At 68.2% G+C, this 56,402-nt stretch carries 47 protein-coding genes, 1 tRNA gene and 1 pseudogene (2 of these 49 only partly in view); 13 read left to right on the forward strand and 36 right to left on the reverse strand.

All coding sequences use genetic code 11. The annotated features are described in order from the left end of the window. Window positions 1-399 carry the 5' portion of an RcnB family protein gene (locus ASC70_RS01390; RefSeq protein WP_082539667.1) on the reverse strand. It extends 120 nt beyond the left edge of the window, so only the first 399 of its 519 coding nucleotides appear in the window; its start codon is at window positions 397-399; its stop codon lies off the left edge, out of view. A gap of 197 nt (window positions 400-596) precedes the next feature. Here ASC70_RS01390 and ASC70_RS01395 point away from each other — a divergent pair, with 197 nt between their 5' ends. Both ASC70_RS01395 and ASC70_RS01400 read left to right on the forward strand, forming a co-directional pair. Continuing rightward, window positions 597-1,322 (forward strand): glutathione S-transferase N-terminal domain-containing protein, encoded by a 726-nt coding sequence (locus ASC70_RS01395; protein WP_056045709.1) that lies wholly within the window; start codon window positions 597-599, stop codon window positions 1,320-1,322. 172 nt (window positions 1,323-1,494) lie between these two features. Then, on the forward strand, window positions 1,495-1,773 hold the full coding sequence (locus ASC70_RS01400) for a sel1 repeat family protein (protein WP_047412896.1): 279 nt from the start codon (window positions 1,495-1,497) through the stop codon (window positions 1,771-1,773). 42 nt (window positions 1,774-1,815) lie between these two features. On the opposite strand, the gene ASC70_RS01405 is transcribed toward ASC70_RS01400, so the two are convergent. Beyond that, window positions 1,816-2,556: a polysaccharide biosynthesis/export family protein gene (locus tag ASC70_RS01405; protein WP_056045712.1), complete on the reverse strand. Its 741-nt coding sequence runs from the start codon at window positions 2,554-2,556 to the stop codon at window positions 1,816-1,818. 85 nt (window positions 2,557-2,641) lie between these two features. Here ASC70_RS01405 and ASC70_RS01410 point away from each other — a divergent pair. The 3 genes and pseudogenes from ASC70_RS01410 to ASC70_RS01420 all read left to right on the forward strand — a co-directional run bounded on the left by ASC70_RS01410 (window position 2,642) and on the right by ASC70_RS01420 (window position 6,176). Continuing rightward, window positions 2,642-4,179, forward strand: a pseudogene (locus ASC70_RS01410) (Wzz/FepE/Etk N-terminal domain-containing protein). Window positions 4,180-4,221: 42 nt separating this feature from the next. Next, window positions 4,222-4,923 (forward strand): hypothetical protein, encoded by a 702-nt coding sequence (locus ASC70_RS01415; RefSeq protein WP_056045719.1) that lies wholly within the window; start codon window positions 4,222-4,224, stop codon window positions 4,921-4,923. 74 nt (window positions 4,924-4,997) lie between these two features. After that, window positions 4,998-6,176, forward strand: coding sequence for an O-antigen ligase (locus ASC70_RS01420; protein ID WP_082539789.1), 1,179 nt, complete (start codon window positions 4,998-5,000; stop codon window positions 6,174-6,176). Here the strand turns inward: ASC70_RS01420 and ASC70_RS01425 are convergent. From ASC70_RS01425 to ASC70_RS01440, 4 genes are read right to left on the reverse strand one after another with little or no spacing between them, the layout of a single operon-like run. Then, a complete protein-coding gene (locus ASC70_RS01425) occupies window positions 6,173-6,946 on the reverse strand; it encodes a polysaccharide deacetylase family protein (RefSeq protein ID WP_056045725.1) in 774 nt (257 codons plus the stop codon). The genes ASC70_RS01420 and ASC70_RS01425 overlap by 4 nt on opposite strands. Then, window positions 6,946-7,875 (reverse strand): glycosyltransferase family A protein, encoded by a 930-nt coding sequence (locus ASC70_RS01430; protein WP_056045728.1) that lies wholly within the window; start codon window positions 7,873-7,875, stop codon window positions 6,946-6,948. Before ASC70_RS01430 ends, ASC70_RS01425 begins: the two co-directional genes overlap by 1 nt. Further along, window positions 7,872-9,311, reverse strand: coding sequence for a lipopolysaccharide biosynthesis protein (locus tag ASC70_RS01435; RefSeq protein ID WP_056045730.1), 1,440 nt, complete (start codon window positions 9,309-9,311; stop codon window positions 7,872-7,874). Before ASC70_RS01435 ends, ASC70_RS01430 begins: the two co-directional genes overlap by 4 nt. A gap of 10 nt (window positions 9,312-9,321) precedes the next feature. After that, a complete protein-coding gene (locus ASC70_RS01440) occupies window positions 9,322-10,839 on the reverse strand; it encodes an exopolysaccharide biosynthesis polyprenyl glycosylphosphotransferase (RefSeq protein ID WP_369815088.1) in 1,518 nt (505 codons plus the stop codon). 130 nt (window positions 10,840-10,969) lie between these two features. Here ASC70_RS01440 and ASC70_RS01445 point away from each other — a divergent pair. Then, window positions 10,970-11,060, forward strand: a tRNA-Ser gene (locus ASC70_RS01445). 44 nt (window positions 11,061-11,104) lie between these two features. Here the strand turns inward: ASC70_RS01445 and ASC70_RS01450 are convergent. From ASC70_RS01450 to ASC70_RS01505, 12 genes are all read right to left on the reverse strand, one after another. Continuing rightward, window positions 11,105-12,469 (reverse strand): DUF1501 domain-containing protein, encoded by a 1,365-nt coding sequence (locus tag ASC70_RS01450; RefSeq protein ID WP_082539668.1) that lies wholly within the window; start codon window positions 12,467-12,469, stop codon window positions 11,105-11,107. A gap of 4 nt (window positions 12,470-12,473) precedes the next feature. Beyond that, window positions 12,474-14,168: a DUF1800 family protein gene (locus tag ASC70_RS01455; RefSeq protein WP_056045737.1), complete on the reverse strand. Its 1,695-nt coding sequence runs from the start codon at window positions 14,166-14,168 to the stop codon at window positions 12,474-12,476. Window positions 14,169-14,246: 78 nt separating this feature from the next. Beyond that, on the reverse strand, window positions 14,247-15,245 hold the full coding sequence (virB11, locus tag ASC70_RS01460; RefSeq protein ID WP_082539669.1) for a P-type DNA transfer ATPase VirB11: 999 nt from the start codon (window positions 15,243-15,245) through the stop codon (window positions 14,247-14,249). Then, entirely contained in the window at window positions 15,242-16,363 is a 1,122-nt protein-coding gene (locus ASC70_RS01465) for a TrbI/VirB10 family protein (protein WP_056045743.1), read from the reverse strand. The genes virB11 and ASC70_RS01465 overlap by 4 nt, the downstream gene beginning before the upstream one ends. Next, complete coding sequence (locus ASC70_RS01470; RefSeq protein ID WP_056045746.1) at window positions 16,360-17,115, reverse strand: TrbG/VirB9 family P-type conjugative transfer protein; 756 nt, start codon at window positions 17,113-17,115, stop codon at window positions 16,360-16,362. Before ASC70_RS01470 ends, ASC70_RS01465 begins: the two co-directional genes overlap by 4 nt. Further along, on the reverse strand, window positions 17,112-18,287 hold the full coding sequence (locus tag ASC70_RS01475; protein WP_056045749.1) for a type IV secretion system protein: 1,176 nt from the start codon (window positions 18,285-18,287) through the stop codon (window positions 17,112-17,114). The genes ASC70_RS01470 and ASC70_RS01475 overlap by 4 nt, the downstream gene beginning before the upstream one ends. Before the next feature lie 2 nt (window positions 18,288-18,289). After that, window positions 18,290-20,644: a VirB4 family type IV secretion/conjugal transfer ATPase gene (locus ASC70_RS01480; protein WP_235519194.1), complete on the reverse strand. Its 2,355-nt coding sequence runs from the start codon at window positions 20,642-20,644 to the stop codon at window positions 18,290-18,292. After that, complete coding sequence (locus ASC70_RS01485; protein WP_056045755.1) at window positions 20,641-20,928, reverse strand: type IV secretion system protein VirB3; 288 nt, start codon at window positions 20,926-20,928, stop codon at window positions 20,641-20,643. Before ASC70_RS01485 ends, ASC70_RS01480 begins: the two co-directional genes overlap by 4 nt. A gap of 3 nt (window positions 20,929-20,931) precedes the next feature. Further along, window positions 20,932-21,249, reverse strand: a complete 318-nt coding sequence (locus ASC70_RS01490) for a TrbC/VirB2 family protein (protein WP_047410892.1) — start codon at window positions 21,247-21,249, stop codon at window positions 20,932-20,934. Then, a complete protein-coding gene (locus ASC70_RS01495) occupies window positions 21,249-21,866 on the reverse strand; it encodes a lytic transglycosylase domain-containing protein (protein ID WP_056045758.1) in 618 nt (205 codons plus the stop codon). Before ASC70_RS01495 ends, ASC70_RS01490 begins: the two co-directional genes overlap by 1 nt. 289 nt (window positions 21,867-22,155) lie before the next feature. Continuing rightward, window positions 22,156-22,398, reverse strand: a complete 243-nt coding sequence (locus ASC70_RS01500; RefSeq protein WP_056045761.1) for a hypothetical protein — start codon at window positions 22,396-22,398, stop codon at window positions 22,156-22,158. An 8-nt stretch (window positions 22,399-22,406) separates the two neighbouring features. Further along, complete coding sequence (locus ASC70_RS01505) at window positions 22,407-22,694, reverse strand: hypothetical protein (RefSeq protein ID WP_047410895.1); 288 nt, start codon at window positions 22,692-22,694, stop codon at window positions 22,407-22,409. 120 nt (window positions 22,695-22,814) lie between these two features. Here ASC70_RS01505 and ASC70_RS01510 point away from each other — a divergent pair, with 120 nt between their 5' ends. Beyond that, entirely contained in the window at window positions 22,815-25,187 is a 2,373-nt protein-coding gene (locus tag ASC70_RS01510) for a PAS domain-containing sensor histidine kinase (RefSeq protein WP_082539672.1), read from the forward strand. Between the two features lie 29 nt (window positions 25,188-25,216). Here the strand turns inward: ASC70_RS01510 and ASC70_RS01515 are convergent, their stop codons facing one another. The 3 genes from ASC70_RS01515 to ASC70_RS01525 all read right to left on the reverse strand — a co-directional run bounded on the left by ASC70_RS01515 (window position 25,217) and on the right by ASC70_RS01525 (window position 30,096). Beyond that, the gene (locus ASC70_RS01515; protein WP_056045763.1) at window positions 25,217-28,309 is read right to left on the reverse strand and encodes an efflux RND transporter permease subunit; all 3,093 of its coding nucleotides are present in this window, start codon (window positions 28,307-28,309) and stop codon (window positions 25,217-25,219) included. Next, window positions 28,306-29,391: an efflux RND transporter periplasmic adaptor subunit gene (locus ASC70_RS01520; RefSeq protein WP_056045766.1), complete on the reverse strand. Its 1,086-nt coding sequence runs from the start codon at window positions 29,389-29,391 to the stop codon at window positions 28,306-28,308. The genes ASC70_RS01515 and ASC70_RS01520 overlap by 4 nt, the downstream gene beginning before the upstream one ends. 81 nt (window positions 29,392-29,472) lie before the next feature. Further along, window positions 29,473-30,096: a TetR/AcrR family transcriptional regulator gene (locus tag ASC70_RS01525; protein ID WP_056045770.1), complete on the reverse strand. Its 624-nt coding sequence runs from the start codon at window positions 30,094-30,096 to the stop codon at window positions 29,473-29,475. Window positions 30,097-30,189: 93 nt separating this feature from the next. Here ASC70_RS01525 and ASC70_RS01530 point away from each other — a divergent pair, with 93 nt between their 5' ends. Continuing rightward, window positions 30,190-31,644 (forward strand): efflux transporter outer membrane subunit, encoded by a 1,455-nt coding sequence (locus ASC70_RS01530; RefSeq protein ID WP_056045773.1) that lies wholly within the window; start codon window positions 30,190-30,192, stop codon window positions 31,642-31,644. A 20-nt stretch (window positions 31,645-31,664) separates the two neighbouring features. On the opposite strand, the gene ASC70_RS01535 is transcribed toward ASC70_RS01530, so the two are convergent. Then, on the reverse strand, window positions 31,665-32,399 hold the full coding sequence (locus tag ASC70_RS01535) for an anti-sigma factor (RefSeq protein ID WP_056045776.1): 735 nt from the start codon (window positions 32,397-32,399) through the stop codon (window positions 31,665-31,667). Then, on the reverse strand, window positions 32,396-32,896 hold the full coding sequence (locus ASC70_RS01540; RefSeq protein WP_082539673.1) for a sigma-70 family RNA polymerase sigma factor: 501 nt from the start codon (window positions 32,894-32,896) through the stop codon (window positions 32,396-32,398). Before ASC70_RS01540 ends, ASC70_RS01535 begins: the two co-directional genes overlap by 4 nt. A 125-nt stretch (window positions 32,897-33,021) precedes the next feature. Between ASC70_RS01540 and ASC70_RS01545 the strand changes: the two genes are divergently transcribed. Together ASC70_RS01545 and ASC70_RS01550 are read left to right on the forward strand one after the other, a co-directional pair. Further along, window positions 33,022-34,251 carry a S8 family serine peptidase gene (locus ASC70_RS01545; RefSeq protein ID WP_082539674.1) on the forward strand — a complete coding sequence of 410 codons (1,230 nt, stop codon included), beginning with the start codon at window positions 33,022-33,024 and terminating at the stop codon, window positions 34,249-34,251. A gap of 100 nt (window positions 34,252-34,351) precedes the next feature. Beyond that, entirely contained in the window at window positions 34,352-35,101 is a 750-nt protein-coding gene (locus ASC70_RS01550) for a hypothetical protein (protein ID WP_056045782.1), read from the forward strand. Between the two features lie 96 nt (window positions 35,102-35,197). On the opposite strand, the gene ASC70_RS01555 is transcribed toward ASC70_RS01550, so the two are convergent. The 10 genes from ASC70_RS01555 to ASC70_RS01600 all read right to left on the reverse strand — a co-directional run bounded on the left by ASC70_RS01555 (window position 35,198) and on the right by ASC70_RS01600 (window position 48,681). Then, a complete protein-coding gene (locus tag ASC70_RS01555) occupies window positions 35,198-37,921 on the reverse strand; it encodes a serine/threonine-protein kinase (RefSeq protein WP_056045785.1) in 2,724 nt (907 codons plus the stop codon). 142 nt (window positions 37,922-38,063) lie between these two features. Next, on the reverse strand, window positions 38,064-40,757 hold the full coding sequence (gene tssH, locus ASC70_RS01560) for a type VI secretion system ATPase TssH (RefSeq protein WP_056045788.1): 2,694 nt from the start codon (window positions 40,755-40,757) through the stop codon (window positions 38,064-38,066). Next, window positions 40,754-41,812: a type VI secretion system baseplate subunit TssG gene (tssG, locus tag ASC70_RS01565; protein WP_082539675.1), complete on the reverse strand. Its 1,059-nt coding sequence runs from the start codon at window positions 41,810-41,812 to the stop codon at window positions 40,754-40,756. Before tssG ends, tssH begins: the two co-directional genes overlap by 4 nt. After that, window positions 41,776-43,641, reverse strand: coding sequence for a type VI secretion system baseplate subunit TssF (gene tssF / locus ASC70_RS01570; RefSeq protein WP_056045791.1), 1,866 nt, complete (start codon window positions 43,639-43,641; stop codon window positions 41,776-41,778). The genes tssG and tssF overlap by 37 nt, the downstream gene beginning before the upstream one ends. A gap of 4 nt (window positions 43,642-43,645) precedes the next feature. Further along, entirely contained in the window at window positions 43,646-44,179 is a 534-nt protein-coding gene (tssE, locus tag ASC70_RS01575) for a type VI secretion system baseplate subunit TssE (protein WP_047410923.1), read from the reverse strand. After that, a complete protein-coding gene (locus tag ASC70_RS01580; RefSeq protein WP_235519198.1) occupies window positions 44,179-44,970 on the reverse strand; it encodes a type VI secretion system accessory protein TagJ in 792 nt (263 codons plus the stop codon). The genes tssE and ASC70_RS01580 overlap by 1 nt, the downstream gene beginning before the upstream one ends. Before the next feature lie 40 nt (window positions 44,971-45,010). Next, window positions 45,011-45,493 (reverse strand): type VI secretion system tube protein Hcp, encoded by a 483-nt coding sequence (locus tag ASC70_RS01585; RefSeq protein WP_047410932.1) that lies wholly within the window; start codon window positions 45,491-45,493, stop codon window positions 45,011-45,013. 37 nt (window positions 45,494-45,530) lie between these two features. Further along, window positions 45,531-47,024 (reverse strand): type VI secretion system contractile sheath large subunit, encoded by a 1,494-nt coding sequence (gene tssC, locus ASC70_RS01590; protein WP_047410941.1) that lies wholly within the window; start codon window positions 47,022-47,024, stop codon window positions 45,531-45,533. 41 nt (window positions 47,025-47,065) lie between these two features. Beyond that, window positions 47,066-47,581, reverse strand: coding sequence for a type VI secretion system contractile sheath small subunit (tssB, locus tag ASC70_RS01595; RefSeq protein WP_197056732.1), 516 nt, complete (start codon window positions 47,579-47,581; stop codon window positions 47,066-47,068). A gap of 83 nt (window positions 47,582-47,664) precedes the next feature. After that, window positions 47,665-48,681, reverse strand: coding sequence for an ImpA family type VI secretion system protein (locus tag ASC70_RS01600; protein ID WP_056045793.1), 1,017 nt, complete (start codon window positions 48,679-48,681; stop codon window positions 47,665-47,667). Window positions 48,682-48,879: 198 nt separating this feature from the next. Here ASC70_RS01600 and ASC70_RS01605 point away from each other — a divergent pair, with 198 nt between their 5' ends. Genes ASC70_RS01605 through tagH form a run of 3 tightly spaced genes read left to right on the forward strand, consistent with a single transcriptional unit; the run spans window position 48,880 to window position 52,795 of the window. Next, window positions 48,880-50,844, forward strand: a complete 1,965-nt coding sequence (locus ASC70_RS01605; protein WP_056045797.1) for a type VI secretion system Vgr family protein — start codon at window positions 48,880-48,882, stop codon at window positions 50,842-50,844. 8 nt (window positions 50,845-50,852) lie between these two features. Then, entirely contained in the window at window positions 50,853-51,410 is a 558-nt protein-coding gene (locus tag ASC70_RS01610; protein ID WP_056045800.1) for a hypothetical protein, read from the forward strand. Continuing rightward, entirely contained in the window at window positions 51,407-52,795 is a 1,389-nt protein-coding gene (gene tagH / locus ASC70_RS01615) for a type VI secretion system-associated FHA domain protein TagH (RefSeq protein WP_056045803.1), read from the forward strand. The genes ASC70_RS01610 and tagH overlap by 4 nt, the downstream gene beginning before the upstream one ends. Window positions 52,796-52,836: 41 nt before the next feature. Here tagH and ASC70_RS01620 read toward each other — a convergent pair whose 3' ends face one another. The 3 genes in view from ASC70_RS01620 to tssM are tightly spaced (each overlapping or abutting the next) and all read right to left on the reverse strand, a layout consistent with a single transcriptional unit that may run on beyond the window. Further along, window positions 52,837-53,577 (reverse strand): PP2C family serine/threonine-protein phosphatase, encoded by a 741-nt coding sequence (locus ASC70_RS01620; RefSeq protein WP_056045808.1) that lies wholly within the window; start codon window positions 53,575-53,577, stop codon window positions 52,837-52,839. After that, window positions 53,570-54,118: a type VI secretion system-associated protein TagF gene (gene tagF, locus ASC70_RS01625; protein WP_162247167.1), complete on the reverse strand. Its 549-nt coding sequence runs from the start codon at window positions 54,116-54,118 to the stop codon at window positions 53,570-53,572. Before tagF ends, ASC70_RS01620 begins: the two co-directional genes overlap by 8 nt. Then, on the reverse strand, window positions 54,115-56,402 hold the 3' portion of the coding sequence (tssM, locus tag ASC70_RS01630; RefSeq protein ID WP_056045813.1) for a type VI secretion system membrane subunit TssM. The gene runs 1,150 nt beyond the window's last position; only the last 2,288 of its 3,438 coding nucleotides appear in the window; the start codon falls outside the window, past its right edge — the gene reads right to left on this strand; its stop codon occupies window positions 54,115-54,117. The genes tagF and tssM overlap by 4 nt, the downstream gene beginning before the upstream one ends.

The following is a 56,402-nucleotide window of genomic DNA, read 5'->3' on the forward strand; positions in this document are numbered from 1 at the left end:
ATCGTTCACCACATAGCCATGACCGCGATAGTAGCCGGGCAAATAGGCGCCACGGCGCCACGACGTATAGCCGGGGCGGAAGCCGGGACGGCCATAGTAGGCCGCCGGCGGCGGGCCGTAGGACCAGCGATTGTTATAATAGTAGCCGTTGTGACGGCCGCCATCCCAGCGGTCGCCGCGGTCCCAGCCGTTGTGGCGGCCGTTGTCCCAGTGGCCGCGGTCACGGTCGTAGCCTCGGCCCCGGTCATAGTCCCCGCGATCATGGTCCCGACCGCGATCCCAGTCGCGATCACGGTGGTCCCAGCGACCGCGATCCTGGGCGGCGGCGTCGGTCGCCGTCAGGGCCATCGGCCCGGCCACGGAGGCCACGGCGGCGATGGTGAGCAGCAGACGTTTCATCTCGTCTTCTCCTAGTGGTCGGGCGACGAAATCGAAGCGCCGCCTAGAAACTTCCCTCGACCTTGAAACGCACGATGAGCGTTTGCGGCTGAACCGGGGCTGAATGGCGCTGTTAGGGATTTTGCCGATCGCCCTTGGCGCGGCGAAGCGTCGCGACCATGTTCTGGAACAACCACGATTGCGGGAGGGAAGCGCCGATGAGTCGTCCGATCGAGCTGCACTACTGGCCCACGCCCAACGGCTGGAAGGTCTCCATCGCCCTGGAGGAGATGGGTCTGCCGTATGAGATGATTCCGGTGAACATCGGGACCGGCGAGCAGTTCAAGCCGGAGTTCCTGGCCATCAGCCCCAACAACCGCATGCCCGCCATCGTCGATCCCGAGGGGCCCGACGGCCAGCCGATCTCGATCTTCGAGTCCGGGGCGATCCTGCAATATCTCGCTCGCAAGACCGGCCAGTTCTATGGCGAGACCGAGCGGGACCGGGTCGAGATTGACCAGTGGGTGATGTGGCAGATGGGCGGTTTGGGGCCGATGGCCGGCCAGACGCACCACTTCCGACAGTATGCCCCGGCGATCATCGCCGACCAGCGCCAGATCGCCTACGGCGCGATCCGCTACACCAACGAGACGCACCGCCTGTACGGCGTGCTCGACAAACGCCTGGAGGGCCGTGATTTCATCTGCGGCCGATTGTCCATCGCCGACTTCATGAGCTGGCCGTGGGTTGTTCCGTGGAAAAACCAGGGCATCATTCTGGACGAGTTCCCCAATCTGAGTAGGTGGTTCGAGCGCCTCGGCGCCCGCGAGGCGGTTCAGAAGGGCTTCAAACTCGGCGCGGAATTGCGGTCCGGTGGCCTGCAAGCGTCTGGAAAGGCTGCGGAAGAGGCTCGCAGAGTCCTTTTTGGCCAGAGGGCGCGTTAACGCGCTGTATACTTGCGTTTACGCGCAGTAATCACTTTAAATAACCAGTATACTAAGCGCGACATTCATGATGTGCGCGCATTTAACTATATCTTCAGTGGCTCAGGACTTTTCTGCTCTCAGGCTCTGATCCGGCAAAACGCCGGGGCGAGCTTGAGAGAGGAGATGAGCCATGATGTTGATGAACGAACCGCCGGCCGTCGTCGCCATGCTGCCGCTGCCGACCACCGAGTCCACCGGGGACGAGCTGTTCCGTATGGGCCTGCTATATTCGACCGGTCAGGGCGGCGCGCCGCTGGACTACGTGTCGGCCCACATGCTGTTCAACCTGGCCGCCATGCGCGGTTCGGTCGAAGCCAAGGTCTACCGCAAGGAGCTGTCGCAAGAGATGGCCAGCGACGAGGTCGCCGAAGCTCAGCGCCAGGCCCGCGAATGGCTCGCCCACGGCTGAACCCGGTCGCCGGGTTCAGCCTCTCGCCGTCCGGCCGCGTTCCTAGCGAACGTTGCCGTTGATCGCGTAGCTGAAGCTGATCGGCAGCAGGTCGCGGAAGTACTGCTGCATGAAGAGGCCCGTCTCGGACACGCCGCTGCGCGGCACGTAGACGACGTCGAAGCGGCGCAAGGGCACGAGGTCCGCGCCGCCGGGACTGGTCAGACCCTGTAGAAGGTTGGCGGTCCGCATCATCGCCCGCCCGTCGGGGCCGCGACGAATGATCACAACCTGATTGCGCTTGGCGCCGTTGGTGAAGCCCCCGGCCTGGATGACGGCCCGTAGGGCGTCGCCGTCGCCGGCCATGTCGAAGACGCCGGGGTTCTTGACCTCGCCGCCGACGAAGACCTTGAGCGGGGTCGTGGACTTCACCGAGACCTGGACCTGCGGCCGCAACAGCGTGCCGGAATAGGCCTGGCTGATCGAGCCTTGCAGGTCGTCGATCGTCCGATCGGCCGCCATCACCGGCGTGGCCAAGGGCAGGGTGATCCGCCCGTCGGGCTGCACCGTCACGGTCTTGCTGAGTTCGGGCGCCGACGGCACCGTCACCTCGACCTCGTCGCCCGGATAGAAGCGATACGACGGCTCGTCGTCGCTCCAGTCGGCGTAACCGATATTAGAGAAGTTCGCGGTAGGCCTGGGACCCGGCGTGATCGGCTCGGCGTCGATATGGCCACAGGCGGAGACTCCGCCGGCCACCAAGACCACGGCCAAGGCCGTCAAAAAGTGCGTGCGGCTTTGCATGCGACAAGTCTTAACAGGAATGGGTAACGAAGCCTTAAGGGCGGGCGCGCCACGGTGCGTGACAGATTGAACCGCCTGGATTCGTATGTCGACGAGCGCCTGGACCAGCGTGCCGCACGACTCTCCGCCTCGCATGGCGGCGAGCAGCGGCGGCGCGCGTCCTAAATACGCCCCGACCGACTTCGTCACCTTGCTGTGGCGCGAGCGCTTCCTGATGCTGGGCGTCTTCCTGGTCATCGTGGCTCTGGGCTTCGCGTTCTCGATGACGCTGAAGAAGAGCTACACGGCCGAATCGAGCCTCTTCGTTCGCCTGGGCCAAGAATATGTCTACGAGCCTCGGGCCGGCGACGCCGGTCGCGGCGCGGTGCCCAACACCGACGAGGTCATCCAGTCGGAAGCCGAGATCCTGGGCAGCGGCGAACTGCGCGAGCGGGTGATCCGCAAGATCGGCTTCGCGAAGGTCTTCCCGAAATACGCCGCCAAGTACGCCGGCGCCACGCCCGAGGGTAAGCGCAAACTGATCGCCGAAGGCCGCGACTCGATCGGCAAGAGCCTGAAGATCGAGACCGCGCCCGACAATTCGATCATCCGCCTGGCCTTCCAGCACCAGGATCCGGAAATGGCCGAGAAGGTGCTGAACACCTTGCTCGAGGAATATCTGATCTATCGCCGCTCACTGCTGATCGGCGGCGACAACCAGGTGCTGCAGCGGCAGCGCGACATCTTCGCGCAGAAGCTGGGCGACGCCGACACGGCCTATCAGTCGTTCCTGGTCACCAACGACATCGGCGACTTCACCGCCCAGAAGAACGTCCTGACCCAACTGCAGGCGCAGGTCGAGCAGCAGAAGTACGCGGTGGACGCCCAGCTGCAGGACCGCATGGGCCGCCTGTCGGTCGTCGAGAGCGAGCTGGCCCGCACACCCAACGAGACCGTGCTCTATCGCGACACCGACATGTCGGCCTCGACCAAGCTGGCCCAGCTGAAGCTGGACCGCGAGGGCCTGCTGGCGCGCTACACGCCCAATGCCGGCCCAGTGCAGGACATCAACGCCCAGATCGCTCAGCTGGAGGCCGGCCTGGCCGCAGGCCGCACGGCGGGCGAGGGCGCCCGTCGCAGCGGTCCGAACCCGATCTGGCAGACCCTGGCCACCACCCGCAACGACCTGCGAGCCGAGGTCGCGGCCTTGCAGCAGTCGCAGGCCGCCTACGCTCAACAGGTCACTGACGTGAACACACGCCTGCTGCGCCTGGCGCAGCTGGAACCGCAGTTCAACGAACTGACGCGCGACCGCGACGTTCTGTCCTCCAACGTCCGCGACTTCACCGTCAAGGAACAGCAGGACGAGGCCCAGCGGCAGATGTCGGCCGAAAGCAGCGACAACATCCGCATCGTCCAGCGCGCCGTGGCGCCTTCGACCGGCAAGAGCCTGAAGAAGCCGATCCTGGCGATCTCCATCCTGTTCGCCGCGTTCACGGCGCTGTGCGCCGGCTTGGTTCGCATGTTCCTGCGTCCGGGCCTGCAGACGCCGGCCTCGGCCTCGCGCACCCTGGGCATGCCCGTGCTGGCCACGGCGGGGGTCAAGCGGTGAGCGCTTTCGTCGCCTTTCGCCGACAGGGTTAATGTCGCAAGTTCCGAAGTCCTGAGCGCGCGGCGATTCGGTAAATGGTGGATTTGAACGTCGAGATGACGGAGTTGTGGAGCGCGCTGGGGACACCCCCGGCCGGTCGTCCGCATGTCATCCAGTTCGTTTCGGCGCGCCGGGGCGAGGGGACCTCGACTGTCGCTCGCGAGTTCGCGCGCTTCGCCTCGCGCCGCGCCGGCCGCAAGACCTGGCTGATCGACCTCGATCTGAGCAGCCCCAGTCAGTTCCGCGAGCTATCGGCCGATCCCAATCGTTTCGGCCCTCTGGGACCGCCAGTGGCGGCCTCGCCCGACGGCTCGGCCTTCTTCACCGTCCAACCGCCCGCGCCGCGCGCCGAGGGCGGGGTCTGGCCGGACGCCAAGTACCTGGTCGGCCATAGTGTCGGCGGACCGCGGCTGTGGGTCGCCCGCTTCAATCGCGAAGCGCTGCGCGGCCGCCAGCAGGCCCACGTCATCCCCTCGGCGGACTACTGGCGGGCGCTGCGCAAGCACGCCGAGGTCATTGTCGTCGACAGCCCGTCCGTCGACCGCTCGCAGGCGGGGCCGACCGTGGCCCAGCACATGGATCAGACCGTGCTGGTGGTTTCCGCCGATCAGCCCGACGTGCGGCAGCCCGCCATGCTGCGCGATGCCCTGACGGCCGCCGGCGGCCGGTGCGCGGGGCTGTTCTTCAACAAGGTCTCGGTGCAGACGCCCGGCTTCCTGAAGGCGATCCTGCCGTGACGTGGCAGCCCACGAGGGAAGGGGAGCCTCGGGCTCTCCAGCCCTCGCTGCTGACCATCGGCGTCGCGGTGGTCATGCTGCTGATCTACAGCTCCGGCTGGCAGCTGCCTCTGTTCGGCGAGAAGAGCGACGAGTCGGCCTCGGGCATTCTGCGCGTCGCCTTCCTGCCCGCCTACGCCCTGGCCTTTCTGCTGATCATAGGCAAGCCGTGGGCCCTGGTTCGGGCCACCCTCCGCCAGCCGTTCCTGATCATCCTGATGGGCATCGTGGCCGCCTCGATCTTCTGGTCGATCCAGCCCGACGTCTCGATCCGCCGGGGGTTCGCCGTGGGTTGCACCACGATCTCGGGCCTGGCCCTGGCCTCACGGTTTCGCTGGGCGGAGATGGCCCATGTGTTCGCGATCGTCTTCAGCGTCCTGATCGTGGGCAGCTACGTCGTCTGCATCGCCACGCCCTCGATCGGGGTGATGACCGAACTGTTCCCGGGGGCATGGCGCGGCCTTTGGATGGAGAAGAACGCCTTGGGCGGCCTGATGGCCATGGCCATCTGCGTCCTGGGCGCGGCTTCGCTGCTCACGCCTAGCCGGGCCAAGCTGTGGCTGCCGATGGCGTTCCTGGCCTTCGGTCTGGTGATCATGTCGCAGTCCAAGACCTCGCTGGCCTCGCTGGTGCTGGGTCTGGCGGCTTTGGGCTTCGTCTGGCTCGTGCAACGCGGGCCGGCCATCGGCGTGGCGGCCACCTGGGCCGGGATCAGCGGCGCGGGCCTGCTGGCGGCCTTCATCATCCTGGCCTCGGACGTCTTCTTTCACCTGCTGGGCAAGGATGCGACCTTCACCGGTCGGACCCAGATCTGGGCCGCCGCCATGCGCCAGATCGAGGAGCGGCCCTGGCTGGGCTACGGCTACGCCGCCGTGTGGAGCGACAAGTCGGGTTGGGGGCCGCTGGCGTGGATCGTCCACGACGCCAAGTTCACCCCCCAGCACGCCCACAACTCGTGGATCGAGCAGTGGCTGGGCATGGGCATCGTCGGCCTCTGCGCCTGGGGGCTGTTCTACCTCCAGACCATGGCGCTGGCGATCGTGGCGGTGTTCCGCAGCCGGGGGGCCTTGCTGGCGTTCCCGTTCCTGGTCGTCTACAGCTTGGTCAGCCTGACGGAGAGCATCGCGGTGGTCTATAACGACTTCCGCTGGGCCATTTTCGTCGCTCTCGCCGCCAAGTTGGCCTTCTCCGACCAGGCGCAGGACGAGGGCTAAAGCCCGATCCGCTTGGCGCCTTCGGCCACGGTCACGACATCGAAGCCTTCCGCCACCGCCCGGTCGATCAGTCGCTCCAGCGCGCCCGTCGTGCAGCCCCATTGCGACGGCTGGTCGGCGACGTCGTGGGTGTAGAGGATCAGCCAGGCCTTGCGCGCCTTGGCCTTGTCGAGCCAGCCGTTGGCCACCGCCTCGCCATCTTCGCCTTCGATCCCGACCGCCGGCGCCTGGTTCAGATCGGCGCCGCTCGTGATCAGGCCGTGGTGCAGGGCGCGCAGGACCTTGAAGCGGCCGGCGAGCGCCGTTTTCGCGGGCCCCCCTACGTCGCCGTAGGGGTAGGCGAAGTTGACCGGCTCACCCACGCCCCAGGCCGTCAGGCTTTCGGCGTTACGGTCGACATCGGCGAGGGTCGTGGCTCGTGACGACTGGCCGCAGTCGAGGTGCGAGAAGGTGTGGCAGGCGATCTCGTGTCCGGCGTCGTGCAAACGGCGGGCGTCCTGGCCGGTGGCGAAGCGACCCATGGGACCGTCGCGGCCCGCCAGACCGGCGGCGAAATAGTAGGCGCCGCGCAGGCCCCGGGCTTCCAGAGCCTTGGCGCCCGCCTCGCAAGCCGTGGCCGGGGCGTCGTCGAAGCTGAACGAGACCATCGGCCGCTCCAGCGCCACCTGGGCCGGCCGGCGGTGCGCCAGGCGGATCAGCCGCCGGCGCAGCTTGCCCTTGAGGGTGCGGTCGGGCTCGTAGGCGTCGACCTTCTCGAATTCGACCTGCATCAGACGGCCTCGATATAGAGCGACGCGCGATACAGCCGCATGGCGAACGCGCGAAGGGAAACGGGTGCGGCCTCGGCCAAGGCGACCCGCTTCAGCAGCGGTCGCCAGGCGTGGCGCAGCGGGAGCGGCTTCAGGGCCTTGGCGACCTTGTAGCTGGGATAGGCGCTGACGATGTCGCGGTGGGACGCCACAACCCGGGCGAAATTGGCCGCGGACTGCTCATACTTGGCGGCCATGGTCGGCGCGGCGTCCAACCCCAGGTGAGTGGCGGTGTTGTCGATATGCAGGATCGGGTGAAGGCGCACGACGCGCATGGCCCACTCGACGTCCTCCCAGCCCCAACCGGAGAAGCCTTCGTCGAAGCCGATGGTCTCGAACACGTCGCGGCGAACCAGCAGGTTGGAGGTGAAGACGTGCTTCTCGGGCGCCCTGGCGCGTTCGGGGGCGGGCGTGCAGTCGCTCTTCAGCGCCATGGCGCGGTGCAGGGCGTGCTCGGGACGTCGCGGAGTCTGGTCGAGGGTGAAGCCGCCGAAGGCCACCGGGGCGTCGCTGTCCGCCACCGCCGCCCAGCGCGAGAGAAAGTCCGGGGTATCGGGCAGCATGTCGCTGTCCAGGAACAGGAAGTGTCCGCCGCGCGCGTGGCTGGCCAGCCGGTTGCGGCCCTTGGCGCGGCCCTCGTTGCTGGACAGGCGTACGAACCGAACAGGGACGCGCAGTTTCTCCACCCGGCGGGCGATGCGTTCGGCCAAGGCGTCGTCGCCGCCGCCGTCGTCCAGCACCACGACCTCTGCCCCGGCGAGGGGATCGTCCAGGGCCTTGAGCAGGGCGACCGGGTCGTCGCGGAAGGTCGGGATCAAGACCGACAGACGCGGCTGGGCCTGGGCCCAGGCGGCGTTCTCGATGCGGATTTCGGTGATGGGCGCGGTCATAGGGCGTGAGCCCTCCGGCGAAGGATCAGGGAAAGCTTGCCGCGCAGGCCGCCGACGTCGAGGCCGAGGACCAGCGCGCCGTAGACGGCCGCGCCGACCCCGGCCTTCAGGGCCAGTTCCAGCAGGCCGCCGGGCGAGGGCAGGACGGAAACGCAGGCGGCCATGACCAGGCTGGCCCCGCCGGCCTTGGCCAGCACCTCCCAGGGGATAGGCAGGCGGCAGGCGCGACGGCCCAGGGCCCAGGCGGCGACGGCGCCGAGGCCGTAGCTGAGCGTCGTGGCCCACAGGGCGCCGTCCAGGCCCAGGCGCGGGATCAGGATCAGGTTCAGGATCACGTTGGCCAAGGCCGGCGCGCTCATGCTGGCGATCAGCAGCGGCGTGCGGCGGGCCAGGGTGAAGGCCTGCAGCAGGTAATAGGTGGTGACGCCGGACAGCCAGCCGCTCGCGGCGATCCAGGGGGTGACGTGGCTGGCTCCAGCGCGCAGGCCCTCGCCGACCATCAGGTCCGCCAGCGGGCGTGCGACCAGGGCCAGGCCCACGGCGGCGGGCAAGGTCAGCAGGGTCATGAAGCCAGCCTGCTCGCGGGCGGCCTCGGTCAGCGCCGGTTGGCCGCCGCGTTCGAGAGCCGAGATCAGGGCGGGCGCGCCGGCCATGCCTAGCCAGATGAAGACCACGTCCAGAGTGCGGCTGCCGAGCGAGTAGCCGGCGTGATAGACCCCGACCGTGGCTTCGTCGAGGAAGGCGCCCAGCAGCAGGCGATCGGTGCTGGCCAGCACCAGGGCCAGGATCAGCGACATCGAGACGGGCAGGCCGTAGGCCGCATAGGCCTTGGCCAGAGCCTTGTCGAAGCGACCGCCGGTCATCGATTTCAGCTCGCTCGGCAGCACGAGCGCCACGCACAGAGCGGAAATGACGCCGACGCCCAGCACCGGCGCCGCGCCACCCAGGCCCGCGAAAGCCAGGGCCAGGCCGACCAGGAAGCCGCCGGCGGTCTGGGCCATGCTCAACAGCGCCGCGCCCGAAACCTCGCCGGCCGCGCGGCGACGCTCTTGGGCCAGCTTCATCAGGCTATTGACCAGGCTGGAGGCCAATGCCGCGATCACGGCGACCTTCAAGGGCGGGTTCAGCGGCAGAAGCGCGACGACGGCGCAGGCGACCGGAACCGCCAGGGCCGCGCCGATCCACAGGCGATAGAGGGTGGCGAAATGGTCGGCCAGACGGCCGTCCTCGGTGCGCGTGGCCAGGAAGCGGGCCATGGCGGCCTCGGTCCAGGTCAAGAGGCAGGTCTGGGTCAGGCTGCCGACCGAGAAGGCCAGGGCGTAGACACCGTACTGGGCGGGCTCCAGCACGCGCGTGAACAGGACGATGGTGAGCAGACCCACCACGCCCTGCACGATATTGACCGGCAGATAGCCGAGGACCCCGCGCCAGAACATCGCCGGCCGCCTAGCGCACCGCCGACCGATCCCCCAGCAGGCAGGGGATGGTCATGGCGATGACGTAGAGATCCAGCCAGAACGACTGGCGCTCGATGTATTCGACGTCCAGCGCCACGCGCAGGCGGACGCTTTCGGGGGTGTCGACCGGCCCGCGCGAGCCCTTGATGGCGGCCCAGCCGGTCAGGCCGGGCTTCATGCGGTGACGGTGGGCGTATTCGGCGACCAGCTTGGCCGACTCGACGCCGCCGGTCTTCATGCCGATGGCATGGGGACGGGGGCCGACGATCGACATCTCGCCGCGCAACACGTTGAACAGCTGCGGCAGTTCGTCGAGGCTGGTCTTGCGGATGAACTTGCCGACCTTGGTGACGCGGTCGTCATTGGCGCTGATCTGGCGCGCGGCGCTGGCGTCGGCCATCTCGTGGCGCATCGACCGGAACTTCCAGACGAGGATTTCCTCGTTGTTGAAGCCGTGGCGACGCTGGCGGAAGAAGATCGGTCCGGGGCTGTCCAGCTTCACGGCCAGGGCGACGATCAGCATGAACGGGCCGGCGACCGTCAGGCCTAGGATCGTGACGACCAGGTCCTGGCCGCGCTTGATCCAGGCGTGGCGCGCGCTGACGGCGGTTCCCGACAATTCGTTCTCGCCGCCGGCGGCGATGCGCGCCAGGGCCGCGTCGTCGTCGGCCGGACCGCCGACGTCGATGAAGAGGTTCAGCGGATTGGGCAGCACGCCCAGCTTGTCGACCAACTGCCGGACGCGGCCCTGAGCGGTCGAGGCGACGGCGATCACCACGCGATCGACATAGGGCATGATGCGATGGTCGAGCAGGGCATTCGTATCGCCCAGCACCGGCACGCCCATGATGTTCTCGGGCGCGCGGTCCAGGCGGTCGTCGAACACGCCGAGGACATTGACCTCGCCCGTGCGCATGGCCGCGTCGATCAGGCGCTCGGCGTTGGCCGTGGCGCCGACCACGACGATGTTCGGAGTCAGGCTGCCGAGTTGACGACCGTGGGCGATAACGCCCCACCAAACGGCGTGAAGGGCCGCGAGGGCGCCGGTGGCGCTCAGCAAGGTCAAGAAGGTCGGGGCGTCGGCTGTTCCGGAAATCAGGACGGTGGCGGAGGCGACCAACAGGCCCGCGGCCAGCGCCGGGACGGTCCGGCCTAGATGCCGTGGCAGATTCTGCTTGCGGGGAAAGGCGTAGGCGCCCAGAGCGCGCAGGGCGACCAGCACCGTGAGGGCCCACAGACCGGCGGCGACCGGGTGTCCCTCGACCGTGACGCCCACCATCACCCCGATGGCCACCAGGATGTCGACGACGCGGAAGGTCCGCGCCAGCAGCCTGGCTTCCTGCCTGGCCCGAGTCGGCACCAGCTGGCCCGGGCGGAACGGCCCGCGCCGCGCGCGTCCGGGATCGCCGCCGCCTCCGCTACCGGCGGCGCGCGGAGAGGCGTCCGTCGAGGCGACGAAGGCCGAAGCGGATTCGGCGTTGGCGGCGGGTTGAGTCAGGGGACGCATGGCGCTCGATGTTGAGAAAACCATGTTCAAGCTAGCGTCGCCGTCTGAGCGTCACGTTAACACCGGAATTTCCGACATCCGCCGTTGTCATGTCGAAGCGAACACGCTATCGAACCGCTCCCTCTCAGGAGGAGACGTGGCCGAGAGGCTGAAGGCACCGCTTTGCTAAAGCGGCATACCTCAAAAGGGTATCGAGGGTTCGAATCCCTCCGTCTCCGCCACCCCCTTATTTCTTTGGCCGACACCTCTTCCGCCGGGCTCGGACCTAGCCGAACAGGGGCACGGAGCCGCGTCCGCCGCCGTTCCAGTTGGCCCAGTTTGGGAAGACGTAGGGCAGGTCGGCGGGGCTGACGCCGTACCACTGGGCGATGGCGCCGATGTATTCCTCGGTGGCGATGGAGGGGATCCAGCGGCCGTCGTTGGAACTGTCCTCGGGGCCGCCGAAGGCCATGTCCGGATAGCGGCCGTGCACCTTGCCGTTGGCCAGGGCGCCGCCGACCACGAGGTGGTTGGAGCCCCAGGCGTGGTCGCTGCCGCCGTTGGCGTTGCCTTTGAACACCCGGCCGAAGTCCGACATGGTGAAGGCGGTGACGTTGTCCTGCAGGCCCAGGGCCTTCATGGCGTTGTAGAAGCCGGCCAGGGCGTTGGCGAGATCGGCGTAGAGGCCGTTGTGCGCGGCTAGCTGGCCGGTGTGGGTGTCGTAGCCGCCCTGGCTGACGAAGAAGGTCTGCTTGGCGTGGGCCAGGGTGTTGCGGGCCTCGATCATCCGGGCCGCGCGCAGCAGCTGGCGAGAGATGTCCGAGGTCAGGGCCGCGCCGGTGGTCGGGTTGACGAAGTGCTTGTCCACCGCCGAGGTCGTGGCGCTGATGATCGTATTGGCGGCCACGGCCTGGGCATAGGCCGAGCTCATGCCCTTGCTGGTCAGGTCGGTCAGGGTTCCATAGGACGAGGCGTCGGCGAAGACATCCAGCGCCGCCTGGCGGGCCTTGACGGCCGCGTCGGTGGTCGCGGCGTTGTAGCCGTTGCGCACGACCGCGCCGCTCGACGGCAGGATCAGCGGCGAGGAGCGGTCGCCGATCAGGCAGAGGTTGGAGCCGGCGATCGAGATCAGCGGCGGCAGGTTGGCGACCGCGGCGCGGTCGTTGATCCGGCCCATGAAGCCGTCGCGGTTGGCCGACCGCGTCCGCATGCCCTGCCACTGGTTCTGCTGGTCCTCGTGGGACATCAGGTTCACCGGCCGCAGGTCCGGCCGGCTGGTGTAGAGGGCCTTGGTCAGCGGCGCGAACAGGGTGCCGGTGTTGAGCACCACGCCCAGGCCGCCGTCGTCCCACACCGCCTTCAGCGGCGCCATGGCCGCATGCAGGCCAAAGGCCGTGCCGGTCAGCGGCACGAGGCTGGCCTGGGCCAGGGCGATGCCCGAACCGCGCTGCTTGGCGTAGTCGGCGTAGCGACCGTCGGTGGGGGCGACCATGTTCCAGGCGTCGTTGCCGCCGAACAGGAACACCCCGACCATGGCGCGGTACGATCCGCCGTCGGCGGCCAGGGCGCTGGACAGGCCCAGCTGGCTCAGGGCCGCGACCGCCGAGCCGCCGGCGGTCATTTGCAGGATTTCACGACGAGAGACGGTCATACGCTTACCGATCGACTTGGAAGAGAGGCGAGGAGGCGACGATGTACAGCGCCGCCTGGGCGCGGCGGCGGGCCTGCAGGGCCGGATCGCTGTTCTTGATCGCGGCCATGGCGGTGACGAGGCTCTGGCGCTGGGCCGGGGTCATCGTCCCGTTCAGCATCACCAGGTTGATCCGGTCGATCGTCTTGCCGTCGTTCGCGCCGTTCGCTTCCCACGACGCCCAGTTGGGGACCGTGCCCGTGGCGCTTAGCGTCGGCTTGAACTCGCCGCGCGTGGGGTCGCCGCCGACTGTCCAGTCATAGAGGAAGTTGTGGCGGCTGATGGTCGTGGAGGTGGTCATCAGCTTGCCCACGGGACTGACCAGGCCGTCGCCCTGCGCCAGCGGGAAATCGTAGGGGTAATAGTTGAACACCGACGGCGCCCGGAACGGGGCTTGGCCCATGCCGGCGTCGCGGGTCATGAAAGCATAGCCATCGGTCGTATAGCCGATGGCGCGAGCCAGTGAGGTGGCCAGCAGCACCGGTTCTTTGACCTTGCCCGGCAGCTGCGAAACGACGCGGGCCTCGCTGTCGAGATAGATGGCCCGAACCACCGCCCTCAGGTCGCCGCGTACGCTCGCGCCGTTGTTGGCGAACACCGCCGCCACGCGCTCGACATAGGCCGGGGTCGGATTGGCCAAGGTCAGCTGCTGGATCAGCCGCTTGCAGATATAGGGTCCGGTGTTGGGGTGGTAGAACACCGCATCGACCACCGCATCGACATTGGCCGGCTGACTGGCGCCGGCCGCGACCGTCTTGCCGAGGAAGGTCTTCGAGCCTGTGTCGAACCGTGTGGCGTACATCACCATCGGCTGCGACCAGTCACGATTGTTGTTGTCGGTCAGGGCCGCCCCGTTAAGCCGCGCCCAGGTCCACCCCGTCAACGCCCGCGCCACCTCCTTCACGTCGGTGTTGCTGTAGGTGGGGATGGTCGCGCCGGTATTGTCGGTCTGGGGTGTGCCGTCGGGATTGAGCAGCACCGTGCCGACCGAGAACAGCTGCATCAGCTCGCGGGCGTAGTTCTCGTTGGGCTGGCTCTTGTTGGAGTCGGCCATGTCCAGGTAGTCGCCCATGAAGCCGTTCAGGGTCACGGCCTTGAGGATGTCGCGGTAATTGCCAAAGGCGTTGCCGAGCAGGATCTGCTGGAAGGTCGCCAAGCCCGCCGTATTGTGGACGTCCTGCTCGGACGCGACGACGATCTGCGAGAGGGCGAAAGCCACGCGTTGGCGCAGCTGGTCATCCTTGCCGATCGCATCGGCGTAGAACCGCATCTGCATCGGCCAGGCCGAGAAATTGTCGTGAGTGCAGTTGGTCAGGTCCGCGCCCGTCAGCGTCGAGCAGAAGTTTCCTGGCACCGGTTTGGCGGCCAGATCGGCATAGCTGCTGGAAGTCAGGGTGAACTGCTCGTCGAGCCAGGCCGCCACCGACTTCTTGGCGACGATCGCGTTGATCAGCTCCGGCGTCGGGCCGAAACTGGCCTGCTTGGCAAGGCGCGCGGCCTCGTCCGGCATGATCTCGCCCGTCGGGGCGAGCGCGATGGCGTCGGCGACGCCGCTTCTCGCCGAGCCGCCGCCGGAGCTGTCGCTCGAGGCGCCGCCGCAGCCGGAGAGGAAGATCGTGAGGCTGAGCGCCGCCGCCGAGCCAAGGTGCTGTTTACGCATGACGAAGTCCCTGACGCGCCGCGGAGGCGGCGCGCCTGAAGCTGGAAACCAGAAAGAAAACGGAGCTGAAGAAGGAGGCTATCGGTCCCGGAAGACGACCTCCCGGACCTTGCGGACACCGCTTTCGCGGTGAAGCTGAACGAAGATGTCGACCACGCGCCGGACATGGTCGACGACGTCGGCTCGGCGCAGATTGGCGCCGGCCTGCAAGGCCATCAGCGCCAACTGATCGATCGCGCCGGCCGGGTCGTCGGCATGGACGGTGGTCATCGAGCCGGGGTGGCCGCTGGACACCGCGCGCAGGAAGCTGAACGCTTCGGCGCCGCGCAATTCGCCCAGGATGATCCGATCGGGGCGCAGGCGAAGCGAGGCCTGCAACAGCTCCTCGGTGGTGACCCGGGCCTCGCCCTGTTCGCCGCGCACGGCGACGAGGCCGACGGCGTTGGGGTGGATCAGGCGGACTTCCGGCGCGTCCTCGATCAAGACGAGGCGCTGGTCGAGGGGGACTTCCTTGAGCAGAGCGTTCAAGAAGGTGGTCTTGCCTGTCGAGGTGCCGCCGCTGATCACGATGTTCTTGCCCGCTCGCACGGCGGCGGCCAGGAAGTTGCGGATATCGCCGGCGTCGAGGAAGGCGCGGAGGATTGCGTCGGGGCTCGTCTTCGGCGTCATGACCGAGGCGAAGGCCCCCGCCGAGGCGTAGTCGGTGAGGCTGAGATCGTTGACCACATGCTTGCGGATCGCCAGCGCCAGACCCCCGCGCGTCGCTGGCGGGGCCACGATCTGCACCCGCGCGCCGTCGGGCAGCACGGCCGAAAGCAGCGGATGCTCGCGACTGACGCCCTGGCTTGAGAGGCTGGCCACCTGACGCGCCAGTCGCCAGAGGTTGGTTTCGTCCAGGGCTGGAACCTCGACGCGCTCGGCCAAGCCGCCCAGGCGCTCGACCCAAAGCTCGCCGGGACGGTTGACGTAGAGGTCGGTCACTGCCGGTTCGGCTAGCCAGGGCGCGAGCGGGGCGAGGTAGGCTTCGAGATAGACGCCCATTCTCGACAAGAGGGGCTTGGGCGCGAGGGCGGTCATCGGCGTACGCTCGAGAAGTCGAGATCGCGGGCGACGAAGATCGTCACCGGGGCGCCTTGCGCGGTCTGGATGGTCGGCGAGACCTTCTGATCGGTCTTGGCGACCGTGCCGGCGAGGTTGGCCGCCTCGGCCGCGGTGCCGATATAGATCTGCGAGGTCGAGCGGGCGTTGCCGACGGCGGCGACGCCGGCGTTCAGCACCGACATCAGGATCGAGCCGCCGAAGCGGCTGAAGAAGTGCCGGTCGACCTTGCCCTCCAGGCCGCCACGACCCAGAGGGTCGGCAGCGGGGGAAGCAATTTGGATCGAGACGCCGTCGGGACGGATCACCCGCGTCCAGATGACGAAGACGCGCGAGGCGCCGAGGGCCACACCCGACTTGTATTGGCCGATCACTCGACTGCCGCGCGGGATCAGAACCGTGGAGCCGTCGAAGCTCTTGATGTCCCGCGTGACCATCGCCCGCGCCAGGCCCGGCAGATCGGAATTGATCGCCGTCTCCATGACGGCCGGGATCACCGCGCCCTGCGGGATGATCGCGTCGAGGTCACGCATGGCCGTGGCCTTGGCCGGCTCGGCGTCGCTGGCCGAGACGCGATCGGCGAAGCGCTCGTCCGGGTTCAGACCGGTGTCGGCCGTAACGGCCTTCGACATGGAGGGGGCCATGTCGATATTGGCCTTGATCAGCGTGGGCGCGCCGCCGAAGTCGACCACGAGGGTCGGCGCGCGACGGCGCTGGTCCATGTCGATCGCTGGCGTCGGCGGCAGCGGCTCGGCCGCCATGGCGGTGATCTGGGCCGGCGTCGGCGGCAGGCTGTTGTTCTCGGTGAACTGCGGGCCGGGGATGACGGGAGCCGGCGCCTGGGATGAGCTAGGGATTGTCGCGGCGGTTTCGGCCTTGGTCGCCACGACGGCGCGGTGTGGGCGCGTGTGGGCGTCGGCGCGATGGCTGGACATCCACAGGAAGACGCCGATCCCCAGCACCCCGAAGCCCGCCAGGATCACCGGCGTCGGAACGCCGGCATGAGCGCGGGCCACGGTCGGACGGACTTGGGCGTCGGCGGCGGCGAGGTCTTCGACGACTTGGGCGGACTGTCGCGGATCGCGGTGCGCGCTCATCGGGCGGCCTCCTGGCGGGCCGAGAACGCGCCGTTGGTGACGGTCAGGCTGGACTTTCCCGAGCGCAGCACGAAGCGCGGGGCCAGCTGGTCGACGACCAGATAGCCGTCGCGGACCACCGCGTTGGCCAGGCCCTCGACGCCGTCGGCGCCGACCACGAACACGGCCGGCAAGTCGGCTCGCTCGGGCCAGGCGAAGTAGGTCGCCGCGCCGTCGTCGAAGACCTTGGCAGGCTGGATGGCGGCGTCACCCTTGATGCTGTAGGCGCTGTTTCGCGCCACGGGCGTCACCGGAAGCGGTGGCGGAGCCGCGACGGCGACGGCGACGGGCGCGGGAACGAGGAAGCGCACCACATAGGCCAGGTCCTTGGTCGAGGCCTTCGGCGCGGCGACGACCAGTTCGAACACGTAGCGGCGACGGTCGGTGACCACCGTCATGTTCGTCGCGGCCGTACGGTCCAGCGGCTTGAGGAACAGCAGGTTGGCCTTCTTGTTCGGCGTCACCTGCCAGCCCATGGCGTCGCCGATCGAGACGTTCTCGATCCGCTCGTCGGACGCGAACTCCAGCATGGTCTGGATGCCGAAATAGCCGGTCAGGCGCACGACCTGGTCGGCGTCGTAGGCGACGGTGCGAATGCGCGGGTCCACGGCGCCGGGACGCGGTGTCTCGGTCGCGAGGGCCGAGCCGGCGACCGCCGTCGTCAGAACGCACGCGGCGAACAGAGCTTGGAAGCGAGGGTAAGCGAAGGTCACTGATCTCTCCGGGGCCCCGAGGCGGCGCGGCGGGGGGCGGGTGTTCGGCGATGGCTGTGGCCCAGCGGCGGGACTTGGCCGGCAAGGGCCGCTTGGGCGAGGTGTCCGCGATCGGAGACGATCGTCAGCAGGCGCGGCCCGATGGGATCGGCCGACGTGACGCCGGCGTCGCGACGATCGAGGGCGATGGCGGCCGCGGCGATCGTGGCGGCTCGGCCCATCGGCTCGACTTGCGAGGGGGCGTAGCGCGGGGCGTCCGGCGCGATAGCGCGATCGGACCACGCCGCGCCGGCCAGGCCTCGCGGCAGGCGCAAGCCCGCGGCGGTGACGCACACGGCGATCACCGCCAGCACCATGACCAGGGCGAAGACCAGGGTGAGGACCAACACGGTGACGGCGGGGTCGATGTCGAAGGCGGCGAACTGCTGGGCCGCGCGCGCTTCGGCCAGAGCCTTCAACGAAGGCGCCAGCATGGTCAGCTCGAGCGACAGGGTCAGGATGGTGACCAACGGTGTGAGCGCCAGGGCGATCATCGCCTTCAGCCACCCTTCGACCAGACCGCGCGTGGTCTCGAACAGGGTCAGGCCGGCGACCAGCGGCGCCAAGGCCAGCAGGATGGCGAGCACGACCTTGCTGGCGAGCAGTACGCCCAAGGTCGACAGCACCAGGATCAGGCCGCCGGTGTTCACCGCGAAAGCGCCGAAACCGGGCCCGCCCTGCATCGCCGCCGGGCCGCCGCCGGCGCGGCTGGCCATCAGGCTCGCCGACTCCTGCAAGCCGTCGAAGGCGTCCTGCAGGCGCGCGAACGGATTGGTCGGCTGGCCGTCGCCGAGCAGCAGTCCGCCCAGTTCGGCTGGGGCCTTGGTCAGGGTGTCGTAGACCAGGGTCTGGAACAGGCTCCAATTGGTGGCCAGCGCCACAACCAGGCCAATCTTGATCACCATCAGGGTGGCGTCGCCGACGCGCAGGCCGCCTCGGCCCAGGATCAGGCGATAGCCGACGAAGACCACGTACAGGGTCAGCAGGCCGGTCAGCAGCAGGCCGACGGGCGAACCCGGCGCGGCCAAGGCGGCATAGCCGGTCTGGGCCAAGTCCTGGACTCGGCAGTCGACGGAGCCGATCAAGCCTTGGACCATCTGGGCGTCGGCGGGGAGTTGCGCGCAGCCGGTCATGGTCACGCCGCCGCCAGCAGCTTGGCCATCCAGGCCTGGGGCTCGTCGCCGAGTTGCTCGCGCAAGGCGTCCAGCTTGCGGACGGTCGTCTCGCGGCCCGACAGCACGGTCAGCAGTTCGGGCGCGCCGGCCAGATTCAGGCGGGCCACGACGCTGTCGGTCCCGTGCTTGATCAGGAAGCAGCGCGAGGTGTCGGGCAGGGTCTTGACCAGTTCGAACTCGTGCTGGGTCAGGCCGAAGCCTTCGCAGTAGTCCTTGGCCTGGGCCTTGGGGTTGGCCATGAAGATCTGGGTCGCGGCCTGTTCGATGATGGCGCTGGCGATGCGGCTTTCCAGCGCGTCGTGGGCGCTCTGGGTGGCGAAGCCGACCACGCCGTTGCGTTTGCGCAGGGTCTTCTCCCAGTCGCGAATGCGGGCCACGAAGGCGTCGTCGTCCAGCGCCTTCCAGCCCTCGTCGATGACGATCAGGGTCGGGTGGCCGTCCAGGCGCTGCTCCACGCGATGGAACAGGTACATCATGGCCGGGGTGCGCAGCGTCGGGTCGTCCAGCAGCTGGGTCATGTCGAAGCCCAGGGTGGGTTGGTCGAGATCCAGGCTGTCGGTCTCGTTGTCGAACAGCCAGGCGTGCTCGCCCGAACCGTGCCAAGGCGCCAGGCGCGCGGCCAGGTCGGCGGCGTCGGGACGGCGCGCGCCGCGGAACAGCTCTGCGAAGTATCTCAGGCGGCGCAGGGACGGGGTCTGGTCATAGCTGGCGTCGACCGCGTCCTTGATCCGCGCGGCGTCATCGGCGGACAAGGTTTCGCCCGGGACGGACACCAGCTTGGCGACCCATTCGGCCAGGAACTTGCGGTTGGCCGCGGTGTCGGCCAGGGCCAGCGGGTTGAAGCCGGTCGGTTGGCCCGGGCGTAGGCTCTCGTAGCGGCCGCCGATGGCCCGCAGGAAGATCTCCGCGCCGCGATCCTTGTCGAAGAAGACGATGCGGGGACTGTACTTGCGGGCCTGGGCGAGCAGGAAGTTCAGCACCACGGTCTTGCCCGAGCCCGACGGGCCGATGACCGTGAAGTTGCCCAGGTCGCCCTTGTGGAAATTGAAGTGGTAAGGCCCCGCCGAGGTGGTCTCCAGCAAGGTGACCGCCGGGCCCCAGTGATTGCCGTCGGCCCGGCCGATCGGGAAGTTGTGGCCGCTGGCGAAGCCGGCGAAGTTGGCGGTCGAGATCAGAGCTTTCCGCGCGATATCCTTGAAGTTGCCCGGAAACTGCGCCCAGAAGGCCGGCTCGAGGTTGATGTCCTCGCGCACGGCGATGGCGCCCATCTCGGTGAAGGCCGACATGACTTCGGCGGTCGAGCGGTCCAGGCCGTCCAAGGTCTCGCCGCGCACCAGCACCGACAGGTGGTGCTCGCCGAACGCTGCGCGGCCCGAGACGACGTCGTCCTTGGCGCGGGTCAGGTCGGCGCGCAGGCTGATCCCATCGTCGTCCGCCGCCTTCATACGACGCAGGGCCAGGTTCATGCGCTCTAGGGTCGGCTGGCGATCGACGAAGCCGAAGCTCTGGGTGATCACCATCTCGCACGGCAGGCGCAGCAGGTCGTCCAGCATCCCGGGCGTGGTCTGGGCGGGGTAGTCCTTGATCGACACCATGGCCCCGAAGCCGCGCGCCAGGGCGCCGGCCCGCGACAGCTCCAGTGTCTCCAGGCCAAAGCTGGCGCGGCGATAGGGCAAGTACTCGCCGGCGTCCCCTTGCGGGACCAGCACCGGACGCATCTCGCCGTTGTAAAGGCAGGACAGGAACTCCAGCGGCTCGGAACAACGACCGGCCGGGCCATCGTAGACGCCCAAGACGCGCGCGCCGTAGGGGGCGAGGGCGGAGATCAGGCTGTCACGGGCGCTGTCCAGCTCGCGGCGGTCGGCGGCCAGGGTGGCGGCCGCCTCGGCCTTGCCAGTCCCCTTGAGGGCGCGCAGGACGCCGTCGATCAGGCCGCCGTGGCCTTGCAGCGGACGGCGGACGATCGTCAGGAACAGGTCATTGACGTAGAGTTTGCGGGCGGCCAGACGCTCGCTCCAGGCGGCGTCGAGATCGGCGCTGAAGGCGTCCGGGAACGCGCCCTGGGTCTGGGCGTCGACCTCGCGGCGGACCACGTGGTGGTAGAGCGCGAAGCGAGAGCTGGCGAGGCCGCGCAGCATCACGTCGCGCACGGCCTTGCGATAGTTCAGTTCCTCGCTGTCGGCGGTTTCGAACGGCAGGCCGGCCAGGTGGATGACCTGCATCAGCAGGCCGTCGCGGGTCTCCAGCGTGACGTCGTCGAGGTGGCGCGCATACGGCAGGCGTTTGCCGGCCGTCGTCTCTTTGCGGGGATTCATGCGCTGTAGCTGTTGCATCGCCAGGCCCGGAAATTGGGAACGCGGGGGCAGCGGCTGACCTTGGTCAGCCACAGGTCGAAGATGCGCGGTTCTCGCAGGCAGGCCGCGTAGCCGATCGCGTGGATCACCAGGGCCGCGGCGATGGCCCAGAACGACTTGGTGATCAGGAAGAGTTCGGCGGTCACCACCCCGTTGATCACGAAGTAGCTGTAGGTCACGCCCGCGAACATCTGCGGGCGGGTCAGGGCGCCGAACACCACGTCGCGATCCAGCGGGGCGGCCATGGCTCAGGCCCCGGCGGCGGCGCGGATGCCGTTGACGATGGTCGTGGCGCCGAACAGGATGAAACAGCCGAGGATGACCGTCGCGCCGTAGCGCCAGTTCAGGCGGCCGGTCAGCATCATGAAGCCGACGGCGGCCACGGCCATGACCGCCACGGCCGTGGCGACATTGCCCATCAGCGTGCCTTGCAGCCAGGTCACACCGGCTAGAAGGGCGCTGGATCCTTGCGGATCGGCCTGGACGGCCTGGGCGTGCGCCTGTGAAGCGGCGGCGAGGAGGGCGGTCGCCAGGGCGGCGGCCTTGGCGTCGAGGATCTTGGGCATCAGCGGGAGGCTCCGAGGGCGGGAATGGCGAAAGTGCTCGACCCAGCCATGCGGCTGAGGATCGAGGTCACGTAGGCTTGGGTTTCGGCATAGGGCGGCACGCCGCCGTGCTTACGGACGGCGGCTGGGCCGGCGTTGTAGGCGGCCAGGGCCAGGCGGACGTCGCCGCCGAACTCCGACAGCATGCGGCTCAGGTAGAGCGCGCCACCGCGGATGTTCTGGGTCACGTCGAACGGATCGACGCCGAGGTCGCGGGCGGTGCCTGGCATCAACTGCATGACACCGACCGCGCCCTTGGACGAGCGGGCGTCGGCGCGGAACCGGCTTTCGCGCCAGGCGACAGCTTCGATCAGCCTAGGATCAAGGGCGTAGGCGTCGGCGGCGGTCGAGAGCTGCAGCCGCACGGTGTCGACGTCCGCCGTCCCGCTGGAAGGCGGTTCGGCGGTCGACGCCAAGACGGTGGCCCCATCTCGAGTAAAGACGGTCGGGCCGTCGAAGCGCGTCACCGCGCCGTCGGCGCCGATCTCCAGAACCTGCGCCGCGACGGGCTCGGCCGCCAGGCAGCACGCCGCGACGGCCGCCAGTAGGACCGCCTGGCGGGCGATGTCGAACGCCAATGACGCCCCCTCGATACGCGAAAACAAATCAGTGTGGTTAACTGAAATGTATCTTGGGGATTTTGCGGCTGTAATGCGGCAGGATGGCGCAAGCGTAATTTGGTATGCGCGTCAAAAATACTGAATTTTCAGAAATAGTAATGCTCAAGCTTGGAATAGTGTCGAGCTGTAGACTTTGCAGACATCTTAATCGATGGTTAATTTTGCACTATTTTTGCCTCTGTACTTCTGGCGCGGACAAGGGTTGGTTCAGTGGCGGGCGAGGAAACAGGCTGTCGCGCCGAGCGATCTAGGCGCGGCTGTCGGCGATGATCATTTCGCCCTTCCTGATGACGATCCGGCGGTTGGGAAAGTCCTGCAGGGCGGCCAGGTAGATCGCCCGCGCCAGGGTCAGGTTGAACGCCCGACCCAGAATGCGTTCGGGCCGGTCTTCCTCGGCGTCGCAGAGCTCGACGACGAACGAAAGCGACTCCGGCGCGGCCTTGCCGGCGAAGGCTCGCGAGAACCGAGTGTCCGTGTGCGGCTTGACCATCGCCCGCCTCAGTGCGTTCGCGCGGCCCAGCGACTGATGACGCGGCCATCATGGCGCAGCGTGATCTCGCGCCCCGGAAACTCGCGGGTGGCGGCGTAAAAAGCGGCGTAGCCGATCGCGGGGCTCGCCGTCACCGCCACCACCTGGATGACCGCCTCTGCGGCCTCGTCCCAGATCTCGACCTTGTACGGGAGGTCCTCACCGTCGGCCGGGAACCGTCCGAACAGCGGCGGCGTTGACCCCGACGGGTTCGAGGGATCATCGTTGGGGCTGAGTTTCATCGCAAGGGACGTCATGTCGGCTCCGGGAACCGCCCTAGAGTTCTGTGCGGGGCGGAGCCTTGTCAATTGCGATTGGTCGCCTGGAGCGCGACGGGTGATGGTCCAAGCCCTGCCCCACAGCGGAGGATCTCGCCCATGAGCAGCGTCGCGCCGCCGAACGATCTTAGCCTTGAGCTCCTGGTCGACGGCCTGACTGGCTACGGCATCTACATGCTCGACGCCGAGGGGCGGGTAGCGACCTGGAACACCGGCGCCCAGACCTTGAAGGGCTATACGACCGAGGAAATTCTCGGCGAACCGTTCTCGCGCTTCTTCACGCCGGAGGACCGCCGCGACGGCCTGCCTCAAGCGCTGATGGCCAAGGCCGCCAGCCAGGGCAAGGCCGAAAGCCAGGGGTGGCGGGTGCGCAAGGACGGCGGGCGTTTCTGGTGCTCGGCCACCTTGCAGGCGCTGCGAAACGAGGCCGGCGAGATCATCGGCTACGCCAAGATCACCCGCGACATGACCGCCGAACGCGAGGCCCAGCAAGCGCTGATCGAGAGCGAACGGCGGTTCCGGTATCTTGTCGAAGGCGTGGTCGACTACGCCATCTACATGCTCGATCCGAGTGGCGTGATCATCAACTGGAACCGTGGCGCCGAGCGGATCAAGGGCTATCAGGCCGACGACATCGTCGGGCGACATTTTGGCCTTTTCTATACCCCGGAAGATCGTCAGCGCGGCGGTCCGGCCAGGGCGTTGAAGGCCGCCGAGGAGCATGGCCGCTTCGAGGGCGAAGGCTGGCGCCTGCGTAAGGACGGCAGCCGCTTTTGGGCGTCGGTCGTGATAGACGCCATCTTCGACGACGAGGGGCGCCACCTCGGCTACGCCAAGATCACGCGCGACATCAGCGAGCGGAAGGCGGCCGAGGAGGCCTTGGCCCAGAGCGAGCGACAGTTCCGCCTCCTGGTGGACGGCGTGGTCGACTATGCGCTCTATATGCTCGACCCCAACGGGATCATCACCAACTGGAACGCGGGCGCCGAGCGCATCAAGGGCTATACGGCCGACGAGATCGTGGGCCAGCACGTCTCACGCTTTTACACGCCCGCTGATCGGGCCGCCGGTCGCCCGCTGCATGGTCTCCATCAGGCGGCGACCACGGGGCGCTTCGAGTCCGAGGGCTGGCGGGTGCGCAAGGACGGCTCGCGCTTCTGGGCCAATGTCGTGATCGACGCCATTCGCGACGAAGACGGCGCCCTGGTCGGCTTCGCCAAGATCACCCGCGACATCACCGAGAAGCGCGAGGCCGAGGCCGAGCTTCAGAAGACTCGCGAGCATATGGCGAAGAGCCAGAAGATGGAGGCGCTGGGTCAGTTGACCGGCGGCGTGGCGCACGACTTCAACAATCTCCTGATGGTGGTCGGCGGCCAAGCCCAGCTGCTTCGCGCGAAGCTCCGGGACGATGAGCGCGCCCTGCGGGCCCTCGATGCGATCGAGATCTCAGCCCAGCGAGGCCAGGACCTGACCCGTCACCTGCTGTCCTTCGCCCGCCGCCAGCGCCTGCAGACCACGATCGCGCCGTTCTCGGAGCGTTTGGCCGGGGTGCGTGAACTGGTTTCGACCAGCCTGCCGCCGAACGTGCAGCTTCTCGTCGACGCCTCGAGCGATCTTTGGCCCGTCGAAGTCGATCAGGGCGAGCTCGACCTGGCGCTGCTCAACCTGGCGGTCAACGCCCGAGACGCCATGCCAGGCGGTGGGGTCCTGTCGATCTCGGCCGAGAATGTCGTCCTGACGCCGACCGACGATCTGGGGCCCGTGGGCGAGTACGTGGCGGTCCATATCGTCGACACCGGCGGTGGCATCCCGCCGGACATCCTCGAGCGCGTCTTCGAGCCGTTCTTCACCACCAAGGAGGTGGGACGCGGCACGGGCCTGGGTTTGTCGCAAGTCTATGGCTTCGCCCAGCAGGCCGGGGGAGACGTGAAGATCGACAGCAGGCTGGGAGAGGGCACGCGGTTCTCGATCTATCTGCCGCGCAGTCACGGTGAGCGCGCCGCGCCCGCCACGAGCGAGTTCGCCGCGAGCGAAAGCGTCGCCGGCGCGATCCTGCTTGTCGAAGACAATCCCGACGTGGCTGACGTCGCCGCGGCGTTCCTCCAGCAGCTGGGTCATCGCGTGAAGGTGGCGACCAGCGCGGGGGCTGCGTTGAACGCGCTGGAGAACGGAGAGGCGCCGGACCTGGTGTTCAGCGATATCGTCATGGCTGGCGACGTGGACGGTCTGGGGATGGCGCGGGTGCTGCGCGAGCGCTACCCGCAGCTCCCGGTCCTGCTGGCGACCGGCTACAGCCACGCCGCCGAACGGATCGGTGACGAGTTCCCAATCCTGCGCAAACCCTACAACGTCGACCAGCTTGGCCGGGCCATCACGGCCCTGCTGAACCCGCCCAGCGACGCCAACGGCAAGCTCGTGCGGATCGATGACGCGCGACGGGCCCGGGCGGCGGGTAGCGGTGAGGGCGGCTAGGGACCGTCACCTCCGGACGCCGTCCACGGTCAAGTCGCCAGTCCCTCCGAACCGTCGGTCGGAGCCGCGTCGCGCCGCGGGTCCTGGATCCGGAACCACATCGCGTAGAGCGAGGGCAAGAAGACCAGCGTCAGGATGGTCCCGCCGATCGTGCCGCCGATCAGGGTGTAGGCCATCGAGGACCAGAACACCGAGAAGGTCAGTGGAATGAAGGCCAGTATGGCCGCCAGGGCCGTGAGGATCACCGGCCTGGCGCGCTGCACGGTCGCCTCGACGACGGCGTGGAACGGGGCCAAGCCCTCCTCTTGGTTGATATGGATCTGGCCGATCAGGATCAGGCTGTTGCGCATGATGATGCCGGCCAGGCCGATCAGTCCGAGGATGGCGTTGAACCCGAACGGCTGGTGGAAGATCAGCAGGGTCGGCGCGACTCCGACCAGGGCCAGCGGCGCGGTCAGCAGGACCATGAACATCGCCGATAGCGAGCGGACCTGGAAGATGATCACCACCATCATCAGGATGAACATCAGCGGGAAGATCGCGGCCAGGGCGACGTTGGCCTTGCCGGCCTCCTCGATCGAGCCGCCCATCTCGATTCTGTAGCCTGCGGGGAGGGCCGCCATGATCGGCTTGAGGTCCTTGAAGACCTGGGTCGAGACGTCCGGCGGCTGCAGCCGCTCGTCGATGTCGCCGCGCACGGTGATGGTCGTCAGCCGGTCGCGGCGGCGCAGGATGGGATCTTCCATCCGCACCTCGGCGCGGCCGATCTGGTCGAGGGGGATGCGCTCGCCGGACGCGCCGACCAGCGTGAAGGCCCCAAGCCTGGACGGATCAAGGCGATCCGCGCCTGTGGTGCGGGCCACGACCTCGACCGAGCGGATATCCTCGCGCACCTGGGTCACGGGAACGCCCGTCAGCAGGAACTGAAGCTGCTGGGAGGCGTCGCTCGAGCTGAGGCCGAAGGCCCGAAGGCGGTCCTGGTCGAGCACGAAGTGGACGGTGGGGACGCGCTCGCCCCAGTCGGTATTGACCTGGCGCAGGCCGTCGTTGCGCAGCATCACGGCGCGGACCTGCTCGGCGATGTCGCGAACGCGGGCCGCGTCGGGGCCCATGACGCGGAAGGCCACGGGGAACGGCGAGGGCGGGCCGAACACGATCTGCGTCGCGCGGATCTTGGCGCCGGGGACGGAGCCTTCGGCGGCGAACTGGCGCACGCGCCGCTTGAGCACGTCGCGCGCCTTCTGGTCAGGCGTCAGCACGACGATTTTGGCGAAGGAAGGGTCGGGAAGTTCCGGAGAGATCGCCAGGAAGAACCGCGGCGCGCCCTGGCCGATATAGCTGGTGACGATCTTGGCCTCGGGTTGCCGGCGCAGCCAGGCCTCGACCTTGGCGACGGCCTGGCTGGTCGAGGCGATACTCTGACCCTCGGGCATCTGCACCTCGATCAGCACCTCGGGGCGGTCGGAGATCGGGAAGAACTGCTTCTTGGTCGCGCCCATCATCAGGACGGCGACGACCATCGCCACGCCCACGCCGGCCGCCACCTTGAACCGGTTGTCCACCGTCCAGGTGACCATCGCGCGCAGCTGGCGATAGCGCGGGGTGTCGTAGATCGCCGCGTGGCCGCCCTCGACCGGCTTGATCTTGGGGATCATCAGGACGCCGAGATAGGGCGTGAAGATCACCGCCACGAACCAGGAAGTGATCAGGGCGAAGGCCACGACCCAGAAGATATTGCCGGCATATTCACCGGCCGTGGATTTGGCGAAGCCCACCGGCATCAGACCGATGATCGTCACCAGCGTGCCGGCCAGCATCGGCGCGGCCGTGTGGCCCCAGGCATAGGTCGCGGCGGAAACCCGATCGCGGCCTTCCTCCATCTTCACGACGATGGTCTCGATAATGATGATGGCGTCGTCGACCAGCAGGCCCAGCGACAGGATCAACGCGCCCAGCGTGATGCGGTCGAAGTCGCGGCCCGTGACCAGCATGATCACGAAGACACCCGCGAGGGTCAGGGGGACGGCCATGGCCACCACCAGCCCGACCCGGAAGCCCAGGCTGATCAGACTGACAACGATGACGACCGCGAGCGCCACGAAGAACTTGAGCATGAACTCGTCGTAGGCTTCCTCGATGTTCACGGATTGATCGGTGACCTTGGCGAAGCTCATGCCCAGCGGCATTTCCGCGGAAATGGCCTTGGCTTCCTTGTCCAGGCTCTTGCCCAGCAGCAGCCCGTTGTAGCGATCCTTCATCACCACGCCGAGCTCGATAGCCGGCTCGCCGTCGTTGCGGATCAGGAACGTCGCCGGGTCTTCGTAGCCGCGCTTGACCTCGGCGATATCGGCCAGCTTGAGCGTGCGGCCGCCGACCGCGATCGGCGTCTCCCGGATCTTGTCGAGGTCGTCGAGCGCGCCGTCGAGCCGGATCTGAACCTGCGGGCCCTGGGTCTCGATCGAGCCGCCCGGCGTGACGAGGTTCTGGTCATTGAGAGCGGAAAAGAGGTCCCTCGGACTCACGCCCAACGTCGCCAGGCGGGCCTGCGAAAACTCGACGAAGATCTTTTCGGGCTGTTCGCCGATGATCATCACCTTCTTGACCCCGGGCACGTGCAGCAGCCGCTGGCGCAGGGTCTCGGCCTGCCGGGCCAGCAGGCGGTGCGGCTCGCCCTTGGCCTTGAGGGCGTAGAGGGCGAAGGTGACGTCGCCGTACTCGTCATTGACGAACGGACCCAGGACCCCGCGGGGGAGGTTGGCGGCCTCGTCGGTCATCTTCTTGCGGGTCTGGTAGAACTGTTCCGGAACCTCCTTGGGCGGGATTTGGTCCTTCAGCGTCAGGGTGGTGAACGCCAGGCCCGGCCGCGTGAAGGTTTCGCTGCGGTCGTACCACTTCAGTTCCTGCAGCCGCTTCTCGAGCGGTTCGGCCACCTGGTCCTGCATCTCCTGAGCGGTGGCGCCCGGCCAGGCGCTGACGATGGTCATCACCTTGATCGAGAAGCTGGGATCCTCGGCGCGCCCCAGTTTCATGAAGGCGAAGGCGCCGGCGAAGGTGATGGCGATGATCAGGAAGAGGGTGATCGAGCGCTCGCGAACCGCCAGGGCGGAGAGGTTGAGGTTCATTGGGCCGCTCCGGTCTGGATACGGACACGCTGGCCCTGGTGGAGCATTTGGGCGCCCAGGGCGACGAACCGATCACCGCCGTTCAGACCGCCGGAGACCGTCGCCGTCTCTGTTCCAAGCGCGGCCACTCGAACGGGGCGCCACTGGACGGTGGAGGTGCGCGGTTCGATGACCCAGACGCCCGGCCCCTTGCCCGTGTCGTAGAGCGCGCCGATCGGCGCTTCCACGCCGCGCTGAACGCCGGCTTGCACGGGCAGGGCCACGACCATGGTCGAGCCCAGCGGCGCCTGCGCCGCCGCGCCGCTCAGCACGTACTTGGCCTCATAGGTGCGGGTGCGCGGGTCGGCCGCGTCGGACAGCTGACGAAGCCGCGCCTGGCCAGCCTTGGCGCCGGTAAACGCGTAGGCGTCCGCGGGCGAGCCGAGGGCGGGGCGAACGGTCTCGGGCAGGGTGATGGTGGCCTCGCGCGGACCGGCGTGGGCCAGGCGCACGACGGGCTGGCCGGCGGCCACAACCTGTCCGGGCTCGGCCAGGGTCTCGACCACGACGCCGTCGGCGTCGGCGACCAGGACCGCGTAGCCGGCGGTGTTGCGCGAGACGCGGGCTTGGGCCTCGGTCGCCGCCAGCTGAGCCTTGGCGGCGTCGGCGGCGGCCTTGGCCTGGTCGTAGGCGAGGGCGGACACGGCGCCGGCCGAGACGAGCCCGCGATAGCGGCGCTCCTCGGACGCCGTCTGCACGGCGCGAGCGCGAGCGGCTTCCACCAGCTCGTTCTGAGCCGCCACGGCCAAGGCGTAGTCCGCCGCGTCGATGCGCATCAGGGGCTGGCCGAGACGGACCGTCTGGCCCGGGTCGACCAGGCGCGCGACGACCTTGCCGCCGACGCGAAAGCCCAGGTCGCTCTGGACGCGCGCCGAGACGACGCCGGTGAACCGCCGCTCGCCCGAGGCCGCGGGCGCCGCGACGGCCACCCGGACGACGGGCGGCAGGGTGCGCGGATCGTTGGCGTCGGCCTTGCCGCCACAGGCGGCCAAGGGCGTGAGGCCACCTAGGAGCAGGACGGCGGCGACGGTTCGAGACGACATGGCTTAAGGGTCCTGCCTTGGCGGAAGAACCGTAAGCTGAAGTCTTGTGACTAAATTGTCAACTGGTCACTTTCCGCGACGTCACGGCGCGAGACTGCGAAGCACGAGGTTGATCGCCTTGGTCGGAGCCTCGGGCAGATCGTCCAGGTTATGCTTGAGCATCAGCGGATTCATGAAGCTTTGCATGACCAGCAAGATTGCCTCGCAGACCTCGTCGGTCGGCGTCTTGCGCTCGAATTCGCCGGTCTCGCGGCCAAGAAGGATGATCTCCCTCAGGAGGCCTTCGGCCTTTTCCAGATAGGCCATCGCTGAAGGCCAGCGCTCCTCGGCCGAGTGCGCGGCGATGTCGTATAGCAACTCGTTCTCGAAGAAGAGTTCGGCGCTGGTTCCAATTATGCCGCTGAAAAACCTACGTAATTTATCAGAAGCTGTTTTACCTTCGGCGATGCCGGCCTCGCCCGCCGCGAGCACGTTGTCCAGGCATTGGACGCAGATCGCCTGGCCGATGGCCTGCTTGGAATCGAAGAACTTGTAGATGTAGGCCTTGGAAAATCCGATCGCCTTGGCGAGGTCGGCGACCGTCGTCTTGCCATAGCCATAGCGGCTGAAATGCGCCCGGGCCGCGTCCACGATCTGATCGCGAATGCCGTGTTCGACAGGGCCGCGCTGACCGGCCGCGGAGGGCGAGGGTTCGAGGGTGCTCATGACCGGCACGATATCATCGGGTGTCGCAATTGACAAACGAGTGACGATATCGGCATATAGTCACAACCTGTCGGCCTCCTCAGAAAGTACGCCATGCGCTCCGTCCTTCTACCGACCCTCTTCGCGGTCGCCGGGGCCGCTGTATTGGGCGGGTGTGCGATCGGTCCCAGCTATGTGGCGCCGACGATCGCCGCCCCGGCGCGCTTCATGGGCGAGGCCGCTGTCGTCGCCAGGCAAGCGCCGCGCGCGCCGGTCGACTCCTGGTGGCGCGGCTTCAATGATCCCGTCCTCGATCGAATGATCGATCGGGCGCTGGCGCAGAACCTCGACCTGGCGCAGGCCACGGCGCGGGTGACGCAGGCCGGGGCGGGTCTAAGCGCGGCGACCGCCGCTCTGCTGCCGTCGGCTTCGGTCGAGGCGCGCGGCGCGCGGTCCCACGCCTCCACCCAGACGCCGACGGGGCGCCTGCTGGCCGCTACGCCCAACTTCGATCGCGATGGCGCGCTGTACGAGGCCAATGCCGTCGCCGGCTGGGAGCTCGACGTCTTCGGCGGATCGCGGCGCGACCGCGAGGCGGCGCGTTCCGAGTACGATGGGGCGCGGGCGGGCGTGGCCGCGGCGCGACTGGCGGTCGCGGCCCAGACCGCCGACACCTACATGCTGGTGCGCGGACTGCAGGCCAGATTGGCCGTCGTCCGCCAGCAGGTGGAGACCCAGGCCCAGCTGGTCGACACGGTCCGCCTGCAACGCGAGCGGGGCGTTGTGGCCGAACTTCAGCTGCACCAGGCGCTGGGCGCGCTGGAACAGACCAAGGCCAGCGTCCCTGTCCTCGAGGAAGGCCTTGAGGCGGCGCTCAACGCCATGGACGTCCTGCTGGGCGCGCAACCGGGGACCTACCGCGCGGAGCTGGCTGCCCCGGCCCCCATTCCGACCGCGCCGGGATTGGCGGAGGCCGGCGGTCCGGCCGAGCTGCTGCGCCGGCGGCCCGATCTGGTCGTGGCCGAGCAGCGGCTTCGAGCCAGCAATGCCCGCGTCGGCTCGGCGCTGTCGGAATATTTCCCGAAATTCTCCCTCAGCGGTTTGGTCGGCACGGCCTCGACCAGCGGCGCCACCCTGTTCGAGAGCCCGGCGGCGCAGGCCCAGGGTGTTCTCGGGCTTCGCTGGCGGCTCTTCGACTTCGGTCGCGTCGGCGCCGAGGTCAGCGCCGCGCGAGGGCGCAAGGCCGAGGCGCTGGCGGCCTACCGGCAGTCCGTTCTACGGGCGACCGAGGACGTGGAAAACGCCTTCTCCAGCCTGGTCAAGCGCGAGAATCAGGAGCGCGCCCTGGCCGACGGCGAGGCCTCGCTAGCGCGGGCCAGGGACGCATCCAAGGCGGCCTACGACGCCGGGGTCGTCAGCCTGATCGAAGTCCTCGACGCCGACGCCCGGCTGCTCGCCGTTCGCGACGGCAGGGTTCAGGCCAGGACGGACGCGGCGCGCGCGGCCATCCGGTCGTTCCGAGCGCTGGGCGGCGGGTGGCGCGAGACGCCGGAGGCCAGTGCTAGCTAGGACCGGCGGCGACCGCGCCGTTACCGCCAGTTTCTAGCTCTGGCGCTCTCTTCGCCGCGCGCATCGAGGGGGGCGCCGTCAATCATCTCGTCGACGGCCGACAGCACCGCCGGAGGCGCTTCCGAACTCGCGGTGCGATAGGTCGACGCCTGAGCCGTGACGGGGCTGGCCACGCGCAGTCTCCAGGCGCCATCGTCGCGGCAGGCCAGGCCCGCCAAGCCTTCGCGACCGTTCGGCTGGAAGGTGCGGCAGTAGACGCCTGCATGGTCGCGGAAGCTGAGGCCGATACGGATCGGGCCCGAGGTCTCGGCCGCCAGCTGATCGTCGAGGGCGCGCGCCAAGGGGCCGGACGCGACGAGCGGCTGGTCCGCCGCACCGTTCAACCTAACCGAGCTGGGCAGGGCCAGGCGTCCGACGGCCAGGCCCACCACAAGACAGGCGGCCATGCCGGCCCACGCGGGCAAGCGGAAACGCGGCGCGTGGGCCGGCTGAGCGCTCGCCCGGCGGGCGGCCAGATCCACCACCTCGGCCGTGGTCGGCGCGCCTTGGCGGATGGTCTTCAGCAGCCGTTCGGGGATCGGCTCCTCGGCGACGGGGCCATAGTGGCCGATCAGCAGCGCTTTCAGGTCCTGTTCCGCCTTCAGTCGGGCGGCAAGCTCGGGATCAGCGCGGGCGGCGGTCTCGACCAGGGTCCGGGTCGCCGTGTCCAGTTCACCGTCGACATAGGCGGCGAGGGTCTGTTCGTCGAAGGTCACGGTTGAGCTCCATGGTCGATCAGGGCGGCCTGCAGGGCGGCGCGGCCGCGCGAGAGGCGGCTGGTCAGGGTGCCGACGGGCGTCTCCAGCACGGCGGCCGCCTCGTCGTAGGACAGGCCCTCGATCAGCACGAGGGCCACGGCGATGCGCTGATCGTCGGGCAGGGCGGCCATGGCCCGTTCGATCACCGACAGCCCCAGCCGCGCGTCCAGCGTCGCCGAGGCCGGATCGGCGGCCAGCTCACCCTGTTCGGGCGTGGCGGTGACCTTGCTCCAGCGGGCCCGCCGGCGGGCCTCGTCGATCCAGGCGTTCTTCATGATCCGGAACATCCAGCTGTCGAGCCGCGTATCGGGACGCCACTGATCTCGCCGGAGCAGGGCCCGCTCCAGCGTCAGCTGCGTGAGATCGTCGGCGTCGGCTGGATCCCGGGCCAAGGCCCGCGCCATGCGTCGCAGGCGTGGGACTTGGGCGACCAGCTCTGATTGGAATGCGTCCAAGAGACCGCCTCGTGTTCTCGATGGATGAAACGACCGGGTTCGGGCGTTCCATCCATTGAACGGGAACTATTTCACCGCGGCGCGGCTTGGGCCAAGCTCATAGGGCGGTGGCCCTGGGAAATCGAATGAACCGACGAGTCATCCTGGGGACAATGGGCGCCCTGATCTTGGGGGCGAGCGCGACGGCGCAGATCCTGCCGGGCCTGCCCGGCCTGCCGCGCGATCCGCTGGCCGGCGTCGCCCCCCTGGCGCGGGAGCCGCTGGAGCAGATCGGTAGCGCGGTGCGCGCCCTCGATGTCGCCGACCTGCGTCTGAACCGCTTGACGGCCTTGGTGCGCTCCAACCCGCGCGTGCTGGACCTTGACGACAACGGACAGGCGGTGGTGCGGGGCGAGGTCTTGGCTGTCTCTCCGGACGAGCCGGCGCTGCGCCGTCTAACCGCCGCCGGTTTCTCGATCGTCCGAGATGAAGGCGCCGATGCGCTCGGCTTGCGGATTGTTGTGCTGAAGCCACCCGGCGGCATGAACATCCGCGCCGCGATGCGGCGTGTGCGCGAGATCGATCCGGCCGGCGACTACGACTTCAATCATCTCTACGCCGGCGCGGGAGGGGTCAGCGGCGCCTTGGCCGATGGGCCCGGCGCGGCGAGCCTGCCGGCAGGCCGGGTCGGTCTGCTGGACGGCGGCGTGGATCGCAAGCATCCCGTCTTCAAGGGCGTCGAGATCGAGCAGAGGAGCTTCGCGCCGGGCGGCGGGAGCGCCAGCCGCCATGGCACGGCGGTGGCCTCGCTGCTGGTGGGTAAAGGATCGGGCGGGCTTGGCTCCGGTTCGCGCCTCTACGCCGCCGATGTCTACGGGACCGGCCCCACCGGCGGTGCGGTCGCCGCGATCGTCGGAGCGCTGAACTGGATGGCCCAGGTCAAGGCGCCGGTGGTCAACATCAGCCTGGTTGGCCCCGACAACGCCACCCTGCGCGCGGCCGTGCGGGCGTTGCAGGCGCGGGGCGGATTGGTGGTGGCCGCTGTCGGCAATGACGGCCCCGCCGCGCCGCCGCTGTATCCGGCGTCCTATCCGGGCGTGGTAGCCGTCACGGGCGTCGACGCCAAGGGGCGGTTGCTGCCCGAGGCCGGCAGGGCCGCGCATGTCGACTTCGCCGCCCTGGGCGCCGGCGTGAAGGTCGCCGCGCCCGGCGGTGGCTTCACCAATGCTCGGGGGACGTCATACGCCGCGCCGGTGGTCGCCGCCCGCCTAGCCGCCCGGCCGGACCTGGGCGCGCTAGCGGCCCAGGCGCGCGACCTGGGCGCGCCGGGACCAGATCCTTTGTTTGGTAAGGGCTTGGTCGGGCCTCTCCGCTAGCAGCGAAAATATTTTCACGGCCTGGGGATGAAACGCCGGAGCGCCATCGTTGGACAGGTTGAAGCGCCATGGAGCGCGGCAAGCCTCGAAGGATAAGACGATGTTGAAGCCCACCCTGTTCCTGACCGCCGCCGCCCTGGTCGGCGCCCTGATCGTTGCTCCCGCCCAAGCCCAGCTGCTGGGGGGCGGCCTCACGGGCGGCGGGACAGGAAACCTGACCGGCGGCCTCGGCGGTTTGACCGGCTCGGGGAGCGGCATGCTGAGCGGCTCGGGCCAGTTCGGCGCTCCCGATCTCGGCGGTCCCGTCTCGCGCGTTCGCGGCGCGGGCGACACCTTGCGCGACCGCGCCACGGGCGCGGGGCGGACGGCGACGGACTCCGCCGGTCGCGCGGCCGGGAAGGCCCGCAAGACCGCGGGTTCGACCAATCTGGACGCCGCGGGCGCGCTAAACGGCGCGGGGACGATCGCCGGCTCGTCGGCGTCCGGCGCGGCGTCGGGCAACGCCTCGACCGGCGGCGATCTGATGACCTTGCCTTCGTCGAGCGGCGTCACGTCGTCCGCCTCGACCCTGGCCTCCACCGCGCGCGATCGCGCGGGTCAAACCGCTGGCCAGGCGCGCGGTGCGGCGACGGGCGCGACGAATGCGGCCCGCTCGACCAGCCTGGGCGGTTCGGCCAGCGGCTCGGGTTCAGCCTCTAAACAAGGCGCCTCGGCCTCGACGAGCGGTTCGGGTGGTGGGCTGCTGTCTTCCGGCGGCGCCAACGGCGGTGGGGCGCTGGCCCTTTCGGCCGACCGTCACGGCGCCAATGCCTCGACCTCGGCCAACGGGAGCGCGGCGCGCGGCAACTAAGGTTCCGGCGGTGCGCGCGCTCTCCGTGGGAGTGGAGACGCGTCGCGACCCGGCCACGCCGTCCTGGCTAACAGCCAGGGCGGCGTGTGGCGCTGTTTAATTCTTGCATTCGGACTTTCCGACGTTCTGCCATTTGCGGAAACCCTTGCCGGTCTTGGCCTGCAATTTGTCTCCGCTGCGGCGCAGCTCGATGTCGCCCGACCGGCCGGTCTGAACGTCGCAGCGTCCGGCGAACACCTTGTCGACGCAGGCCGCGCGCGCGGCGTAGCCGAGTTCTTCCCAGGCGCCGGCCACGAAACGTCGGCAGGCCACGTAGTCCGCCGGGAGTTTCTCGGCTTCGGGCGCGGGCGCAACCACCACGGGCGCGGCGGCGTTGGCGGCGGCTTCGGCGGCGGCCTTCTTGGCGGCCTCGGCCAGCTTGCGAGCCTGCAGCGCGGCCTGATCCTGGTCTGGCAGTTCAGGAAGGTCGGGCTGATCGTTGGCCAACTGGAACCAGGCCATCTGCATCGTCCAGCCTTTTGAGCGGGCCAATTGGCCGAGGCGTTGGGCGAAGTCCCGCGGCGGCCGGACCGCCGCGCCAGGCCGTAGGCCAAGGTCGAAAGGCCCAGCGCCCTCGATCAGCAGAAGGCCGGCGAGTCCCGCGTCGGCCTGGCACATCGAGACCCGTTGCCGACCGTCGCCCAGATCCTTGTAGAGATTGGGGTTGCGCGCGGCGAGGCTGTTGAACTGCTCGCGGCTGACGGCGAACTGTTCCAGACGCCCCGAGGGCTGAACGGCGACTAGGCTGAAGCCCTTCGACGGGTCCGGCGCGATGTTGATCACGGGCTGGGCCCACAGGCCCTTGGGACAGCCCTGGATGCCCCGATCGATCTCGAAGCGCGACTGTACGGCGACGACGGACGGCACCGCCACCGCCTTCTGGTCGCGCGCGCCACGCGCCGCGTCGAGCAGGGGGCAAGCGCCTTGGTCGGCGGCCAGAACCTCGGTGGTGTCGACCTGCAGCCCGGTGACGCCGGCGCCGCGGACAGCGGCCGCCACTGTGCGGTTGACCGCCGCCGGATCGCCCGCGGCGCCCGAGATGCGGATGCTGGTCGACCCGTCGCCGCCTTGACCGTGACCGACCGTCAGCCATGAGCACGGTACGTTCGGGAGGGCGGCGGCGATGGCCTGCTCGGCATGCGCGACGCCCGGTGGGGGCGGCGCGGCGGGCGTTTGGGCGGCCGGAGCGGGCAAGCCGGCCTTGTGCTGCGAGGACAGGATGGCGAAGCCCGCGCCGGCGACGACGACCGCGACGACGGCGCCGATCGCGATCAGCTTGCCATTCACCGGTCGGCGCTCGGCAGCGGGGGCAGGAGGCGGGGAAGCCGGTTCAGCGTCGCTCGACGTCGAGCCGTAGGCGAAGTCCATCGCCGGAGGAGCGGGCGACTGCACGTCCTCATCGGCGACGAAGCTGCTCGACGGCGGCGAGTCCTCAACGGACAGGGGCTCGTCAGTGATCGCGGGGGGCGGGGACGAGACGGCGCCGCGCGCGATCTCGGGTTCCTCGTGTTCGCTCACGGACTCGGCGGTCCCGGGCGTGAACACCGTACGTTCCGCGGGCGAGGCGTCCTCGACGGCGGGAGGCGGCGGCTCTTCCTCGACAGGCTCCTCGAACGTGTCCTCGCCGATCGACGGCTGAGGCTCGAGGTCCGAGGTCGTCGCGGGGACGAAGACGGTGCGCGCCTCGACAGGGCTATCGGAGGGAGGCCCGGGCGCTGGTTCCGCCGCCGCCGGAGACTCTGCCGTGCGCCAGGACGGGGGTTCGGTGCCGAAGTGAACGACGGTTCGCTCGGCGTCGGCCGGCCCCTCGAAGGACTTGGCGTCGCTGGCCGGCGTCCAGACCGGCGTCGGCAGCGGCTCGTTCGACAAGTCCAGCGCGTCCAGCGCGGCGATCACCTCGGTCATGGTCTGGGGGCGGCTGCGCGGATCGGGGCTCAGCATCCGCGCGAACAGAGGGCGCAGCAGCGGCGGGACGGTCTCGATGTCCGGGCCGGCGCGGCGCCGGTCGATGGCCTCGACCAACGTCGTGCCCATGTCGGGAGCCTTGCCGCCCGCCAGCGCCAGCGCCACAAGTCCCAGGCTGTAGATGTCGGTCCAAGGGCCGATGCGCCGGTCGAAGTCGCCGAACTGCTCCGGCGCGACGTAGCCGAGCTTGCCGGCGAAGCCGTCGCCGACCACCGTCTGGGCCCCGATCTCCATGCTCTTGGCGATGCCGAAGTCGATGATCTTGGCGCGGTTGAGCACGCCGTCGGGCAGCAGGATGTTCTCCGGCGAGATGTCGCGGTGGATGGCGCCGTGGCTGTGCGCGGCTTCCAGGCCTTCCGCGAGTCGGCGTGTCAGTCTCACCAGCTCGGACGTGGTCGGCGGCGGTCCTTTGCCGATCAGTTGAGTGAGGGGCTCGCCATCGATGTAGTCGGTGACGATGTAGAGCAGGTCCTTGCGCGGCTCGCGGGCCAGCACGCGGTATTGCACCAGCGCCGGGTGGGCCAGGCTGATGAGGGTCTTGGCTTCCTTGCGGAACAGGGCCTGGACCTTCGGGTCGGCCGCCAGGTGGGGAAGAATGACCTTCACCGCCACGCGCTCGTCGGCGTTGACGTTGACGCCCTCGTAGACCTCGCCCATGCCGCCGCGGGCGATGAAGCGCTTGACCTCGTAAATGCCGTTCAGGACGAAGCCGATCGGCAGAATTCCCTGCCGGCCAGCCTTTCGCGAACCGCGCTTACCCGGCGATTGGGTGAAGCCGGTGGTCGAAACCACGTCGTCGGAGGGATCGTCAGGCATGCTCACGGGACGCGTCTCTCGAGAACTCTGAACGCAACCTCGCCTTGAGAACGATCGCGTTGCAAGCCGTTAATGCGACGGTCGCGTTCGAGGCGCGATGCCTCGTCGCGGTCCGTCGCCTGGTCGGTCGGCGTCTTGGGCATCAGGCCACGGCTTCCTGGAACTGGGGCGCGTCGCTCTGTGGTGACGCTTGCACCTGTTCGAACGCATAGATGAACGACGAGTTCTCCACCCCGACGACAATCTTGGCTATTTCTTCGCCGGCCATCTGGCGCTCCAGCAGGGCGACGGACAGTTCAGGCAGCATGGTGTTGGTCAGGATGGCGTCGATCATCCGCCCGCCCGAGGCGACCTCGGTGCAGCGCGACACGATCAGGGCCACGACGGCCTGATCGTAGGTGAAGACGATGCCGTGGTGCTCGGCGATGCGCTTCTTGATGCGGTCCAGCTGCAGGCGGACAATGCCTTCCAGCATGGCGGGCGACAGCGGGTAGTAGGGCAGGACGATCAGGCGACCCAGCAGGGCGGGTGGGAAGACCTTCAGCAGCTCGGGCCGCAGGGTCTGGGCCAGCGGTTCGGCCTCGGGCTTCATCTCCTCGTCCTCCGACAGCGAGGCGATCAGGTCCGAACCCACGTTCGAGGTCAGCAGGATCAACGTGTTCTTGAAGTCGATATGGCGACCCTCGGAGTCGTCCATGTAGCCCTTGTCGAACACCTGGAAGAACATCTCGTGGACGTCCGGGTGAGCCTTCTCCACCTCGTCGAGCAGGACGACGGAGTAGGGCCGCCGGCGCACCGCCTCGGTCAGCACACCACCCTGGCCATAGCCGACATAGCCGGCGGGCGCGCCCTTCAGGGTCGAGACCGTGTGGGCCTCCTGGAACTCGCTCATATTGATGACGATCAGGCTGTCGTCGCCGGAATAGAGCAGCTCCGACAGAGCGTGGGCGGTCTCGGTCTTACCGACGCCCGAGGGGCCGCACAGCATGAACACGCCGACGGGCTTGTTGGGATTGTCGAGCTTGGCGCGGCTGGTCTGGATGCGCTTGGCGATGGCGTCCATCGCATGGTCCTGGCCGACGACCCGGCGCTTGAGCTGGTCGGCGAGAGTCAGGACCGAGGCGATCTCGTCCTTGACCATCCGGCCCACTGGAATGCCGGTCCAGTCGCCAACGACCGAGGCCACGGCATCGGCGTCGACTTCAGCGAAGACCATGGGGTTGTCGCCCTGGACCGCGGCGAGCGCGCGCAACGCCGCGTCCAGGGCCGCCTTGTGTTCGGCGAGGTCGCTCGCGCCCGCCGTCTTCGCCTCGGTCAGGGCTTGCCGCGCGGCCTTCAATTTGGCGATGGCGTCCTTTTCGGCGGCCCACTGGCTTTCGATCAGGTCGAGTTCGGTTTGGGCGGCCGTGATGTCCTCCTCGAGCCGGCCCACGCGACTGTTGTCGGCATAGTGCCCCTCGGCCTCACGGGCGGCGATCTCGCGCTCGACGTTCAGCAGCTCGACACGACGACGGCGGCTCTCGACGGCGGCGGGTGTGGCGTGCTGCGAAACGGCCACCCGAGCGCCGGCGGTGTCGAGCAGACTGACCGCCTTGTCCGGCAGTTGCCTGGCCGGGACGTAGCGTTGGGACAGCTTGACGGCCGCCTCGACCGCCTCGTCCAGGATCACGACCTGATGGTGTTTTTCCATGGCTGGCGAGACCGAGCGCAGCATCGAGACGGCGACGCTGGTTTCCGGCTCCCCGACATTGACGGTCTGGAACCGCCGGGTGAGGGCGGGGTCCTTCTCGATGTACTGGCGATATTCGGACCAGGTGGTGGCGGCGATCGTACGCAGGCGACCGCGCGCCAGCGCCGGCTTGAGCAGGTTGGCCGCGTCGCCCGAGCCGGCCTGACCGCCGGCCCCGATCAAAGTATGGGCCTCGTCGATGAACAGGATGATGGGGCGTGGCGAGGATTCGACCTCGTCGATCACCTGGCGCAGGCGCTTTTCGAACTCGCCCTTCACCCCGGCGCCGGCCTGCAAAAGGCCGATGTCGAGCGATCGCAAGGTGACGTCCTTCAGCGCCGGCGGCACGTCGCCGTCGACGATCCGTCGGGCCAGGCCTTCGACCACGGCCGTCTTGCCGACACCCGCCTCACCCGTGAGGATCGGATTGTTCTGGCGACGCCGCAGCAGGATGTCGATCACCTGGCGGATCTCGGCGTCGCGCCCGACGATGGCGTCGATCTCGCCCGACCGCGCCCGCTCGGTCAGGTCCACCGAATACTTGGCCAAGGTTTCCCCGGTCCCGGCGAACCCGCCGATCGCGGCGCCGGCGGGCTCGGCGACGCTCTCGGCTGCCGGCGCGCCGCCGATCTCGGCCGATCCCGCGACGATCTGGTCGAAACTGTCGGCCAGGGCGTCGGCCGGGATCTTGCGGAACTCTCGCGAGATCGAGAACAGCGCATTACGCAGGGTCGGGGTCTTGAGCATGCCGAACACGAGGTGGCCGGTGCGCACCCGGCCGGCCTGGAACATTAGCGAGGCGTAAAGCCAGCCCTTCTCGATGGCCTCTTCGATCTGCGGCGAGAAGTCGGAAATCGCCGTCGCCCCACGCGGCAGGGCGTCCAGGGTGGCCACCACGTCACCGGCCAGCTTGGCCTCGTCCAGGCCAAACCGCGCACGGATCGCGCCCACGTCGTTGCGAGGATCCTGGAGCAGGATGTGGATCCAGTGCGCCAGCTCGACATAGGGGTTGCCGCGCAGCTTGCAGAAGCCGGTGGCGGTCTCGATGCTCTTCAGACCCGTGGGGCTGAGGCGGCCGAACAGCGCGGAGCGATTGATCTCGGTCATGCGACACCTCTTCTCGCGCCCGGACTTCTTGTGGCCGCGCGGGCGATGCGGCGGGCGCTGGGGCCCAGACGTGTTTCCGCGCGCGGGCCGCAGCCGGGCGGCGGGTTCATCCAACTGGTCCAGCCCAAGCGGGCGCGACCGTCGAGGGCGGTAGGACGCATCGCGGCTTCGCTGACCTCGACCTGCAGGTCCCATTCCAGGTGCGACGGCGCGAAGGAGTCCAGCGCCTCGGCCACGACGGCGAAGCGCGGGCCGCCAGGCATCAGGTCCTCGTAGTCGCGAAAGGTGTCGACATGCACGGCGATGCGATAGGCGTCGCTGACCGTGCTGGTGCGGCGACCGCAGACCGCGTCGTCGCCCAGCCTGTTGAAGCGCCCACCCAGGCGCGTCTGGTCGGCGGGTTCGATGTCACGCCAGCGCGGCTGGTATTCGATCAATTCGACGGGCGAACCCACCAAATCGGCGACGGCGTCCTCGATCGCGGCGGCGCTGCGGCGAGAGGCGTAGAGACCGGCATAGTAAAGGCGGGCCCGGGCGGGGAAGGCGGCGTCTTCCCGTACGCCATCGGTGGCGCCGGTCAGGGCGGCCAGGCGGGAGGCAAAGCGATCGTCTAGCGGACGGTCGGCGTTGGCGGCGGGATTGGCCTCGGCCCAGGCGCGATAGAAGAACTGCAGCATCCGACCGGCCAGAACATCGAGGAAGCGCCCGAACGGCTGGCCCTTGGCGTAGCGGCGTTCGTAGTGCGCGAACTCGGTCATGTGCAGGGGCAGGGGCCCCATCGGCCCGGTCAGGCCCAGCCAATAACCCTCGACCCTGGCGCGCCCGCCCTTGATCGTCACCCCTTCCAGGGTCGAGCCCGGAAAGCTAAGCGACGGGACCTGGGCCAGATCGACGACGTTTTGCGAGGGCAGGCGGGCGTCGCCGATCCGGGGCATGTCGACGGCGCGCGCCTCCGCCGCGCGCAGAAGCCCGAACAGGCCGTACCGCCGCGCTTGCCCCGCCGCTCGGCGAAGGAAGTCTAGATGTTGCGACGCTCGCCCATTCTCGGGGGCCATTGCGCGAAGGTTCCTTCCTGGGGGCTATCGAAGAGGCATTCGGTGAAGGCGTTCACGGTGGCGAATTCGCCGAGAAATCGCTCGAGAACCGCCGAGAACAGGAACATCCGTCCATTCTCGAACGGCGCGTCGTCCAGCTTCAGGCGTAGCCGCTGGCCGCGGGCGAAAGCGCTGCGTCCCGCGCCCGGCACCCGCCGCGTCACCGGCTCGGAGCGAATGGCCAATACGCCGTCGATCTGGCGGCGCAGGTGCGGGTCGTCGGTGCGGCCATAGAGCGCCAGGTGATCGCGCAGGACCGACGGGTCATCGTCATTGTCCAGCGCGAACGAGGCGTAGTTCGGCGTCAGGTGACCGATGACCCGCCAAGCCCCGTCGCTGATGCCCATCGGCGGACGCGGTTTGGTGGGCGCGCGGACGATCGTCGCCGCCTTGACCGGAACACCGCTGATCCGGAAGTCGGTGGTCCCGCCCACGCGCAGGTTCTCGGCCAGCTCGCGGTTGGTGACCAGGGCGCGCACGCCCAGCTCGTAGATGCCCTCCAGGCGCCTCGGCTCGCCCGGCGCGACCAGGCTGATCCAGGTCTCCGTGCCGAGATAATCGGCGCGACGCCGCAGCCGCTGCTCCTTGGTCGACAGGCGCCGGTGGCGCAGCCGCGTCACGTAGAACAGCGCCTCGCTCCAGTCGTAGAGCAGGCTGCCGAAGGCGTGCAGCGGCGCGACCGGACGGGCGTCGCCATTCTTCTGCGAGTAGGCCGTCACCTCGAGCACGCGGTAGACCTCGAAGTCGAGTGGCCGGGTGCGGTCGGCGATCAGCTGGTGCTCGTGGTCGAACTCGGTGATGGCGACGCGGTCGATCTGCTTTTCGAACAGGTTGACGGCCGGCGTGGCGAAGAGTCGGAAATTGGCGGGAGACACCGCGCCGGCCAGGGCGCCGGCCGCCCGGTTGAACAGGAACACCACCTCGCACTCACCCGGGCATCCGGCGAAGGCCCGGCCCAGCTCACGCAGGCGCACGAACAGGAACCGTTCTGGGCAGGCGAAATATTCCGACAGGATGCGATAGCCCCGAAACGAGCGCCGGCCGTTCGGCAGCAGCGCGCAGTCCTCCTCGAAGCCGTGCTGTTCGGCGACCGAGAGTTTGACCCAAGCCCCGGCGCCCGCCGCCGAGTCCACGGAGCGAGCCACGGTGGCGACCGCGTCGCCGATCAGTTGGCGATAGAGTTCGCCCGGCACCAGCTCCGAGCCGTCCAGATAGATCGGCAGGGCGTCCGGCGCGATCGCCGACAGGGGAACGCCGCCCAGGCCGCCGAACTTCAGGCGCAAGCCCGCCTCGGCGCGAACGCCCGCCGCGCCCGCATAGGCCGAGACGGCCGCGCGGGTCGGCAGGTACTCGGCCTCGGTGATCTTGAGGGGCCACAGGGTGACGTCCTGGCCGGTCCGGAAGGTGACTGGCGTGGCCGCGTCGTCCTTTCCGACGGCCGACATCTCGGTCAGGCGCGGTATCTTGAAGCCGACGGCGATCGCGTGGTCGCCCTCGCGCGGCTCCAGCGCCGCCACGCACATCGACGGTGTCGGCGCCAGGTAGTGGGGCTGGATGGCGTTTAGCAGGTGCTGGGTGAAGTCGGGGAACTGGTCCTGAAGCTTCAGCTTCACGCGGGCGCCCAGGAAGGCCACGCCTTCCAGGAGTCGCTCGACATAGGGATCGGTGTCGGCCGGCGCGTTCAGGCCCAGGCGGCCCGCGACGGACTCGTATTCTTCGCCGAACTCGCGCGCGGTCTCGCGCAGATAGAGCAGTTCCTCGTTGTAGGCCCTGAGCAGCCGGGGATCCATGCGCCTACTCCCGCAGGGTCGCCGAGCCGGTGTCGATCTCCACGTCCGTCTGGAACTCGACCGGCAGGGCCTTCACGGCGCTGGTGACGTCGGCGCGGATCACGAAGGTGACGGCGTTGGGCTTGGAAGCGCCGGCGGCCGCGGTGACGTCGAGCCGACGCGGCGCGATCCGCGGCTCGAACCGGCGGATGCCTTCCTTGATTTCACGAGCCCTGGCCAGGATCGCGCCGCGCTGCAGCAGCTTGCCCGCCATGTCCGGCACGCCATAGTTCAGCACCGAAGTCGCCACTTCGGGATAAGGTTTGAGGTCCTGGACGGAGCCCAGATGGGTGGTGTTGAGGATCCAGTTGAGTTCACGCAGCACGGTGGCGCGCAAGGCCGACTCGTTGAAGCGCTCGAGCTTGAGGATCGGATAGAGCCGGGTGGTGGTCGCGCGGCTGACCTGGCGGGTCTCGATCTTCGGATCGTCCCGCACGCCTTCGATGTCGAGGTCGGCGACCAGCTTGTCGAACAGGGTAGGGTTGATCCGGGCGGCCATCACGCGAAGACCAGACGGCGAAGCGCCAGGATGCCGACGTCCTCGTCCTCGCCGAGCGACCAGAGTTTCTGGCCGACGCCTTCGTCTCCCAGGGACGCCGCGCGCCAGTCGGTGGCGCGCGCCAGCAGCAGGCCGGCGTCGGTCTCTAGCGGCGTTCCGGGATAGCGGGCGGGCAGCAGGGCGCCGACCGATTGACCGGTCTTGAATTCGATCTCGACGGGCAGCCAGACCAGGTCGCGCAGGTCCTGGGGACCGTCGCTGGTGACCTTGCGGATCGCATCGAAGGGCACGAGGCCCCAGCGGCCGTGGATGACCGCTTCCAGCGACGGACCGAAACGCGGGTCGGCGTCGGCGATCCAGTCGAAAGGGCGGTCGTTGAATTGTCCGGGTGTGTCGGGCGCGGCGTCGAAGGCGCGCTCGCGCGCGGCTCGGGCCTCGTCGTCCTGCGCTTGAATGGCGGCGTTCAGCGCGATGGCCAGGTCGCCGGCCCAGGCTTCGCCGCCGACCAGCAGGGCGGGGGGCGACTGCCCGGCGAAGGTCTCTTCCCGCGCCATCTCGGCCTTGATCGCCACGTTGTAGGCGACCGCCAGCATCTGGGCTTCGGGCGACAGCTGGGTGAGAGCCTTCAGCTGGGCCAGGGCCTTGTCCCATTCGCCGAGAATGCAGAACAGCTGGAACAGGAACATACGCGCCGGCTGATCGTCGGGCGCGCGCTTGACCCTTTCGACAAGGGCCTTGCGCGCGCCGTCCAGATCACCGGCCCGCAGGAGGTCGTCGGCGTCCATCGTCATTTTGGCTTCTATGATCTCGCCGAGGACCCGTGCGGGACGCTTAGAACTTCACGTTGCCCGCGATGTCCCACTTGAAGTCGCCCGTACCGGCGGCCTTGCCGGCTTGCGACTGTTCCTTGTAGGCGAACTCGACCTTGGCGAAGTTGAGCGACACGTTCTCGGTGAGGCGATCCTCGCCGCCGCTGCCGCCGGTCGAGACCGAGGTCACCAGGACGTCGGTCATGGTGATGGTGATGTATTCCAGCGGCGTCTCACCCGCCTTGCGCACGACCAGCGTGGCCTTGCTGATGTGCTTGCCGTTCGCCGCCGCCAGCATCAACGGCGAGCTGGCCAGATCGACGTACTTCGTGAACGACAGATCCTGCACGTTGACCTTGCCGGCGCCGGCGCCGCCGCCGACGTGGGCGGTGCCCGAGTTCGTCATGCCCCAGCTCCAGGCCAGGATGTCGATCTCTCCCTTGTGGCTGCTGTCCTTGGACTCGCCACTAATGCCTTCAAGTTTCAGGAACATATCCACGGCCATAAGGCGCTCTCCTCACGAGAAATGATTTTACTGGCAGCTAGTTCGCGCTTTTGGGCAGTCGCGAGACCATGCTGAGCGACACGTCCATCCCCTCGAGTTGGTAGTGCGGCACCATGCGGAAGACACCGCGGTAGTAGCCTGGGTTCTCGGGGTCGGGGATGACATCCACCGAAGCGGATTTCAGGGGCTTGCGAGCCTTGTCTTCTTCCGTCGAGAAGTCGGGCTGCATGTCCACGTACTGCATGATCCAGGACTGCAGGTCGCTGGTCAGGGCCGGGGCCTCGCGGCTGCTGCCGATCCAGTCTCGCACCATGCACTTGAGGTAATGGGCGAACCGGCAGCTGGCGAAGATGTAGGGCAGGCGGGCCGACAGATTGGCGCTGGCGGTGGCGTCCGCGTCCTCATAGGCCTTCGGCGCGTGCAGGGTTTGCGCGCCGATGAAGGTGGCCTGATCGGTGTTCTTGCGATGGATCAGGGCCATCAGGCCGGCCTTGGAGAGCTCGGCCTCGCGCCGGTCCGAGATCGCGATCTCGGTCGGGCACTTGGCGTCCATGGCCCCGTCGTCGGTCGGGAACATCGCCGTCGGCAGATCCTCGACCGTGCCGCCGGACTCCACGCCGCGGATGCGCGTGCACCAGCCGTAGGTCTTGAAAGCCTCGGTGATCCGCACGCCCAAGGCGTAGGACGCGTTCAGCCACAGATAGTTGTCGTGCTGACCGCCGTCCGTGTCCTCCTCGAAGGCGAACTCCTCGACCGGCTCGCTATTGGCGCCGTAGAGCGGACGGCCCAGGAAGCGGGGCAGGGTCAGGGCCATGTAGCGGCTGTCGTTCGAAGCCCGGAACGAGCGCCAGGCCATGTAGTCGGTGGCGTCGAACTGCTTGGCGATATCCCGCGGATTGGCCAGTTCCTGCCAGCTGCTCATACCCAGAAGCTCGGAATCGGCCGCCGCGATGAACGGGGCGTGCGCGGCCGCGCCGATCTTGGCCAGGCCCTTCATCACCTCGATGTCGGGCGCGGTGTGATCGAAGGCGTAGTCACAGATGAAGGCGCCATAGGGCTGGCCGCCCAACTGACCGAACTCGGCCTCGTAGATCTTCTTGAACAGCGGGCTCTGGTCCCAGGCCGCGTCGCGGAACTGCCGCAGCATCTTGCGGGTCTCGTCCTTGGACACGTTGAGGACGCGGACCTTCAGGTCCTTGCCCGTCGGGGTGTTGCCGACCAGGTACCAGAGGCCCCGCCAGGCGGATTCCAGCTTCTGGAATTCCTCGTGGTGGATGATCTTGTTGACCTGTTCGGTCAGCTTGCGATCGATCGCCGCCTTCAGAGCGTCCACGGTCGAGAAGACATCGCCCCCGATGACCTGGGCGTCTTCCAGCGCCTGCTGGGCCAGGGTCCGGACAGCCTCTTCGATCCGCGCCTGCTTGGCGTCGGTGTTGGGCTTGAATTCCCGTTGCAGCAACGTGGCGAAATCGTCGGCCGTGACGGTTTCGTCGGCGGCGGGGGCGACGGTCTGTTGAAGCGTCTCTGCCATCAAGGCCTCCCAGCGGTAAGGGCGTGCGTGGTCATTCGTAACTACGCGTTGTTGTCGGGAGCGGAGGCTTTGGCCGCGGCCAGGGCCTTCATCAGCTCGGGATCCTTCAGGACCTTGTCGAGCAGGTCTTGCGCGCCGTCCTTGCCGTCCATGTAGACCATCAGGTCGTTGAGCTGCTGGCGGGCCTCGAGCAGCTTGGCCAGCGCCGGGACGTTCTTGGCCACCTGGCCGGGGGAGAAGTCCTCCATCGACCGGAACGTCAGGTCGATGCCGATTTTGCCTTCGCCAGTCAGCGTGTTGTCGGCGGTGAAGGCGGCGCGCGGCGCGATCGCCTCCATCTTCTGCTCGAAATTGTCCATGTCGAACTCGACGAAGTCGCGCTTGTCGAGCGGCTTCTTCTCGACGTTCGACTTGCCGGAAAGGTCGGACATCACCCCGACCACGAACGGAAGCTCGATCTTCTGGCGCGATCCGAAGGTTTCGACTTCGTACTCGATGTGAACGCGGGGTGCGCGGTTCTCTTTAATGAACCTCTGCCCGCCTTTGTTCGATGCCATGATTAATCACCAGAAGTTAGAGCTTACATGGATATTGAAGGCTTGTTCCATCTTAGATGGATGTCAAGTGAAGTTATTTTATTCTAGGTTGCCTGCTCTCGTTGCTTGCGAGATTGCAGAACCGAGCGCGCCTCATCGAGGCTGCCTGGAGCGATGTCTTCCAAGATCGACATGAAATCCAACCCGACCCAATCCCGCGCCCGCCGCATCAGCGTCAGGATCGGGTGTCCCGGCTCCCTCCGCTGGTAGTAGTCGCTGAGCGCATCGAGGGCTCTGACGACGTCGTCGCGAGTCTCGATACGCGCCCCGACAGAAGCGACGTTTGAAAAGCTTGACGGTGCAACGTGCGGCTGCACGGATGGTTCCGCGATTTCTTCGTTCGCCGGTTCCGGCAGGAACGCCTGGACGGCCCGGCGCATCTGGCCGAGCGTCTCGTAGGTCGGCTTGAAGTTGGTTCCGCCGCCGTCGTCGGCATTGGCGGTCAGCACCAGGTCAGCGCGCCGCAGGCTGTCCTCGATCGTGTTCAGGCGCTGGACGATCTCGTCCAAGCCCTCGAGTTGCGATTCCTCGAGCGCGGCCCGGAACATTCCGTAGCCTTGCTCGCTTTCACCTCCCAAGCGGAACCGTTCGAAGTCGTCGACGGAATAGCGGCCAAGGCGCGGATGATTGATCAGGACGATTTTGCGCAGCGGCGCGAGGAACTGCGCCTGGCCGGTCAGGGAGTCGCAAGGACCCTTGCGGCCCTGAAAGCCGTAGTCCTCGAGCCGCGGATGGACCGCGGGCCAGTAGGTTTCGAGCAGGCCGGACAGGTAGCGGGCGCCGACCTCCACGGTCTCAAGCTGGCCGGCGCGCGCGCCGGCGCGACACAGATAGACCGCCAGCCAAAGGTCCTTGGTGCGACCGCTCTGCTCGGCGATCCCATCGACGACGGGGCGCCAATCGACCTCGGAAGGTTGGGCTTCGACACCCGAGGCGTCGATCGAGACCTCGGTCTCGAACGCTTGCTCGATCTCGTATCGCGCCGGGTCGTAGGCCAGGTCGGGGCCGGTCGGATCCTCGTCGGATACCGGCGCCAGCAGTCGACCAAGATCAAGCGCCATGTGTGAAGCCGTCTCAGCTTTTTTCAGAGGTCCGACTGCAACCTCGGGCTGCGAGGTTGAGGGTCGAAGAACGGCGCGGAGTGTGGCCGAACAAACGGATTTGGCAAGTGCATCCGGTTGAGATTTGAAATTTAACGGCTACACCTAGTTGCAATCGTCGGACCGTCGTATGGTAGAGCTTAGTAACAGGAGCGATTAATGGATCGGCAGGCGGCCATATCTGTCGCTCTCGGTACGGCTAAGCTTAACCTTGAGCGCTTCGAGGCGATCGAACGTCTAAGCGAGCCCTTTGTTATTGTCGCAGAAGGTTTTTCCGTCGACGAGATCGATTTCCTGCCGCACATCGGCAAGCCCGTGTCGTTCGACGTGGGCGATGAAATGGACCATGTCCGCTACTTCCATGGGTTGTTGACGGACGCGGTCCTGACCAAGGTGGACATCAGCGGCGCTCACTATCGCCTAACGGTGAAGCCCTGGTTCGCGCTGTTGGACCAGAACCTGAACTACCGGATCTTCCAGGACAAAAGCATCATCGACATCGCCAAGCAGGTCTTCGCCGATGCCGGGATGAAGGATGTCGAGTTCGACAAGCTGACAGGCGCGTACAAGCCGCGGGAATACTGCGTCCAGTACAAGGAGAGCGACTTCAACTTCCTCTCGCGCCTGTTCGAGGACGAAGGGGTCTATTATTATTTCCGCCATGAGGAGGCCGCCCACAAACTGGTGCTCTGCGACGGCAAGTCAGCGCACCAGCCCGCGCCAGGCTACGAGTCCATCCGTTTCCTGCCCGTGTCGGGCGACGAGGCGACTACGCCCGACACCTTGTCGGATTGGAACGAGCGGGTCAGCTCGGTCAGCCAAGCCACCGTAACCCTGCGCAGTTTCGACTTCACCAAGCCTCAGAATCCGGTCGAGGCGGTCGCCAAGGGCGCGGGGCAGCATCCCGGCGACGCGCTGGAGGTCTACGAGTATCTCGGTGACTTCACCGAGCAGGCCGAAGGCGAGGCGAGGGGGCAATCGCGGCTGGCCGCCAGCCGGGCGCCGCGCAGGCTCTACACCGGCGGCGGCGACGTACTGGGCTTGGCCTGCGGAGGCCTGTTCACGCTGACGGAAGCCGGGGTCGATCGCTTCAACCAGGAATATCTGATCACCGGCCTCAACCACGTGATCGAGGCCGAGAGCCATCGCAGCGGCGACGACCGCCAGGCCCGACGGGTGAACGTCGTGGCCATTCCGGGCGACACGCTGTTCCGGCCGCCGCTGAATGCGACCAAACCGGTCTCCACCGGGGTCGAGACCGCCACGGTGACCGGACCGCCCGGCGAGGTGATTTATGTCGACGAATGGGGGCGCGTGAAGGTGCGGTTCCACTGGGACCGCTCGCCGGATCAGCCGGGCAAGACCTCGTGCTGGATGCGGGTCTCGCACCACGCCGCCGGCGAAGGCTTCGGCAATGTCGACCACCCGCGCGTCGGGCAGGAAGTGATCGTCGATTTCCTGAACGGCGACCCGGACCGGCCGATCATCACCGGCCGCGTCTATAACGGTCAGCGCAAGCACGCCTATGACCTGCCCGCCCAAAAGACGCGGTCGCTCTGGAAGACCCAGACGGTCGGCCGTCTGGGCGATTATAGCGGCGCGGAGAAGACGCCGGCGCCAAACAGCCTCGGCTTCAACGAGATCCGCCTGGAGGACAAGGGCGGGGCCGAGGAGATCTACATCCACGCCCAGCGCGCCATGGTGCGCGAGGTGCTGCTGGACGACAGCCTGTCGGTGCAACGCGACCGCGCCACGCGGGTCGGCCGAGACCGGGTGACGGCGGTCAAGCGCCACGAGACCACCACCGTCGAGACCGGCAACCAGACCCACGAGGTCAGCCAGGGCAATCGCACCACGACGATCGAGCAGAACGATTCGACCACGATCCGGTCGGGCGACTACTCGGTGAAGGTGGACAAGGGGGCGGTGACAATCGAAGCTGCCAAGAGCATCACGCTGAAGGTCGGGTCGAGTTCGATCGTCATGGATCCCTCGAAGATCACCCTGAGCTCGCTGACGATCGTCAGTGACGCCACGACCTTGCAGAGGGTGCTCGGAACCATGACGGAGGTCGATGGTACGACGGCGACCACGATCACGGGCGGCGTCGTCAAGATTAACTAGGACCTGCAATGAAGCGCTGGAAACAGGTTCGTTGGACCGAGGCGGGCCAAGTCACCGCGATCCTGGGGTGGCCCCTATCCGAGCACGACGCGCAGCCGCCCGAGCTCTTCTTCGATCGGTTGCTGGCCGAGGGGCGGGATGACGACGCGGCGATGTTCCTCGGCCAGGCCCTGCCACGTTACGAGGCGGTGGCCTGGGCGACCCAGGCCGTCCGCGACCTGGCGCCGCCCGATCTTCCGCAACGGGACGTGGAAGCTCTGGACGCGGCCTTGCGGTGGCTGACCGACCCCAGCGACAACCGGCGGCGCGCGGCGTTCGACGCGGCCGCCAACGCCAGCGGGACCAGTCCCCAGCGAATGTGCGCCCTGGCGGTCTTCTTCTCCGGCGGCTCGTTGGCGCCCGCAGACTTGGAGCCGCTGCTGGCGCCCAAGGACGCGGCCGGAAAATTCGCCGCCGGGGCGGTGCTGACCGCGGCCACCGACAGTGGTCGACGTCAGGAGGGCTTGCGCGCGGCGCTCGCTCTCGGCGAGGCTCTGGCCGTCGGCAACGAAGATGGACGTCCATGACCCTCGTCCTCACCATCAAGTCTCTGGATCGGCTCGACAACGGCGAGACCGCCAGGCTGGCCCTGGACCGGCACGGCGCGCGCATCGGCCGGTCGCCGCACATGGACTGGTGCCTGCCCGATCCGCGCAGCTACATCTCCTCGGCCCATTGTGAGATCGAGTACCATGACGGCGCCTATGTGCTGGTCGATCGCAGCACCAACGGCACCTTCGTCAATCACTCGACCGCGCGGCTTTCCGCGCCACACCGCATCGACGACGGCGACGTCATCCTGATCGGACACTATGAGATCGAGGCGCGGCTGGATCAGGCGCCAGCCAATGATCCGGTTCCCGAGCCGGTCGCCTGGAGCGGTTGGGACAGTCACGGCGCCCGCGAAACGGTCGGCGAGCCCGGCCGTTGGGACCAGCCCGCGCCGAAGGCGGCGATCACCGGGCAGGGGGCCGCGGCGGGCGCCTGGGCGCCGCCGCGCGTGCGATCCCAGCCGGAGCCCACCTCGGCCTGGACACCCGCATCGCCCGAGGCGCCGCCGCCTTCGGCCTGGTCCAGCGAGCCACGCGCGCCCGCCGCGCCGTCGGCCGACGACGTTTGGGGGCGGCTGGCGCAGACGAACGAGGTCGATTGGGACCGCGGGTTCGCGCCGGCTCCGGCCGCCGCGCCGCCAGCGACCGCGCCATCGGGCGCGGCAGCCGCCTGGAGCGCGCCGCCACCCGTCCCGACGACGGGCACGACTCCGCCCGCTCCGCCGCCACGATCGCGCGCGCCCGAACCGCGCCCCTCCACGGCCAGCGCCGAATGGAATGCCTTCCTCGGGGGCTCGGGCCTGCGACCGGAGGATCTCGGGGATTCTCCGCAGCAGGTGCTGGCGACCGCCGGCGGGCTTCTGCGGCGCTTGATGGGCGGCCTCGTGGTGATGCTGGAGGCTCGGGCCCGGGCCAAGGCGCAACTGGGCGCTCAGGGCACGGCTCTGGAGTTCGACGGCAACAATCCGCTGAAGTTCACGCGATCGGCCGAGCGCGCCTTGGCTCAAATGCTCAATCGCCCCGACCGGGGCTTCATGCCCTCGGACCGCGCCGTGGAGGACGCTTTTCGAGACCTGCAGGCTCACCAGATGGCGACCTTGATGGCGATGCAGGGCGCATTGGCGTCGACCTTGGATCGGTTCTCGCCCTCGGCGATTCGGGCGCGGGCGGAGAACAAGGGCTTGCTGGCCAAGATCGTGCCCGGCGCCCGCGCCGCGGCGCTGTGGCAGGCCTATGAACGCGAATTCGAAGGCGTCACGCGCGGTTCGGACGAAGCCTTCATGGAAGTCTTCGCCAAGGAATTCCGCGAGGCTTACGAGCGCACCGCCGCCGACATGAAGGCTAGGCCGCCTCGGGCCTGATCGCCGCCGCGAACGTCTCGGCGGCGATCAGGCTCGGATGGTCAGGCCAGGGCCAGCAAGGTGGTCTCGTCGCACGCCACTACGGCGACGCTGACATTATCGGGTGCGCCGCGCTCCAGGCACGTGGCGACGAGGCTGTCGACCGCGGCGCCTGGATTTCCATTGGCCAGGATCGTCGCCAACTCGTCGTCAGGGATCACCCGGGTCAGGCCGTCGCTGCAGACCAGGAAGACATCGCCGACCTTCGCTTCGTCCGACACCGCGTCCAGCTCCAGCTGAGGCCCGACCCCTACCGCGCGCGACAGCACATGGGCCATGGGATGGTTCTCGGCCTCCTCGGCGGTGAGGCGTCCCGAGGCGACCATCTCCTGCACTTGCGAGTGGTCGACCGTCAGCTGGTAGAGCTTGCCCCCGCGCAGCAGGTAGCAACGGCTGTCGCCCGCCCAGAAAACCGCGAAGCGTCGCTCGCGCAGCAGCAGGACCACGACGGTCGAGCCCATGGGCTGCCCGCCGGCCTTCAGCCAGATCCGCTCGTTGGCCTTGTGCACCGCCGCCGCCGCGGCGCTCGACGCGGCGGCGAAGTCGGCGGGCAATGTGGCCGCCTCCAGGGCGTTGACGATCGTTCTCGACGACCATTTGCCGTTGGCGTGCCCGCCCATGCCGTCGGCCACGGCCCAGAGACCCTCCTCGGGGCGCGCGAGCACGTGGTCCTCGTTGTCGCTCCGCACCTTGCCGGGATGGGTCAGAATGGCGTCGCGGATCCGCAAACTCCCGTCATCCATGGACGGCTCCCTCTATCGTCAAGGCCCGTATGATCAGATCGGCGGGCGGTTGGCCGGCGGAGATGTCGAAGGGCGAGTCCGGCCGCCAGAAGCGTCCGTGCGCGTCCGGCTCGGGCTCTGATTCCATAGTGTGGAAGACATTTTGCGCGTTGGCCACCATCGCGTCGACGTCCGCGGCGGTTTCGAACGCGCGGTAGATTTCTTGCTCCGCCGCCTCGGCGATCCGTTCACTCGCCGATGGCGCTTGGTCGGTGTAGGCGCCCAGAACCAGAACGAAACGCCGGCCCGCAGTGTCGATCGAGGCGGTCAGGGCGCCGGTGCTCCATCCAGACCCGAAGGCTCCGGGGCCGAAGGTGAAGCGCACGGGCGGGGCGGCGTCGTGGCGGGCCTCGAAGGCCTCGCCGAGCGCCGCGCGGGTCGCTTCCAGGCCCGCGCTCGACCAGGCGTCCCAAGTCTCGCGCGCCTCTGGCGTCAGACCGCGCGCGACGAAGTCGCCATGGGTCGGCAGCTTGCCGAACGCGAAGGCGCGGGGGGGCGTCACAGCTTCGCCGGGCATCGGAACGACCACAGACCGCCGCGCCCGAACGGGTTCTTGTCGGACGGCAGGTTGACCTTCAGCGAGAAGTACTGGGCGCCCTGGCCGAAGGTCGCCTTGAGGCTGGTTGGGCCAGCGTTTTCTTTCTGCGCCGCGTCCATCAGATGGAACAGCGCCCAGGGGCCTTGGGCTTCGAAACGGCGCAGCTCCTTGGTTCCGGCATAGAGGATGAGATGGGCCTCCGGCAGGCTCGAGATCGACCACATCACCGGCTTGGCGCCGACAGTGCTGGGCTCGAAGCGATAGGTGGTTCCGCCGGCCGAGAATTCGGCCGCGGTGACGGCGCCGCCGAAGCCCGCGGCCTCGACCTTGATCGGAAGGCCCGAGGTCAACAGGTCGCGAACCTGGGCGGCCTTCTGGAACTGCTCGGCGCTGGTCGGATCGAAGGTGGCCGCGATCGGGTCCTCGGCGCGCCAGCGCCAGATCGGTCCGGAGGTGACCAGCAGCGGTTGGAGACGATCACGGACCAGGCTGTCGAACTGGCCGTTGAGGCCGAAGACCTGCAGCAGCTCGCCCGCCGTCCCGTCATTCCGCGCCGCGCCGTAGAACGGATAGCGGTTCTCGCTGACGCTCCGGCAGGCGCCGGCCAGGCTGGCGGCATACTCCTGGGCGATCGCGTTCTGGGCCGACGACACCGCCGCGCCCTTGCCCGTGCGGGTGGCTTCGGCGACGAAGCCCTGCAGTTGCGGCGGGGCGACGACGCCGGCAGTGGCGACCTGGCCAAGGGCCGAAGCCAACTGGCCCTGGGCCGAGACGCCGCCCAGCCCGCCGCCAGCCACGCCCGCGGCCATGTTGGCCGAGGCGGCCTGTTTGACCGCGGCCAGGAATTCGTCGATCGGCGCCGCGCCCTTGCCATCGCCGACATAGTCAGCGAGCGGCTTGAAGTAGTTGGAGATGGTCTTGCCGGCGTCGACACCGCCCGCGTCCAGCACCGTGGCCCCGACGATCTTCGCCGCCGCCTTCAGCTTGCTGGGCGCGCGGATGGGCGGCGGCTTGCCGAAGCTCGTGTTCTTGCGCACTTCCAGCAGCAGCACTTTCAGAGGGGACGGCGTGCGCGTGAAGGCGCCCAGGGCGCTCGGATTGGAGAAGTAATCGGCGGGCTTGAGGCTCTGCACCACGCCGTCCCAGGCGGCGATGTATTCCTTGGCGTAGAGCGCCGCCACGCCCGGCCGAACCTGGGCGATCTGGCTGCGGATCGCCGTCTTGTTGGCGTCGTCGCCCATCACCCAGAGATCCTTTTCCAGATCCGAAGCGACAGTCTGCAGGCCGGTTTGATAAGCCCGCTCGAAGCCCGCGCGAGTGAAGAAATAGGGCACGGTCGACTGCAGCACGGCCTCGCCGTTCAGGAAGGCCTGCCGGTCGCCGCTGGCCAGCACCGTGTCGGCGCGCCAATCGGCCTGGTCGCTCGCCGCCGCCTTCTGGCGGAGGATGGCATAGGCCCGGTCGGCGAGGGACAGGGTCTGGACCGCCGCGCGCGTCGAGTCGATCAAGGCTCCGTCCAGCGGCGCTTCGCGCCCCGGCCAGACCCGGCCGAGCTGCGGATCGGCCAGCATGGCGTCCAGATGTCGGGACAGTTCCGCGCGCACCTCGGCCCGATCAGCGCCCGGCAACACGGTCTCCTCCCAGTCGTCGCTGACCCAAGCCTTGACCGCCTTGGCGTCGAGCGGGCCCAGGCCCCCCAACATCAAATAGACCTTCAGAGGTTCGTAGAGCTTGAGCGGTTCCTGGGCGTGCTCCTGCATGTAGCGCTCGAGCCGCAGCAGCAGGCGCGGCAGCAGGATGCGTTGCAGGGAGTCGAGATAGGCCTGCTTGGCGGCCTTGGCGTGAGCGCCTTGAAACAGGCCCCAGCGCATCATCAGCGGCGCGCCGCCCTTGGCCTGGTCGCCGTACCCGCGTGGCAGCTCGCGCAACGCCCGGATCAAGGACAGGGCTTGTTCCAGGTCGGGGTCGCCATCGCGCACCTCGACCAGATCGACGCCGGTCTCGCGCACTTCGGCGCTGATGTTCTGCGCGCCCGTCAGCAGCCGGTCCTGCAGGGCGCGATTGCGCGCATAGCTGACCGACCAGAGGGCGACGACCGCCACCGAAACGACGGCCACGGCGCTGACGCCGGCGATCAGGGCCGTTCGTCGCCGCGCCCGCGCCTGGGGCGAGGCCTGCACCAGGCCGGCCTCGGCGAAGATCACCTCCTTCAGGAGGCGATTCAGGAAATACGCCCGTCCGCCCTGAC

It is taken from the genome of Caulobacter sp. Root343 (genome assembly GCF_001425745.1).
Taxonomy (GTDB): Bacteria; Pseudomonadota; Alphaproteobacteria; order Caulobacterales; family Caulobacteraceae; genus Caulobacter.

What these genes read in the sequence shown, in the direction of transcription:
- ASC70_RS01395 (WP_056045709.1), top strand. Translation starts at nt 597, where the DNA reads ATGAGTCGTCCGATCGAGCTGCACTACTGGCCCACGCCCAACGGCTGG.
- ASC70_RS01400 (WP_047412896.1), top strand. Translation starts at nt 1,495, where the DNA reads ATGATGTTGATGAACGAACCGCCGGCCGTCGTCGCCATGCTGCCGCTG.
- ASC70_RS01405 (WP_056045712.1), bottom strand. Translation starts at nt 2,556, where the DNA reads ATGCAAAGCCGCACGCACTTTTTGACGGCCTTGGCCGTGGTCTTGGTG.
- ASC70_RS01415 (WP_056045719.1), top strand. Translation starts at nt 4,222, where the DNA reads ATGGTGGATTTGAACGTCGAGATGACGGAGTTGTGGAGCGCGCTGGGG.
- ASC70_RS01420 (WP_082539789.1), top strand. Translation starts at nt 4,998, where the DNA reads ATGCTGCTGATCTACAGCTCCGGCTGGCAGCTGCCTCTGTTCGGCGAG.
- ASC70_RS01425 (WP_056045725.1), bottom strand. Translation starts at nt 6,946, where the DNA reads ATGCAGGTCGAATTCGAGAAGGTCGACGCCTACGAGCCCGACCGCACC.
- ASC70_RS01430 (WP_056045728.1), bottom strand. Translation starts at nt 7,875, where the DNA reads ATGACCGCGCCCATCACCGAAATCCGCATCGAGAACGCCGCCTGGGCC.
- ASC70_RS01435 (WP_056045730.1), bottom strand. Translation starts at nt 9,311, where the DNA reads ATGTTCTGGCGCGGGGTCCTCGGCTATCTGCCGGTCAATATCGTGCAG.
- ASC70_RS01440 (WP_369815088.1), bottom strand. Translation starts at nt 10,839, where the DNA reads ATGCGTCCCCTGACTCAACCCGCCGCCAACGCCGAATCCGCTTCGGCC.
- ASC70_RS01450 (WP_082539668.1), bottom strand. Translation starts at nt 12,469, where the DNA reads ATGACCGTCTCTCGTCGTGAAATCCTGCAAATGACCGCCGGCGGCTCG.
- ASC70_RS01455 (WP_056045737.1), bottom strand. Translation starts at nt 14,168, where the DNA reads ATGCGTAAACAGCACCTTGGCTCGGCGGCGGCGCTCAGCCTCACGATC.
- virB11 (WP_082539669.1), bottom strand. Translation starts at nt 15,245, where the DNA reads ATGACCGCCCTCGCGCCCAAGCCCCTCTTGTCGAGAATGGGCGTCTAT.
- ASC70_RS01465 (WP_056045743.1), bottom strand. Translation starts at nt 16,363, where the DNA reads ATGAGCGCGCACCGCGATCCGCGACAGTCCGCCCAAGTCGTCGAAGAC.
- ASC70_RS01475 (WP_056045749.1), bottom strand. Translation starts at nt 18,287, where the DNA reads ATGACCGGCTGCGCGCAACTCCCCGCCGACGCCCAGATGGTCCAAGGC.
- ASC70_RS01480 (WP_235519194.1), bottom strand. Translation starts at nt 20,644, where the DNA reads ATGAATCCCCGCAAAGAGACGACGGCCGGCAAACGCCTGCCGTATGCG.
- ASC70_RS01485 (WP_056045755.1), bottom strand. Translation starts at nt 20,928, where the DNA reads ATGGCCGCCCCGCTGGATCGCGACGTGGTGTTCGGCGCCCTGACCCGC.
- ASC70_RS01490 (WP_047410892.1), bottom strand. Translation starts at nt 21,249, where the DNA reads ATGCCCAAGATCCTCGACGCCAAGGCCGCCGCCCTGGCGACCGCCCTC.
- ASC70_RS01500 (WP_056045761.1), bottom strand. Translation starts at nt 22,398, where the DNA reads ATGGTCAAGCCGCACACGGACACTCGGTTCTCGCGAGCCTTCGCCGGC.
- ASC70_RS01505 (WP_047410895.1), bottom strand. Translation starts at nt 22,694, where the DNA reads ATGACGTCCCTTGCGATGAAACTCAGCCCCAACGATGATCCCTCGAAC.
- ASC70_RS01510 (WP_082539672.1), top strand. Translation starts at nt 22,815, where the DNA reads ATGAGCAGCGTCGCGCCGCCGAACGATCTTAGCCTTGAGCTCCTGGTC.
- ASC70_RS01515 (WP_056045763.1), bottom strand. Translation starts at nt 28,309, where the DNA reads ATGAACCTCAACCTCTCCGCCCTGGCGGTTCGCGAGCGCTCGATCACC.
- ASC70_RS01520 (WP_056045766.1), bottom strand. Translation starts at nt 29,391, where the DNA reads ATGTCGTCTCGAACCGTCGCCGCCGTCCTGCTCCTAGGTGGCCTCACG.
- ASC70_RS01525 (WP_056045770.1), bottom strand. Translation starts at nt 30,096, where the DNA reads ATGAGCACCCTCGAACCCTCGCCCTCCGCGGCCGGTCAGCGCGGCCCT.
- ASC70_RS01530 (WP_056045773.1), top strand. Translation starts at nt 30,190, where the DNA reads ATGCGCTCCGTCCTTCTACCGACCCTCTTCGCGGTCGCCGGGGCCGCT.
- ASC70_RS01545 (WP_082539674.1), top strand. Translation starts at nt 33,022, where the DNA reads ATGAACCGACGAGTCATCCTGGGGACAATGGGCGCCCTGATCTTGGGG.
- ASC70_RS01550 (WP_056045782.1), top strand. Translation starts at nt 34,352, where the DNA reads ATGTTGAAGCCCACCCTGTTCCTGACCGCCGCCGCCCTGGTCGGCGCC.
- ASC70_RS01555 (WP_056045785.1), bottom strand. Translation starts at nt 37,921, where the DNA reads ATGCCTGACGATCCCTCCGACGACGTGGTTTCGACCACCGGCTTCACC.
- tssH (WP_056045788.1), bottom strand. Translation starts at nt 40,757, where the DNA reads ATGACCGAGATCAATCGCTCCGCGCTGTTCGGCCGCCTCAGCCCCACG.
- tssG (WP_082539675.1), bottom strand. Translation starts at nt 41,812, where the DNA reads ATGGCCCCCGAGAATGGGCGAGCGTCGCAACATCTAGACTTCCTTCGC.
- tssF (WP_056045791.1), bottom strand. Translation starts at nt 43,641, where the DNA reads ATGGATCCCCGGCTGCTCAGGGCCTACAACGAGGAACTGCTCTATCTG.
- tssE (WP_047410923.1), bottom strand. Translation starts at nt 44,179, where the DNA reads ATGGCCGCCCGGATCAACCCTACCCTGTTCGACAAGCTGGTCGCCGAC.
- ASC70_RS01580 (WP_235519198.1), bottom strand. Translation starts at nt 44,970, where the DNA reads ATGACGATGGACGCCGACGACCTCCTGCGGGCCGGTGATCTGGACGGC.
- ASC70_RS01585 (WP_047410932.1), bottom strand. Translation starts at nt 45,493, where the DNA reads ATGGCCGTGGATATGTTCCTGAAACTTGAAGGCATTAGTGGCGAGTCC.
- tssC (WP_047410941.1), bottom strand. Translation starts at nt 47,024, where the DNA reads ATGGCAGAGACGCTTCAACAGACCGTCGCCCCCGCCGCCGACGAAACC.
- tssB (WP_197056732.1), bottom strand. Translation starts at nt 47,581, where the DNA reads ATGGCATCGAACAAAGGCGGGCAGAGGTTCATTAAAGAGAACCGCGCA.
- ASC70_RS01600 (WP_056045793.1), bottom strand. Translation starts at nt 48,681, where the DNA reads ATGGCGCTTGATCTTGGTCGACTGCTGGCGCCGGTATCCGACGAGGAT.
- ASC70_RS01605 (WP_056045797.1), top strand. Translation starts at nt 48,880, where the DNA reads ATGGATCGGCAGGCGGCCATATCTGTCGCTCTCGGTACGGCTAAGCTT.
- ASC70_RS01610 (WP_056045800.1), top strand. Translation starts at nt 50,853, where the DNA reads ATGAAGCGCTGGAAACAGGTTCGTTGGACCGAGGCGGGCCAAGTCACC.
- tagH (WP_056045803.1), top strand. Translation starts at nt 51,407, where the DNA reads ATGACCCTCGTCCTCACCATCAAGTCTCTGGATCGGCTCGACAACGGC.
- ASC70_RS01620 (WP_056045808.1), bottom strand. Translation starts at nt 53,577, where the DNA reads ATGGATGACGGGAGTTTGCGGATCCGCGACGCCATTCTGACCCATCCC.